Raw genomic sequence first — 55809 nt, 5'->3', positions numbered from 1 at the left:
TCGTCGGCCAGCCACGCCGGGCTGGACGCGCGCATCTGCGCCGTCGTCGCCTCCAGACCGTCGTCGCGCAGTTGTCGTGCGGAGTGCTGCGCCGCGACCGCGGCGGTGGCGCCGTCAGGTGCGCCCGTCCATGCCGGCAGCGCGGCCAGCGCGGCGACCGTGCGATCGGGGTGCTGTAACGCCCACGCGACGGCCACCGCGGCGCCGATCGACACACCGCCGACCAGGATCGGTCCGTCTCGCGCGGCGTCGTTCAAGGCGTCGACGTAGCCGTCGATCAGACGTGACGGCTGCGGGCACGGCGCCAGCAGCCGGACACCGGCGCCACGCAGCGGCGCGCCGAACGCCCGGGCGATGTAGTCGTCGTCGGAACCGGTTCCCGGCAGCACGACCGCGGTCACCCCGCGCAGCTCGATGGTCACCCCTAGATATTGCCTGGGCGTCGCTTGGCGTTTGGGGAACCATCGGGTCTACGGTGTCCGTTGTCGTGAGAGGATCGCGGGTACCCGGTCCGGGTGAAGCAATGGAAACGCTCAGGAGAGGCCATGGCGGCGGAAGGCTATCTGCGCCGGCTGACTCGTCGGTTGACGGAGGACCCCGAGCAGCGTGACGCCGAGGAACTGTGTGACGAGGCGGTGACGACCGGCGCGCAGCGGGCCGTCGACTGCGAACGCGGCCAAGAGGTCACCGTCGTCGGAACCCTACGCAGCGTCGAATGCAACGGCAAAGGCTGCGCCGACGGGGTTCGCGCCGAACTGTTCGACGGCACCGACACCGTCGAACTGGTCTGGTTGGGACAGCGCCGGATTCCCGGCATCGAGTCGGGCCGCACGCTGCGCGTCCAGGGTCGGCTCGGCAAGCTGGAGAACGGCAGCAAAGCGATCTACAACCCGCACTACGAGATTCAGCGGTGAACCGTGCCACTGGCGCTGGCGACATGGCTGACACCGTCGACAGCGAACTAGACGGCGTCGGCGTCGGCCGCACCCCGGCAGACCGGATGATGCAACAACTGGGTGGTGTCGCCGGCATCGTCTATTCGTCGCTGCCGGTGCTCGTTTTCGTCGGGACGTCGCGGTTGCTGGGCCTTGGCGCCGCATCCGGCGCCGCGCTGGGCGTCGCCACGCTGATCCTGCTGTGGCGCCTGGTCCGCCGTGAATCCGTCCAGCCGGCCGTGTCCGGCTTGATCGGCGTCGCCGTCTGTGTGCTGATCGCCTACCTGATGGGGGAGTCGAAAGGCTATTTCCTGCTGGGCATTTGGACGTCGCTGATCTACGCGGCGCTGTTCGCGGTCTCGATCGTGATCCGCCGGCCCGTCGTCGGCTACATCTGGAGTTGGCTGCACGGGCACGACCGCGGATGGCGCGGCGTGCGCCGCGCGGTTTACGCGTTCGACGTCGCCACGTTCACCTGGGTGGTGGTGTTCGCCGCCCGCTTCATCGTCCAGCGGGTGCTCTACGACACCAACCACACCGGCTGGCTGGTGGTCGCGCGGATCGGGATGGGCTGGCCGTTGGCCGCGGCCGCGGCGCTGGTGACGTTCCTGGCGATCCGGACGGCACAGCGCGCGCTCGACGTCGCTCTTACTGCGACGGCAGCAGATGCTGACGCAGTTCCTCTTCCGCCTCGGTGACCGCGACGAACAACAGCTCGTCGCCGCCTTCCAGGGGCTCGTCGTCCTGCGGCACGATCACCCGCGGCCCGCGCAGGATGGTCACCAGCGCGACGTCGCGCGGGAGCTGCAGTTTGCGCACCGGCTTGCCGCCCCACGGCGTGTTGTCCGGCAGCGTGATCTCGACCAGGTTGGCCTGACCCTTCCGGAACTCCATCAGCCGCACCAGGTCGCCGACCGCGACGGCCTCCTCGATCAACGAGGCCAGCATCCGTGGGGTAGAGACCGCCACGTCGACCCCCCATGCGTCGGTGAACAGCCACTCGTTGCGCGGGTCGTTGACCCGGGCCACCACCCGCGGCACCGCGAACTCGGTCTTGGCCAGCAGGCTGAGCACGACGTTGGCCTTGTCGTCGCCGGTTGCGGCCACCACCACGTCGAACTCATGCAGCTTCACCTGCTCCAGCACGCTGACCTCGCAGGCGTCGCCCAGCCGCCAGTGCGCGGCCGGAATGGCGTCCTCCTCGATGTGCTCGGGCTTGCGCTCGATGAGCGTGACGTCGTGCTCGTTGTCGATCAGCTCGCGGGCCACCGAGCGGCCCACCGCGCCCGCGCCTGCAACAGCGACTCTCATTGCTCTGCGTCCTCGGTCGGCGGCAGCGCCGCAATGGCCAGCGCCTCCGCGGCATGTCCAGAAATCGCGGCGATGTAGACCTGGTCGCCGGCTTGAATGACGGTCTTGGGCTCGGGCAGGATCCCGGTGCCGAAGCGGATCAAAAACGCGACCCGGGCACCGGTGGCGGCCTCGAGATCGGTCGCCTTGCGGCCCACCCAATCTTCGTGCAGCGCCACCTCCAGGACGGCGACGGTCCCGCTCGGGTCGCGCCAGCGGGCGGTCTCACTTTCGTGGGTGAGCGCGTGCAGCAGCCGGTCGGTGGTCCACGGCACCGTGGCGATCGTCGGGATGCCGAGACGTTCGTAGACCTCGGCGCGCTTGGCGTCGTAGATCCGTGCCACCACCCTCCGCACGCCGAAGGTTTCCCGTGCCAAGCGGGCCGAAATGATGTTGGAGTTGTCGCCGGACGACACGGCGGCGAAGGCATCCGCCCCCTCGATGCCGGCCTTGAGCAGCACGTCGCGGTCGAACCCGAGCCCGAGCACCCGCTGCCCGGCGAACTCGGGGCTCAGCCGAGTGAACGCCGTGGCGTCGCTGTCGATTACCGCAACGTCGTGGCCCAGCCTGGACAGGCCGTCGGCGACCGACGAGCCCACCCGGCCGCATCCCATCACAACCACGCGCACTAGAGGTCCTCTCGGCCCGCCAACCACAGTGGCCAGTCGGTTTGGGAGACATTCTCGTCTACCGAACCGTACCGGGAGGGGCGGTTGCCTTTACTCTTGGCTCTCGTGTCCAAACTTTCGACTGCGGCGCGCCGACTGGTGTTGGGCCGGCCGTTTCGCAGCGACCGGTTGACCCACACCCTGCTGCCGAAGCGGATCGCCTTGCCGGTGTTCGCCTCCGATGCGCTCTCCTCGGTCGCGTACGCCCCCGAAGAGGTCTTCCTGACGCTGTCAGTGGCAGGACTGGCGGCGTATTCGCTGACACCGTGGATCGGTGTCGCGGTGGCGGCGGTGATGCTGGTCGTAGTGGCCAGCTACCGGCAGAACGTGCACGCCTACCCATCCGGCGGTGGCGACTATGAGGTGGTCACCACCAACCTGGGATCCAATGCGGGACTGATGGTGGCCAGTGCGCTGATGGTGGATTACGTTCTTACCGTTGCCGTTTCGACGGCATCGGCGATGTCTAACATCGGCTCGGCGATTCCGTTCGTGGCCGCCCACAAGGTGCTGTTCTGCGTCGCCGCGATCCTGCTGGTGATGAGCTTGAATCTGCGTGGAGTCCGCGAGTCCGGCCTGGCGTTCGCGATTCCGACTTACGCGTTCATCGCCGGAGTGGGGCTCATGTTGGCCTGGGGCCTGTTCCGGGTCTACGCGCTGGACGAGTCGATCCGCGCCGAGTCGGCGGCCTTCGTGATGCACGCCGAGCGCACGTCGATCGCCGGCTTCGCGATGGTGTTCCTGCTGGCGCGGTCATTCTCGTCGGGCTGCGCAGCGCTCACCGGCGTCGAGGCGATCAGCAACGGTGTGCCGGCCTTTCAGAAACCGAAGTCGCGTAACGCGGCAACGACGCTGCTGCTGCTCGGCACCATCGCGGTAAGCCTGTTCATGGGCATCATCCTGTTGGCTAAGGAGACCGGCGCCCAGGTAGTCGACGATCCGGCCAGGCAGTTGAGCGGCGTCCCGGCCGGCTACGAGCAAAAGACTCTGATCGCGCAGATCGCGCAAGCCGTGTTCGGTGACTTTCAGATCGGCTTTCTGCTAATCGCCGTCGTGACCGCACTGATCCTGGTGCTGGCGGCCAACACCGCATTCAACGGTTTTCCGGTTCTGGGTTCGGTTCTTGCGCAACACAGTTACCTGCCCCGACAGCTACACACCCGCGGTGACCGACTGGCGTTCTCCAACGGCATCGTGTTCTTGGCGATGGCCGCTCTCGCGTTCATCGTTGCTTTCCGGGCTCAAGTCACCGCGCTGATCCAGCTGTACATCGTCGGGGTGTTCATTTCGTTCACGCTGAGCCAGATCGGCATGGTGCGGCACTGGACTCGCCTGCTGCGCAACGAAACCGATCCCGCTGGCCGGCGGACGATGATGCGGTCCCGGGTGGTCAATACGATCGGGTTCGTGGCTACCGGGGCGGTGTTGCTTGTCGTGATGGTCACCAAGTTCCTGGCCGGGGCCTGGATCGCGATCGTCGCCATGACGCTGCTGTTTGTGCTGATGAAAATGATCCACAAGCACTACGACACGGTCAGCCGGGAGCTCGAACGCCCAGCCGATGACGAGATGGTCTTGCCCAGCAAGAATCACGCGATCGTGTTGGTGTCGAAGCTGCATCTGCCGACGCTTCGCGCGCTGGCCTACGCCCGGGCGACACGGCCCGACGTGCTGGAGGCGGTCACGGTGAGCGTCGACGACGCCGAGACCCGTGCCCTGGTCCGCCGCTGGGAAGACAGCAAACTCAACGTGCCGCTTAAGGTCATCGCCTCGCCCTACCGCGAAATCACCCGTCCGATACTGGATTACGTGAAGCGCGTCAGCAAGGAATCGCCGCGCAGCGTGGTGACGGTGTTCCTGCCGGAATACGTGGTCGGCCACTGGTGGGAGCACGTGCTGCACAACCAGAGCGCGTTGCGGCTGAAAGGCCGGTTGCTGTTCATGCCAGGCGTGATGGTGACATCGGTTCCCTGGCAACTCAATTCGTCGGAGCGGCTCAAGACGCTGCAGCCTCACGCGGCTCCCGGCGATGCGCGTCGAGGGATATTCGATTGACCTCCGACATCACCGCGGCGCCGCCACCGGCACTGGGGGAGCTGACGTTGACCGTCGGCCCACCGGCAAACGGGGGCAGTTGCGTGGCGCGTCACGACGGCCGGGTGGTGTTCGTCCGTTACGCGCTACCCGGCGAGCAGGTGCGGGTGCAGGTCACCGCGGACCGCGGTTCGTATTGGCATGCCGAGGCGATCGAGGTGATCGAACCCTCCGCCGACCGGACCGCGTCGCTGTGCCCGATCGCCGGTGTGGACGGCGCCGGGTGTTGCGATCTGGCCTTTGTCGATCCGGCCGCCGCGCGGGCGCTGAAAGCCGAAGTGGTGTCGAATCAGCTTGCCCGGCTGGGTAATTACCAATGGCGTGATCCGGATGTACAGCCGCTGAAGCCGACCGGCCCGACCGGCTGGCGGACCCGGATCCGGCTCGACGTCGGGGCGGACGGCCGGCCAGGTTTCCACCGTTATCGCAGCGATGAACTGGTGACCGGTCTGAACTGCGCTCAGCTCCCGGCAGGCATGACCGACGGCCTGGCGGATACGGCGTGGCCGTCCGGCGCGCACCTGCATGTGGTTGTCGACGACGACGGTCAACGGCATGTGGCGCGCACGGTACGCCATGGGCGGCGCAACGCGACCGAGGTTGTCGAGGGCAGTCATCAGGGTGTGCACCGAGCCGGGCGGCACAGTTGGCAGGTGCCTGTAACGGGCTTCTGGCAGGCCCACCGTGACGCGGCGCGGACCTACAGCGACCTGGTGAGTGACTGGGCTCGACCCGATCCGGGGATGACCGCGTGGGATCTCTACGGTGGCGCAGGGCTTTTCGCCGCGATCCTGGCCGACGCGGTCGGGGAGTCGGGTCAGGTGCTCAGTGTCGACAGCGCGCGGGCAGCATCGCGTGCGGCGCGTGCGACGTTGGCCGATCTCCCTCAGGTGCGGGTGGTCAGCGACTCGGTTCGACGGGCGCTGACCGCGCAAAACGGACGGGCCGACGTGGCAGTGCTGGATCCGCCGCGCGGCGGCGCCGGGCGTGACGTGATCGACCTGCTGGCCGCGGCAGAAGTCCCACGTATCGTCCATATCGGTTGCGAGGCGGCATCATTCGCCCGCGACATTGGCTTGTACCAGGGTCACGGATACGCGGTGCACAAGCTTTCGGTGTTCGACTCGTTCCCGCTGACCCACCACATCGAGTGCGTCGCGCTGCTGGCCCGCTGAAGGTCTGCGTGAAGCCTGATTCGGCACCGACCGATCGGCTGGCCGTACCGTCTCAGCGGGCGGCTGCACTGTAAAGAAAGCGTTAGGGATTTAGCCACACCGATCGACGATGTCTAACGTCGTCTTAGGATCTCGATTTCCCGCCGAATTGGCAGTCGAGCACGAATTGGCATGCCCGGAAGTGGATTTGATCGCGATCAACCTGACCGGCTTGTTATGAACGGAGACGTGATGTCTGTGATCACATACGTCTGGGTGGCGGTGGGTGGCCTGGGTTGCGCGCCACAATCGGCACGGCTTCCTGCCCCGTGTCGCCGGTGACATCGTGCGTCCTTCGGCGGCCATGACTGACGTGACGGACCTTCCGGATGACCAGCGGATCTCATCAACCTTTGCCGACAGGTGGAAGCGGTTCTTCCTCGGCAAGCCGCTCATCAACGAGCACTTAGAGGACGAGAGCTTATCCAACACCGTCGCACTGGGCGCGCTGTCACCGGACGCGATCTCGTCGACCGTTTATGGCCCCGAGCAGATCATGGTCGAACTTCTGCCTGCCACCGGGTTGGCCGCGTTCGTGTTGGTGCTTCCGATCGCCGCCGTGATCCTGTTGATTCTGGCACTGGTCACCGCGTCGTACCGGCAGGTCGTCATGGCCTACACCCAACGTGGCGGCTCCTATGTGGTGGCGCGCAGCAACTTCGGACCGCGAGTCGCCCAAATCTCGTCGGCGGCGCTGCTGATCGACTATGTGGTAACCGTCGCGATGCAATGTGCGTCAGGCACGTTTGCCGTGGTGTCGGCAATACCGCGGCTGGGCCCCTACCACGTGGAAATCACCGTGGCAGCACTGTTGCTGATCTCATATGCGAATCTCCGTGGAATGAAAGAAGCGGGCCGACTATTCGCGGTACCCGTTTATGCCTTCATCGCGATGCTGTCAGTTCTGATAGTGACCGGAGTGGTACGCGACATCGTATGGGGCCTACCGAAATACGATGCCGAACACATCGCCGGCGCGGTGCCCGTCCATCACGGCAGCGGACTGATCATGGGCGCCACCGTCCTGGTTCTGCTGCGTGCGTTCGCCAACGGCGGAACCTCACTGACCGGGGTCGAGGCAATCGCCGACGCAGTCAACGTCTTTCGGCAGCCGCAAGGCCGTAACGCGCGTCAAGTGCTGACCGCAATGGCCTGCACCCTCGCATTCTTGCTAGTTGGCGTCATCTTCCTAGTCCATGCCACGCACGCCACCCCGTACGTCTCCGAATACCCATCCATGCTGTCCGAAGTCGGCCGCGCTGTCTTCGGCGGCGGCCTGATCGGCAAGACCATGTACGTCTTGCTGCAGACGGCTAGCGCGGCAATCCTCTTCTTCGGCGCTAACACCAGCTTCAACGGGTTCCCCGCGTTAACCAGCTTTGTCGCCGAGGACAGTTTCCTGCCGCGGCCGATGATGAAACGCGGTCACCGGCTGGTGTTCTCCAACGCCATCATCGTGCTCACCGCGCTGGCCGTGACACTGGTGATCGTGACGGGGGGATCGGTCGATGCAGTGGTGCCGCTGTTCGCGATGGGCGTGTTCACTGGATTCTCGATGGCCGGCTACGGCATGACCAAACACCATCTGACCCATCGTGATCCGGGATGGCAGCGCAAACTGGCGATCAACTTGTCCGCGGGCATCCTGTCTACGGCTGTCGTGTTGATCTTCGCGGTGGCGAAGTTCACCGAGGGTGCCTGGCTGGTCGTGGTGGTCTTCCCGATCCTGGTCTTCGGGCTGATGCGGCTCAACCGCCAATACCGTGCCGAAAACTCGGTTCTCGAAATGTCCCGCACGGAACGCCCCGAGTTTGCCCGACATCCGCAACACCGGATCTTCGTGTTCGTCGATCACTACGACCTTGCCACCGTCGAGACGCTGCACTACGCAGCCGAGCAGCACGCCGAGCAATTGACCGCAGTGCACTTCATGATTGATGAGTTGCACGCGCTGCAACTGCAGCAGCGCTGGGAACACTTCGAGCAGCAGATTCCACTGCTAACACTCCACTGCCCGGATCGGAATCTGATCCGGACTGCACGAGACCTCATCACGCAGGAAATCAATGACAACCCCGACATCAAGATGACCGTGCTGTTGCCGCGGCGAACCTATGCACCCCTCATGGGTCGGTTGCTTCACGATCGCACCGCCGACAAGATCGCAAACAAAATCAGCCGCATCCCCGGTGCGACCGCGCAAATCCTGGTCTACGACATAGGGTCTCGGATCGCGCGAACGGCCGTCGGCCGGTGACAGCTCACCCGAATACGAAGTAGCGCAGCCACAGATAGAGCGCGGACACAACGGCGGACATTGTCGTCACGACAATGCCCTTGCGGGTGAAGTCCCAGAACGAGATGGAGTGACCGGAGCGCAGCGCGATTCCGATCATCACGATGTTGGCGCTGGATCCGACGGCGGTGAGATTGCCGCCCAAGTCGCCGCCGAGCGCCAACGCCCACCACAACACATTCTGGTGTTCCTGGTGCGGCATAGCCGCACTCAAGTGGGTCACGATCGGCGTCATGGTTGCCACGTAAGGGACGTTGTCGATCAGCCCGGAGGCCACTGTCGACACACCGAGGATCATCATCGTTGTGAATAACATGCTGCCGCCGGTCGCGTTTGACGCGATCCTACCGAGATGCTCTATCGCGCCCGTTTTCATAAGTGCGCCAACCATGACGAAAAGCCCGACGATGAACAGCAGGGTGTCCCATTCCACGCTGTCCAGGTAGTCGGACTTCTCCATCTTGGAGATCAGGATGAGGGCACCCGCGCCCAGTAGCGCGACAAGCGACGGCTGTACGTGGATCGTCGGCGACACAACGAATCCGACGAACACCACGCCCATCACAGCGCCGCACCTGACGAGTAGTTCACGGTCTTTGAGAACTTCCCGCTCGTTGAGTGCCATGACGTCGGCGACCCGTTCAGGGGATACCGTCGTGAAGCCGCGGAATAGCACCGGCAGCATGGCGCTGAACACCAGCATGATGATGATCACGATCGGTGCCATGTGGAACAGGAAAGCGTTGAACGACAGGCCTTTGCGCGCGCCGATGATGATGTTCGGCGGATCGCCGACCAACGTGGACGTGCCGCCGATGTTGGAGGCGAACACCTCGGCTATCAACATGGGTATCGGATTGACGTCTAGTCGGTCGCACACCAGCAGTGTGACCGGGGCGATGAGGAGTACGGAGACCACGTTGGGCAGCAGCGCCGAGGACAGCGCCATCACCAACGTCAGCAGGATCATGATGCGCATCGGAGATCCCTTGGCGCGCTTGGCTGCCCAGATCGCCGCGAACTCGAACACCCCGGTATGACGCAAGATACTGACGATGATCATCATGCCCAGCATCAAAAAGATGACGTCCCAGTCGATTCCGGTGTCTTGGGAGTAGAAGACATCGGGCGCGTCGATCGCCGGCAAGATGACCATCAATCCCGCGCCGAGCAGGGCGACCGTGGTCTTGCTGAACTTCTCGCTGATGATGAAACCGTAGGAGGCGATGAACACCGCAGTGGCGACGTACATCTGGATTTCTGTCGATGTCATGCGCGCTGCTCCGCAAGGACGATCGAGGTCGTCCGGCTGCTGTTACCAACGCTGCCAGAGAGGCGCGGGTGAGATACGGCTGCCAGCACTTCGCTGCTCACGTTTGGAACGTCTCCACAGCATCGATCGCGCGCATGCGAGTAATAGTAAATTGCGCAGCGCACTTCGGGCCTAGCCGTAAAAAAATCCTTACACCCGTCCAGTTTCATGGCGCTCACCGGCTGCAACTCAGGTCAGCACGAAATAGCGCAACCACAGGTAGAGGCCACTCAAGATAGCGGACATGGCAGTTACCACTACTCCCTTACGAGTGAACTGCCAAAACGAAATGGGGTTGCCAGATTTCAACGCGATGCCGAGCATCACGATGTTGGCGCTTGACCCGACGGCGGTGAGGTTTCCGCCCAAGTCGCCACCGAGGGCCAACGCCCACCACATCACATTGTGGTGGTCTTGCAACGGGAGTGCAGAGGACAGGTGATCCACGATCGGAGTCATGGTCGCCACGTAGGGAACGTTGTCGATGATGCCGGACAACAACGTTGAGACACCCAGAATCAGCATCGTCGTGACCAGGACGTTGCCTCCGGTAGCGTCGGCCGCCATCTGGCCGAGCGACTTGATGACTCCGGTCTTGAACAACGCACCGACCATCACGAACAGGCCGACCATGAACAGCAGGGTGTCCCACTCGACGTTGGCCAAGTAGTCCGACTTGTCCAGTTTGGAGATCAGGATGAGGGCGCCGGCGCCCAACAGCGCGACCAATGCGGGCTGAATATGGATCGCCTCGGAGACGATGAATCCGACAAGGACCAGCGACAGCACCGCAATGGACTTGAACAGCAGTGCGCGGTCCTGGACGGCTTCCTTTTCGTCGACTGCCATCACGTCGGCGACTCGGTCGGGATCCGCGGCGGACAGGCCGCGGAACATTACCGGCAGCATGGCGACAAACACGAGCAGGATCACCAGCACGATCGGCGCCATGTTGAACAGAAAAGCGTTGAACGACAGACCCTTGCGTGCGCCGATGATGATGTTGGGCGGGTCTCCGACCAGCGTGGCTGTACCGCCGATATTGGAGGCAAACACCTCGGCCATCAAGAGCGGGACCGGGTTGAAGGCCAGGCGCTCGCACACCAGCAAAGTGACCGGGGCGATCAGCAACACCGAGACCACATTGGGCAGTACAGCAGAAGCCAGCGCCATGATGATGATGAGCAGGACCATGATGCGCAACGGGGATCCGTTGGCGCGCTTGACGGCCCAGATCGCGACGTATTCGAATATTCCGGTATGCCGCATGATGCTGACGATGATCATCATGCCCAGCATCAAAAAGATGACGTCCCAGTCGATTCCGCTGGCTTGCGAGTAGAACACGTCGTGCGATTCGATCACGGGCAACGTGATCATCAGACCCGCGCCGACCAGCGCAACAGTGGTGTTGTTGAATCGCTCGCTGATGATGCATGCGTACGCCGCGACAAAGACGGCTATAGCGAAGTACGTCATCGGTCGCCGTCGCTGCGTCCGGTCAAGATCCCCTGAGCCTCGGCGCTCACAATCAGGATTCTCTCGACGACGATCTCGGCACGGGCCTACCCTATTACACGATTGTGTTCACTGTGCTGCGCCCGTTCGCTGGTTCATTGCGGGTCCCATGATGGCGTACCGCACCGGCCGAATAACGAAAACTCCAGGCGTCCTTCACAACTGCGACAACGACGCCGCGAACTGTGGCCTACTCCTCTTTGAGGGCGGCCGAGAGCAACCGGGACGCGGTGATCACGCCGTGCAGCTTGCCGTCTTTGACGACCGCAACCAGCGGACTACGGAGCCTAGCCATGACCTCGGCCACCTCGATGATGGTGTCGTCAGCCTCGGCCACCGGGATGTGCTGCCGCTGCTTGGGCAGCATGTCGCGGATGGTCTTGCCGCTCAGCTTCTCCGCCGCGTGGTCGGCCATCGTCTCGGTGACGACGCTGGCCAGCCCGGGGTCGTCTTGCACGTAGCCCGGCACGATGAAGCGCACCACTTGTGAGGCCGGCAGTACCGCGAACGGCGTCTCCGACGTGTCCGTGACGACCACCAGTCCATTGAGCCGGTGCTCAGCGAGCAGACGGACTGCGTCTAGCGCGTTTGAGTCGATTTTTACAACTGGGAACTTCTCGTCGAGATCCTCTGCCCGCACACCGCCACAATACTTCCGCGGAGAGCATTCGGTAATCGGGATAGGTGTTAGGGAATTCTCAGGTTGCGTTCGATGCCGCTGTGAGCGCGCCCAGGTTTGCGGGGGCCCAGCAGCACTCAGGATTTGAGCGCCGCGGCCAACAAACGTGATGCCGTGATCGCACCGTGCAGGATTCCGTTCTCCGTCACCGCCATCAACTGGCACCGCTGCTGAGACATCTCGGCGGCCACCTTGATCACGCCGTCGCGCGCATCGACGGACGGAACTTTGCGCAGGTCCTTCGGTAACAGGTCGCCCACCGTCTTGCCGGTCAAGTTCTGTGCGTGATCGGCCAGAGCGTCCCCGAGCACGCCGGCCAGCGTGACGTCAGCCTGCACGTAGCGCGGTAAGACGAAATGCAGCATCTCGGAAGCCAGAATCATCGCATAGGGCTTGTGCGAAGCGTCTGCAACGACAAGGCCGGGCAGACCGTGCTCCGCGATCATCCGGGCGGCGTCCATGGCGTCGGAATCCATCTGCACGATCGGAAACTGCTCGTCGAGGTCCTTTGCCCGCACTAGGCCACCATACGACCAAATCTCGCCGCTAGGCGAAGTAGCGCAGCCACAGATAGCCAAGACAGAGCACGAACGACATCGCCGTCACAACCACCCCGCGTTTGGTGAAGTCCCAGAACGAAACCGGATGGCCTGAACGTTGCGCGATCCCGACCGCGACGATATTCGCGCTGGCGCCGACCGGGGTGAGGTTGCCGCCGAGCACGGTGCCCAGCAGCAGGGCCCACCACAGCACGCCGGAGCTTGCGTGCCCGGGGATTGAGTCAGCGAATTGCGCGACGATCGGCGTCATCGCGGCCGCGTACGGAACGTTGTTAATGACGCTGCCCAACGTGAACGAAATGGTCAGCAGCAGCAGCGTCGCCTTCCACGCGTCTCCCTGCGCGACATGGGCGGCTAACTGTGCCAGCTCCTTGATCACGCCGGTTCGCACCAGGGCGCCGACCATGACGAACAGCCCGGCGAAGAACAGCAACGTCTCCCACTCGACGCTTGCCAGGTAGAACTCACGCTCGATGCCCGTGATCAAGATGAGGATTCCGGCGCCGGCCATGGCGACCATCGACGGTTCCATATGGATCTGCTGATGCAAGACGAATCCGACGAACACCAGGACCAGAACGATCGAGCACTGCTTGAGCAGTTTCGGGTTACGGATCGCTTCGCGTTCATTCAGCGCCATCACGTCGGCCACCCGCGCCGCATCGGCGACGAAGAAGCCCGGGTAGAGCCGCGGCAGGATCAAGATCAGTCCGCAGAGCACGAGCACCACCGCCGGTGCCATGTTGGCGCTGAACTCGATGAAGCTGAGGTGCGCTCCGGTACCGATGATGATGCTGGTCGGGTCACCCACGAGGGTTGCTGCGCCGGCGATGTTGGCGGCGATCGCCTCGACGACGAGGAACGGCGCGGGGTTGATCGCGAGGCGGTCGCACACCAGCAAGGTGACCGGTGCGATCAACAACACCGTGGTGACGTTGTCCAGGACAGCGGTGCCGAGCGCCGTGACGAGGATCAGCAAGATCAGAATGCGTAACGGAGATCCCTTGGCGCGCTTGGCCGACCAGATCGCGACGTACTCGAACGCACCGGTCTGACGCACCACGCTGACGATCATCATCATGCCGAGCAGCAGGAACAGAACGTCCCAGTTCACGCCGGTGTCCCGGGAGTAGAAGACATCCTCGGAACTGATAAGCGGCAAGAAGAACATCAAGACCGCGCCGGCCAGCGCCACTTTGGTCTTGTTGAAGCGCTCCGTGGTGATCAGCACGTAGCAGACCACGAACACCACCGACGCATAGATGGAGTGGAACAGGGCGCTACTCATCGGATGTCCTGTCGGGCGTGTGCGCTGCTCGGCATGGACGGATCAGTGGCTCTCAAAGCCCGGGCGCCGCAGCCAATGGGCGTGACGTCATGATCACGTCGTTCAACCCTGACGTCTGTCGCCTAAGCGCGGTGGCGCTGATCGAGCAAGTCATGCCGCACTCCCGAATGGTCCGTAATTGCGGGAAGACTCGAACAGCACGTCAAAGAACGCCGACCAGGCTTCCCGGCACACCGGGGGCTTACGTTAGCAGGCTTGCCTGTGGTGTTTCTGAGCGCGGGCATGCTATGAGGTCGGGTATCTGCGCAGGTCCGCGTGGCTAGTTGGGGGCTCTGCGTACACTGACACAATGCTTGAACAGATCCGTGGACCCGCCGATCTGCAGCACCTCTCGCAAGCCGAACTGCGCGATCTGGCCGCCGAGATCCGCGACTTCCTGATCCATAAAGTTGCGGCGACGGGCGGCCACCTCGGCCCCAATCTCGGGGTCGTCGAGCTGACCCTGGCGTTGCATCGGGTGTTCGATTCGCCGCACGACCCGATCGTCTTCGACACGGGTCACCAGGCCTACGTGCACAAGATGCTGACCGGCCGCGCCGCGGACTTCGAAACGCTGCGCAAAAAGGGTGGGCTGTCGGGATATCCGTCGCGCTCGGAGAGCGAGCATGACTGGGTCGAGTCCAGCCACGCCAGCGCCGCGCTGTCCTACGCCGACGGGCTGGCCAAGGCGTTCGAGCTGACCGGACATCGCAACCGGCACGTGGTCGCGGTCGTCGGCGACGGCGCACTCACCGGTGGAATGTGCTGGGAGGCTTTGAACAACATCGCGGCGGCGCGGCGGCCGGTGGTGATCGTGGTCAACGACAACGGTCGCAGCTACGCGCCGACTTTCGGCGGCCTGGCCAACCACCTGGCCATGCTGCGACTGCAACCCGGCTACGAACATCTGTTGGAGCGCGGCCGCAGTGCGGTGCGCGGCATGCCGTTCTTCGGTGACCTGGCTTACCAGTTCATGCACAGCGTGAAAGCCGGCGTGAAGGACGCACTTTCGCCGCAGTTGCTGTTCACCGACCTCGGGCTGAAATACCTGGGTCCGGTCGCCGGCCATGACGAGCACGCGGTCGAGGCCGCGCTGCGGCGGGCGCGCGGATTCCACGGCCCGGTGCTGGTGCACGTCGTCACACAGAAAGGTCGGGGCTATGGCCCGGCCGAGGACGACGAGGCCGAGCAGATGCATTCGTGCGGGGTGATCGACCCGGTGACCGGTTTGGCCACCAAGGTTCCCGGGCCGAGTTGGACGGCCACCTTCTCGGAGTCGCTGATCGAGCAGGCGACCAAGCGCCGCGACATCGTCGCGATCACCGCTGCCATGCCCGGGCCGACCGGATTAAGCGCGTTCGGAGCACGCTTCCCAGACAGGCTGTTTGACGTCGGCATCGCCGAGCAGCATGCGATGACGTCGGCGGCCGGGCTGGCGATGGGCGGCATGCACCCCGTGGTCGCGATCTACTCGACGTTCCTCAACCGGGCGTTCGACCAGATCATGATGGACGTCGCGCTGCACAAGCTGCCGGTCACGATGGTGCTCGACCGGGCCGGGGTCACCGGCAACGACGGGCCCAGCCACAACGGCATGTGGGACATGTCGATCCTGGGCATCGTTCCCGGCATCCGGGTCGCCGCGCCCCGCGACGGCGCCCGCCTGCGTGAGGAGCTCGGCGAGGCACTGGCCGTCGACGACGGCCCGACGGTGATCAGGTTCCCGAAAGGTGATGTCGGCGAAGACATCCCGGCAGTGCGACAACATTCCGGGATAGACGTGCTGGCGGTGCCCGCCGACGGCCTCGGTGCGGACGTGCTGTTGGTGGCTGTCGGAGCGTTCGCGTCGATGGCGCTGGCGGTGGCCGAGCGGCTGCGCGATCAGGGCATCGGGGTGACGGTGGTCGACCCGCGGTGGGTGCTGCCCGTGTCAGAGGCGTTGGGGGAGTTGGCGATCGCGCATAAAGTGGTTGTCACGCTGGAAGACAACGGGGTGGCCGGTGGTGTCGGCTCCGCCGTGTCGGCCGCGCTACGGGCCGCCGAGACCGATGTGCCATGCCGCGATGTCGGTCTGCCGCAACAGTTCTTCGAGCATGCGTCGCGCGGCGAGGTGCTGGCCGACGCCGGACTGACCGATCAGCACGTCGCGCGCCGCATCACCGGTTGGATCGCGGCGCTCTCGGGCGACAGCGTCGACTCCGGTGCCGCAATCACCGAGCACCTGGACTGATCCAGCGACGCGAGGGCTTCGCGACACGTAAACCGTTGCCACGACACGCCGGCGAGATTCGCAATGGCTTAAGTCTCGGCAGGTTGCGGTGGAGATTTCAGGGCTTCGGCCAACACGGGCACCGTCAGCTCCCGCTGCCAGCTGCGGGCCTGGCCGGCGGCCAGGAATCCGTCGATCACCTGCTCGTCACCGCCCTCCCAGTCCCAGCACAGCCGCCGAACCAACTCAGGCGTGACCAGATTCTCGGTCGGCACCCCCACTCGCTCGGACAATTCGCGCAGGGCGGCACGGGCTGCGTCGAGTCGCGCGGCGGCCTCGGGCCGCCGGCGGGCCCACCGCGCCGGCGGCGGCGGACCGTTGAGAGGTTCGACTTCCTCTGCAGGAACGGGATTTTCGCGTGCGGCCTGGAGTGCCGCCAGCCAGGTGGACGCGCTGCGACGTTGCCTCTTTCCCCCGAAGATCGGCAACGCGACCAAGTCGTCAAGGGTCTTCGGGTCGGCGGCTGCGGCATCGATGATCGCCGAGTCGGGCAGGATGCGGCCCGGTGCGATGTCGCGCCGTTGCGCGATTTCGTCTCGCACGAGCCATAATTGGCGCACCGCGGCCAGACCGCGCTGGGTGCGCACCTTGTGGATGCCGGACGTGCGGCGCCAGCGGTCCCGGCGGGTGGTCGGCGGGCCCTGGCCGGCGCTGCTCCGAAGGTAGTCGAATTCTTCTGCGGCCCAAGCGGTTTTGCCCTGCTCTGCGAGTACGGCCGCGATCGCATCGCGCAGGTCGACGAGCACCTCGACGTCGAGCGCCGCGTAGTTGAGCCACGCGGCCGGTAGCGGCCGCCGAGACCAGTCCGCGGCACCATGACCCTTGGCCAGGCCCACCCCGAGCAGCCGTTGCGCCTCGGCCGCCAGGTTGACCCGGTCGAAACCGGCCAGTCGCCCCGCGAGTTCGGTGTCGTAGAGCGCTGGCGGTCGCATGCCGACCTCGGCGAGGCACGGCAGGTCCTGATCGGCTGCGTGCAGAATCCACTCGTCTTCGGCGAGCACCTCGGCGACGGGCCGCAGCACGGTCAGCGGGTCGCCGCCATGGCTGACCGGATCGATCAGCACGGTGCCGGCGCCGGCTCGCCGAATTTGAATCAAGTAGGCGCGGTTGGAGTAACGAAACCCCGAGGCACGTTCGGCGTCGACGGCGAACGCGCCGCTGCCACTGGCGAGCAGTTCTGCGGCGGCGGCGATCTCGGCGGGACTCGTCGACAGAGCGGGCACACCGTCGGCAGGTGCAAGCAGCGGCGTTACTTCTGGTTCCGCGTTGTCCGGTGTTTCGGCGGTCGCCTCGACCATCTCAGACGCGGGACCGGGTGCCCAGATCCGTCACCCCGACCGGCGGCAGCCCGGCGGCGTGCTCGAGCACCTCACAGAACGCTTCGACATGGGTGCCGATGTCGGTGGTGAGTGCCGTCCAGGACGCCCGAAGCTCCAGCTGGTGAGCCCGCGGCGGTCCGGAGATGTCGCCGTAGCGCACCGAGGTGGTGGCGGTCACGGTGCCGCCGAGCGCGGTGACCTGTTCAGCGCGCGCATCCAGCGCCTCCACCAGCCAACTCCAGGCCACCTCCGGCAGCAACGGGTCGACGGCTTCGCTGGAATCCAGGTCGGCCTGGATGTAGGCGACCAGCCGCATGGTGCCGTCCCATGCGTCGGCGCCCTCCGGGTCGTACAGCAGGATCAACCGGCCGAACGCGTCGCCGTCAGACCGCTCCGGGACGACGTCGACCTCGGGGCGTTTCACCTCGGCGCCCAGCGCATAGCTGTAGGGCGCAAGCCGTTGCGGTGGCCGGATGGGGCCCAGCTCGATCTCGGCTCGGACGGTGGCCCCGCTCATCGCCTCCACGGCATCGCGAAACGGGGCCGGCTCGGCTGCTGTCATGGGCGCCGCACCTCCTCGTCGCTTCGCCCCGCCTCGCAGCGTTGCTGGCGGTTCACAGCGTTTGACGCTAGACCTATCCGCCGACACGCGGACACAGGCGCGCCGTTTGGGCCCGACAGGCGCCGTCAAAGTGGTGTGCAGCGCCATCGTTAGTCGGCGGTGAAGCGGGCCGGTCGCTTCTCCCGGTGGGCGGCGAGACCTTCGGCCACGTCGGGCCCGCTGAAACTGAGGAATTCCAGGCCAAGGGAGGTTTCGAAGGCGGGCGCGGCCATCCGGTACCAGTGGTTGAGGCTGTGTTTGGTGAACCGGATCGCCGACTGGGCCCCTTGCGCCAGCTCGCCGGCGATCCGGGTGGCCGTCTCGAGCACGTCGCCGTCATCCACGCACAGCGACACCAGCCCGATGCGCTCGGCTTCCTCGCCGGACAGCGGCGCGCACGTGAGCAGGTAGTACTTGGCCTTGGCCATCCCGACCAGCAGTGGCCAGCAGATCGCGGCATGGTCGCCAGCGGCAACGCCCAGCTTGGTGTGCCCGTCGATGATCTTGGCGTTGCGCCCGGCCACCGAGACGTCGGCGAGCAGCGCCACCACCAGGCCCGCGCCCACCGCCGCGCCGTGAATAGCCGAGATCACCGGCTTGTCCAGGTTGACCATGTTGAGCACCAGGTCGCGAGCCTCACGCATGATGCGCATCCGGTCGTCGAACCCGCCCATCGTCTCGTCGATCAGGTCAAAGCTGCCTCCGGACGAGAACGCCTTGCCCTCCCCGCGGACCAGGACCGCGCGCACCTCGGGGTCTCGACCGATCGCGGGCCAGATGTCGGCGAGGTCGCGGTGCATCTGCGGACCGACCGAGTTGAGTCCGGGCGAGTCGAGGACGACGTGCAAAACACCGTGCTCGGCGCGTTCGAAGCGAAGGCTGGGGAACTCGTCGTAGCTGACAGCTGGGTGGCGAACTGGCATCCGGGCTCCTGACGACTGGCTCACGGGCATTACCGACGACGAGATTACGCATGGGTTTGTCGGTGACTAAAAGTCGGCGTGTCGATGACGAGGAGGCCAAACGTCCGCAACGCGTTCGGGCCTGATGGCTAACCTCAGGTGGTGCGATCAACAGTGAGACTGTCGCAGTACCGACGCGAAGTGTTGTGGACCAACTTCTGGTTGATACCCACCATGGAGGTGTTCGCCGCGATCGCGCTGTTCTGGGCGACCTTGCAAGTCGATCGGGCGGTTTACCACCACGTCTTCACCTTGCCTGCTTGGGTCGAGGCCGGCAGCGCCGACACCGCACGCGAAATCCTGTTGGCGGTTGCAGCCGCGATCATGACGGTGATCGGTATCAATTTCTCGGTCACCATCGTCACGCTGACCCTGGCATCTACCCAGTTCGGGCCCCGGATGCTGCGCAACTTCATTCGCGATCGCGGTACGCAATTAACCCTCGGCACTTTTGTGGCGACAGCGGTGTATTGCGTGCTCGTGTTGTTGGCCGTCGGGCCCGGCGAGCATGGCGAGTTCGTGCCGCACTTCTCGGTCTCGATCGTGTTCGTGCTGGTGCTGGTCGATTTGGCGGTGCTCATCTATTTTCTGCATCACATCGCCATCGCGATCCAGCTCCCGTTTGTCATCGCCAACATCGCGGGCGACCTGGGGCGCTACCTCCGAGTGCGGCGGCCAGACATACGGATGAGACGGCAATCCGACCCAGATGATGCCGAAGAGATCAGCGGATTGATTGCCACCGTCGAGTCATCAGGGTCGCGCGTGCCCACACCCAAAGGCGGCTATTTGCAAGCGATCCGCTACGACAAGTTGGTTCGGCTGGCGTCGGAGTTCGATGGGGTGATACACGTGCCGTATCGACCCGGCCACTTCTTGGTTGAGGGCAGCGAGCTTGTCCGCGTATGGCCGCCGCACGCCGCCGAAGCGGTCGCCCGCTGCCTGAAGCGGGCCCAGGTCACCGGACCGGTCCGCACGCTCGCCCAAGATCCCGCCTTCGCCGTCGATCAACTCGTCGAAATAGCCATCCGCGCACTGTCGCCCGCGGTTAACGACACCTACACGGCGATGACGTGCGTGGACTGGCTCGGTAACACCTTGTGCCGGCTTTCTCAAGTGTGGACGCCCGCACCGGCCTACCGCGACCGCGCCGGACGAATACGCGTCATCTGCGAGCAAGTCAGCTACGAAAACCTCATGCGACGATCGTTCGACAAGATCCGCCAGGCCAGTAGCGGCATGCCCGCATTGTTCATGCGGCTACTCGAGGCGCTCAAGGCGATCATGGACCAGACGAAAGATCCACGCCACGCCGAAGTCCTGATGGATCAGGCAAATATGGTCCATCGCGCCAGCCTCGAAACGGTCTCAGAACAACTTGACCACGCGGGCGTGGAACTTCGATACAACGCCGTCGCCGCCAGTTATGCGGCAAAAATGCCGGCATGAAGGCACTCTGCCGCGCCGCCTGAACCACGCCTCCCGTGCCGTGGCAGCATTGAGGCTGATGAGTGACCGCCGCACCCTTCCCGACTCGCCGTATCTGGCCGCGGCCACCGGCCGCAAACCCAGTCGCGTGCCGGTGTGGTTCATGCGCCAGGCCGGCCGGTCGCTGCCGGAATACCGCGAGCTGCGCAGCCAGAACACCATGATGGAAGCCTGCTTCGACGCCGATCTGATCGCCGAGATCACGCTGCAGCCGATCCGCCGTCACGACGTCGACGCCGCAATTCTGTTCTCCGACATTGTCGTTCCGCTGCGCGGGGCCGGCGTCGATGTGGACATCGTCGCCGATGTCGGACCGGTCATCGCGGCACCGGTGCGCACCGCCGCCGACGTCGACGCCCTGGGGCCGCTCGATCCGGGCGGTGTGCAACCGGTTTCGGACGCGGTCGCGTTGTTGGTGCGCGAGCTGGGTCAGGTTCCGCTGATCGGTTTTGCCGGCGCGCCGTTCACGCTGGCGTCCTACCTGGTCGAGGGCGGGCCGAGCCGCAACCACGCCAAGACCAAGGCGATGATGCTGGCCGAGCCTGACTGCTGGCACGCGCTGATGGAGAAGTTGACCGAGCTGTCCGTCGCGTTCCTGCGGGTGCAGCTCGACGCAGGAGTGGACGCGATTCAGGTGTTCGATTCGTGGGCCGGTGTGCTGTCGCTGGCCGACTACCGCCGATACGTCCTGCCGCACAGCTCGCGGGTGTTCGCCGCACTCGCCGATCGCGGTGTTCCGATGACGCACTTCGGGGTGGGCACCGCCGAGCTCCTGGGCGCGATGTCGAGCGCGGGTGCGACGGTGGTGGGGGTCGACTGGCGGACGTCGCTCGTCGACGCCGCGGCGCGGGTCGAGAGCGGAAAGGCGTTGCAGGGCAACCTCGATCCGGCGGTGCTGCTGGCCGGCTGGCCGACGCTGGAACAGGTTGCGCGTACCGTGGTCGACGACGGGCGCCGCGCCGTCGACGCCGGCGCGGCCGGGCACATCTTCAACCTCGGCCACGGTGTGCTGCCCGAGACCGACCCCGCGATTCTCACCGACCTGGTCGCACTGATCCATTCCTTATGACCCCTGCCAAGCCCTCGTATTGCGTTGTCGGTGGCGGGATTTCAGGCCTCACCGCCGCCTACCGGCTGCGTCAGGCCGTCGGTGACCAGGCGAACATCACGCTGTTCGAGCCGTCGGACCGACTCGGCGGCGTGCTGCGCACCGAGCGGGTCGGCGATGTCGCAGTCGACGTCGGCGCCGAAGCGTTCGTGGTGCGCCGACCCGAAATGCCCGCACTGATGGCCGAATTGGGGCTAGCCAACGAGCAGCTCGGCACCACCGGTGCGCGGCCGCTGATCTACAGCCAGGCCCGGCTGCACCCACTGCCGACCGGGACGCTCAACGGCATCCCCTCGTCGGCGGAGTCGATGGCCGGCCTGGTCAACGACGAGACGCTGGCCCGCATCGCCGCCGAACCCGATCAGCCGTTGAATTGGCGCGCCGGCGATGACCCGGCCGTCGCCGATCTGCTGGTGGACCGATTCGGCGAGCAGGTGGTGGCCCGGTCGGTGGATCCGATGCTCAGCGGGGTGTACGCGGGATCGTCGGCAACCATCGGTCTGCGTTCGGCCGCCCCGACGCTGGCGGCCGGCTTGGACTCCGGCGCCAGGAGCGTGACCGACGCAGTCCGTCAGGCGCTCACCAGCATCACCGCGGGCCCGATCTTCGGCGCGGTCGGCGGGGGATACACCGTGCTGGTGCAGGAACTGGTCCGCCGCGGCCGTTTCCAGTGGGCGCAGGCCGCGGTCGAGGGGATCGACGCCGCCGGGCAGGGCTGGACGCTGCGCGACGCCACCGGTGAGCAGTGGCACGCCGACGCGGTGATCCTCGCCGTACCGGCGAGACAGCTTGCCGGGCTGGTCAATACCGTCGCCCCGCGCACCGCGGCGGCGGCCGGCCGCATCGAGTGTGCTTCTTCGGCGGTGTTGGCAATGGCTGTGCCCCGCGGGCTTGCTTTCCCGCAGAACTCCGGTGTTTTGGTAGCCAGCGGAGAACGGTTGCACGCCAAGGCGATAACGCTGTCGTCGCGCAAATGGGGACGGCGTACCGACGTCGAGCTGTTGCGGCTGTCGTTCGGACGTTTCGGGGACGACCTCGCGACCCGCGCGACCGACGACGAACTGCTGGCGTGGGGGTTGGAAGACCTGGCCACCGTTTTCGAACTCAACGTCGACCCGGTCGACGTCCACGTGCAGCGATGGCCCGACGCGATGCCGCAATACGGGCCCGGGCACCGCCAGCTGGTCGCCGAACTGCGCGCCGGTCTGCCGCCGACGTGTCAGGTGGCGGGCAGTTACCTCGACGGGATCGGAGTCCCGGCTTGTATCGGCGCTGCCGGGCGGGCTGCGGCTGCCGCGGTCCGGGCCGTCGAATCGCCCGTGGCACGATAGTTCTCATGGCTCGCTTGGACTATGACGCTCTGAACTCGACCGTCCGATACCTGATGTTCTCGGTGTTCGCGGTCCGTGCCGGTGAGCTCGGCGATCAGCGGGAAGGGGTCGTCGACGAGACGGTGACCTTCTTCAAGCAGCGCGAGGACCAGGGGGTCGTGGTCCGCGGTCTGTACGACGTCGCGGGTCTACGCGCCGACGCCGACTTCATGATCTGGACCCATGCCGAACGCGTCGAGGCGCTGCAGGCCACCTACGAGGACTTTCGCCGCACCACCGCCCTGGGTCGGGCGTCGACACCGGTGTGGAGCAGCGTCGCGCTGCACCGGCCGGCCGAGTTCAACAAAAGCCACATCCCGGCGTTCCTGGCCGGCGAGGAGCCGGGCAACTACGTCTGCGTCTACCCATTCGTTCGATCCTACGAGTGGTACCTGTTGCCCGACGAGGAGCGCCGCCGGATGCTCGCCGAGCACGGCATGGCGGCCCGCGAGTACAAGGACGTCCGAGCCAACACCGTGAGGGCGTTCGCGCTCGGCGACTACGAATGGCTGCTGGCGTTCGAGGCGCCGGAACTGCATCGCATCGTCGACCTGATGCGCGAACTGCGGGCTACCGATGCGCGACGTCACACCCGCGAAGAGACGCCGTTTTTCACCGGGCCACGGGTGCCGGTCGAGCAGCTGGTCAATTCGCTGCCCTAAGGCGCAGCAGAGGGGGAGACATGACAACGCAATTCGATCCCAACGATCACACGCGTTTCGAGGAGATGTACCGCGACACACGGACATCGCACGGTCTGCCCGCCGCCACCCCGTGGGACATCGGCGGGCCGCAACCCGTCGTCCGGCAACTCGTCGCACTTGGTGCGATCAAGGGTGAGGTCCTCGACCCGGGCACCGGCCCGGGACACCACGCCATCTACTACGCGTCCAAGGGCTATTCGGCCACCGGCATCGACGGCTCGGAAACCGCGCTGGAACGGGCCCGGGAGAACGCGCGCAAAGCCGGAGTGTCGGTGAACTTCCAGCTGGCCGACGCGACCAAGCTGGAAGGTTTGGACAACCACTTCGACACCGTGGTGGATTGCGCTTTCTACCACACCTTTTCGACCGACCCAGAGCTGCAACGGTCCTACGCCCGAGCATTGCATCGGGCAACCAAAGCTGGGGCGCGGCTCTACATGTTCGAGTTCGGCGCACACGAGGTCAACGGCTTTCGGATGCCAAGATCGCTGTCCGAGAACGACTTTCGCGACGTATTTCCCGACGCCGGATGGGAGATCACGTATCTGGGGCCGACCACATATCAGGTCAACCTCAGCGTCGAGGCCATCGAGATGATGCTGGCCCGCAACCCCGATCAGGCCGAGCAGATCAAACCATTTTTGGAGCGGTTCCGTGTCATCGAACCGTGGTTGACCCACGGTCGCGCCCACGCCCCGTTCTGGGAGATGCACGCCACCCGCGTGGGCTAAGCGTCATCTCGTCGCGAAAGTGCGACTAGCGACATCGCCTCTCGGAAAACGCGTCGCCAGCTGCACTCTCGCGGGCGGTCTCGCCACCCGGGATCAGGAGCCGGAAGGCACCAGGCGCAGCGAAATCGAGTTGATGCAGTAGCGCTGATCGGTCGGGGTGGGGTAGCCCTCGCCCTCGAACACATGGCCCAGGTGGCTGTGGCAGTTGGCGCACAACACCTCGACGCGCGTCGTCCCGAGCGAGTGGTCGGGGCGCAGGATCACCGCGTCGGAGTTCGCCGGATCGAAGAACGACGGCCAGCCGCAATGGGATTCGAATTTCTCTGTGCTGCGGAACAATTCGGCGCCGCAGGCCCGGCAGTTGTACACGCCTTCGGTCTTGGTGTCGGTGTATTCACCGACAAACGGGCGTTCGGTGCCGGCCCGGCGCAGCACGTCGAACTCTTGCGGGTTGAGCTTCTTGCGCCATTCGTCGTCGCTGAGTTGTACGCGCGGCTGGGGAATTGTCATGCATCCACGCTAGCGCGGGGTTGCGGAGGCGTCACCCAGACTGCATCGATGCCCTCGTCGAGGCGGTTCTCGGCCTTGGCATCCAGATAGCGGAAGTACAGCACGCTGAACGTCACGATCAGCAGCAGCGACCAGCCGTAGGTGATCTTGAGGTATTCCAGCGGCCGGCCGATGTCCATCCAATTGAACAGCAACCAGCGGTCCATGGTGAGGAATCCGTAGATGCCCAGCCATGCCGGCCAGTTGCGGATCACCGAGTTACGCAGCACCACCGTCATCAAGAACGGGAACAACATCATCGAGTAGTAGCCCTGGGCCAAAGCCAGCGCCAGCCACGACCACAGCAGCAGCACGCCCGACGATGTGGTGAACCAGAACAGCGGGTCGCGGGTGCGGTAGTAACGGTAGAGCAACCACAGGCTGCCAATGGCCAACAGCGTGAACAGGATTCGAAGCGACGCGATCAACCAGAATGGCAGACCGAAGTACACCCCGTTGCCTTCGATCGAGCTGTTGAAGTAGTCGCGGACACCCAGGATGTAGGGGAGTGTGCGGCGGAAGAAATCCATTGGATGACTGACGAGCGGAAACGCGACCGCGTTGATCACGATCGGGACGACGAAAGCAGGCACCAGCGTCCGCCATTGGCGGTTCAGCAGCGGCAGCAACAACAGTGGCAGCAACGCGGGCTTGAGCGTGAAGGTCAGGCCGACCACGAGACCGGCCCACCATTGGCGGCTCTGTCGGCCGTCCAACAGCCAGCGCAGGAACAGCACTTCGGCCAGCAGGACGCATCCGTTGATGTTGGTGAAAACCAATGTGTTGGTGACGGATTCGGTGCAGAACATGGCCAGCAGCAGCGCCGGCGCCGCGACCGAGCTCAGGCTGAATTTGAACATCTTCAGCAGCACGTACGCGGCCAAGACGATGGCAGCACTGTTGATTGCGATGAACAGATACCGCGATTCGGCGAACGGCAGATAGCCGAACGGCGCCATGATCAGCGTGCCGCCGGGCGGATATAGGTAGTGCGGGTCGACGTAGTCGAAATGCTCGTTGTAGATGTCCCAGCCGTGCCGGAAGTTCAGTACCGCGCGATAGACCGGCTTGAAGTCGTCGGTGATGTTGCCGTTGGTGGTGACCACGATGGTGCGGTGAATGACCGCCAGGATGGCCACCGGCCAGAGCGCCGAACGCAGCACCGTCGCGGTGCTCGGCGCGGCGGTACGGGGAGCAAACCAGTCGCGCAGACCCCTGCGCGTGGAATCGACTGCCGTCACGAGCGAACCCTATCTGGCGTGCAGGATCAGGACGGACAGTAGGTGTCGGTGTCCGGCAGCGTGCCGCTGTCGAGGTAGCCGATCAGCGGTGGGACCGCACAGGACGAGTAGATGCTGGCGCCGTGGCCAATGCCCTGCCACATCACCCGTTTGCTCGCGGCGGACGCGTTGATGATCGTGGCGGCGGTGGCCGAGACGCCCTCGGACCCGACGATCGGATCGTTTTGCACGCCCATCAGCATCACGTTGACGTTGAGCTTTTTCGGCGGCTGCGGGGGCGTCGAACTCGGCCAGGAGACGCACTTGACCAGGCTGAGCGCGCCGACCGTGCCGAACTGCGGGTAGAGCTTGCCCCAGGCGACCACCAGTTCCCGGATCCGGTCGGGTGTCGGCCGGTTGACGGCGTCGCTGCAGGAGTTGACGAACTGCCCGTCGGTCCCGCGCATGCTCTGCGCGCGGTTGATCAGGTTGGCCAGCAGATTGGTGTCCCCGCTACGGGCGTTGGCCAGCGCGGTGGCCAGTTCGTTCGTGGTGCCGATCCGGTCGCCGGACGGATAGCCCAGTGCGGTGCTGATCGCGCTGACGATGGAGGCCACTGACGCGCCCGCCGGGCCGTGGCCGGCGCGGGCGTCGGCCAGGATCCCGCTGACCGCGGCCTTCGGATCGGGTCCCAGCGGGCAGTTCACCGCGGCGCACTGGGCTGCGAACGCGTCGAGCGCCTCCTGCTGCCCTTTGACTCGCTGCTCGGCGGCGGCCTCGGCGCCCACCCCCAACGCCAGCGGCGAGTCGAGCACCAACCGAGCGACCTTGTCGGGGTGTGCGCTGGCATACGACAGCGCCACCTGTGCGCCGTTTCCGATACCGATCAGCGCCAGCGACGGCACATCCCAGATGCTGCGCAGCCGCTCGATGTCGGTCGCGGCGTGGGTGTTGTCGTAAGCCGAGTCGCCGGGCGCGATGGTGTCGGTGCAGCTGGTCGTGGCGTTGTGCACGATGTCGGCGAGGTTGGCGACCGGGTCGTTGCCGGACTCGAACTGCGCCTGGTCGTGGATTTCCTGGCGATCGAACTGCTCGAGGCAGTCGACCGGGCTGGAGCTGCCCATGCCGCGCCGGTCGACGGCGACGATCGGATGTTTGGCGAGCACGTCGGCGCCGGCGCGGGCGAGCCAGACCGGCAGCTGCAGCGACGACGGCAGATCCGACCCGGTGGTGAACACCAACGGTCCGGCGTCGTCGGGTGTCTTCACCGATTTGGCGCGCACCACCCCGATGCTCAGCGCCCCGGCCGCTCCGTTCACCGGGTCGAGGTCGGCGTCGTAGCTCGCGCAGTCCAGTTTCACGCCGCCCGGCGCGGGCGCGCCGGCATCGGCGAAATCCTTCGATGTGCAGTCGTGCCAGGACAATTCGTTCTTCGGCTTGGCGATCGGCGGCGGGCCGGAGGGAGTGGCCGACTTCGTTGGCTTGCCCTGCGGGCGAGCGCCGGCGTCGGTGGCGAAGCGCGGGTTGGCGGCCAGACCGGGCGCGCAGCCGGCCAGCAACGCGGTCACCACGACCAGTGACGTGGTGAATGCGGCGCGCCTGCTCATGCCGACCACAGTAGCGATTGCCCGTCGTCAGGGCCCACTGCCTGACTCGCCCCCTCGCCGCTACGCGGCTGGGGGTGCCCCCACCTCAGGCCGGTTTCCGGCCTGCATCGTCGTCCGGCGCGTCGGTGCGCACGTAGCGCGTGTACAGGTAGCCGTCGTCGTCGGTGAGGATGTGCGCGCACCGCATGGGGGTCAGCACCTGCCCCGCCCCGGTGGTGATGCGCTCGGCGGAACCGCCGACGAGGATCGGCGCGACCGTCAGGCACAGCTCGTCGAGCAGGCCGTCGGCGACGAACGCGCTGAACAGCATCGGGCCGCCCTCGGTCAGTACCCGCGGCAACCCGCGGTCGGCGAAGGCGGCCAGCATCGCGGCAGAGTCGACGTTGTCCGGGTCGGAAGTCGAGCAGTCGACCACCTCGGCAAGGCCCGCCAGCGTGCGCCGGGTCTGGGCGACCGACGCCGTGCAGGTGCAGACCAGCGGCGGCACCTCGGTCCGGGTGAACACCGGCATATCCCGGTCCAGGCGACCGGATTTGGAGACGATCGCCAGCTGAGGGACTTCGGTTTGCCCCCGTTTTTGACGACGCTGCCGCTGCGCGACGGTCGGCCGGGCGCCGGAATAACCCTCGATTCGCACGGTGCCGGCGCCGACCAGGATCACGTCGGCCATTTCCCGCAACGTGCCGAACACCGCGCGGTCGCCGGGGCTGCCCATTTGGCCGGTCTTGCCGGCGAACGTCGCGCCGCCGTCCAGGCTGGCGATGAAGTTGGCGCGTAACCACACCCCGCTGGCGGCTCGGAGGTCCGGGTAGCGGTAGAACTCGGACAACTCGTTGCCGTCGACATCGCCCGAGGAGCCGAGCAGTCGCATCTGTACCGCACCGGACCCGTCAGCCATGCGCATGATTGCAACACGTCGATAGGGTGCGTCCATGCACGGGGTTGCTCGTCTGGTCGACCGGCAGCCGACCGTCTCGCCGGAGCGGCTTGTCTCCCAGCTGACACCGCCGCCGACGTTCGCCGATGCCAGCTTCGCGAGCTATCACCCCGACCCGGCCGAGCCGTCCCAGTCGGCGGCCGTCGCCGCCTGCCAGCAGTTCTGTGAGCGGGCCGTCGAACGTCGTGCCGGTCGCAAGAAATTGTTCGGCCGCCGCGAGGTACTGCCCGGCGTCGGGCTGTACCTGGACGGCGGTTTCGGTGTCGGTAAGACGCACCTGTTGGCCGCCGCTTACCGTGGGCTGCCCGACGATGCTATGCACGCCAAAGCGTTTGCGACGTTCATGGAGCTCACCCAGCTCGCCGGGGTTTTCGGGTTCGCCGAATGCGTGGAGCTGCTCGGCGGTTACACCCTGCTGTGCATTGACGAGTTCGAACTCGACGATCCGGGCAACACCACGCTGATCTCGCGGCTGCTCACGCAGCTCGTCGAGCGCGGTGTGTCCGTGGCCGCCACGTCCAACACCCTGCCCGAGCAGCTCGGCGAAGGGCGATTCGCGGCGCAGGACTTCTTACGCGAAATCGCCACGCTGGCAGCAATTTTCGAGGTTGTCCGCATCGAAGGCCCCGATTACCGGCACCGCGATCTGCCGCCTGCGCCGCGGCCGCCGTCCAATGACGAGGTCGCCGACTACGCCTCGCGGGTACCTGGCGCGACCCTCGACGACTTCGACGCGCTCTGCGCTCACCTGGCGACCATGCATCCCTCGCGGTATCTGACGCTGATCGACGGGGTGACGACGGTCTGCCTGACCGGCGTGCACGCCATCGAGGATCAGAACGTGGCGCTGCGACTGGTAGCGCTGACCGACCGGCTCTACGACGGGGGCATCCCCGTCCTGGCCTCGGGAGAACGGCTCGACCGCCTCTTCAGCGCGGACATGCTGGGCGGTGGCTTCCGTAAGAAGTATCTGCGCGCCACCTCGCGGCTGCTGGCGCTGAGCGCCGCCATTACTGCGTAATCGGTCGGATCATCACGTAGTCGCTTTCGAGGTGGCTGCCCAACCGAAAACTCCTGTGGCCGTTGATGGTAAAGCCGCTCTTTGTGTAGAACTGTTGAGCGCGTTCGTTTTTCTGATTGACGCCGAGCCAGACGCAGCGCTCGCCCCGATCTGCGGCTGCGGCCAGGGCGGCTTCCATCAACGCGGTCGCCGTCCCCGAGCCGTGATGAGACGGCAGCACATACATCTTCGACAGCTCGGTGGCGGGTCGAATGCCGACTGCGCGCTGCACGTCGGGATCGTCGGGCGCGCCGCTGATCAGCATGGCGTAACCGGTGAGTCGGCCGTCGTCGCTGGTAGTGAAGATCAGCCGTTGCGGGTCGGCCAGGTAATCGGTGAAGCACACGTCGGACAGGTTCGCGTCGACGAACGCAGCGATGTCGCTCAGCGCGACCGACGGGGGACAGGCCAAGGGGAATGTGCGCGCGGCGACCGCGGCCAACTCGACCGCGTCCACGGAATCCGCGGTGGCGATGCGCGCTACAGGTTCCACTGCGCTAGGTGATACCCCGTCTTCTTGTCCAGCAGAACAACTGTGGAGACCGGATCGCGGTAGGCCTCCCAGTACACGCCGCCGCGAACGATCGATCCGGTCGGCGCGTTCGTCAGCGCGGCGTCCAGGGCGTCAGGCGCGTCGGAGGCGCGGGACTTGTAGGCGTCGCCGAACGGAGTGACTCCGTCGAACGTGAAATCGGTGACCATCTGATACGGGGTGGGCACCCGGACCGCGTGGATCGCCACATCTGCGCGCACCACCGCGCTGTTCGGGAAACTCTTGACCGGAATGCCCACCCGGTTGTAGCCGAACCCCGGCGGCGGGTCGACCGGTTGCACGCTGCTGACCGTGACGTCGGCGATCATCTTGCCGGTGTCGACCCGCAGGGTGTCACCGAGGTGGCCGATGGGGGCGTCGCTCGCCGACGCGCGCGGTACGGCAATGAATGTGGCCGCGATGACGGTGATCACGACAACCAGATAGCGGGGCATCTGTCCTCCTCGGCGACCATCGCATGATGGCACACCGCGGCGCTCACGTGGTCGGCTTGCGTCGGCGGCTATGTGCAACCCTCAGCTCTTCTCGTCGGCCGCCAGAGACTTGAGTACGGCGGCCAAATCCGCCTCGGTGCGATCCTTGTCGACGCCGGCCTGATGCAGTGGACCGCTGCCGTCTTCGAGCTCAAGCAGTGCGAGCAGAATGTGCTCAGTCCCAATGTAGTTGTGGCCCAACCGAAGTGCCTCGCGGAAGGTCAGCTCGAGCGCTTTGCGGGCCGTCCCGCTGAAGGGGATCAACGCGGGCATGGTGTCCGCCGCGGGTGGCAGCGTGATCGATGCGCGCAGTGATTCGGGGTCGATGCGTTGTGCCCGCAGCAGCTTGGTCACCAGGGCCTCGGGGTCGCTCAGCACCCCGAGAATCAGGTGGTCGGGAGTGATCTCGTCGTTGCCGGCCTCGTGTGCGGCATTCTGGGCGGTCACCACGGCATTGCGGGCCCGAGGAGTGAAGCGTTCGAAGCCGCCGTTCGGGTCGAGTGTGGTGGTCTCGGCGCGCAGCACGAAGCGCTTCTGGGCGGCCTGCTTGGTGACGCCCATGCTCTTGCCGATGTCGGTCCAGGAAGCTCCGGACCGGCGCGCCTGGTCGACGAAGTGCCCGATCAGGTGGTCGGCGACTTCGCCGAGGTGCTCGGCCGCCAGCACCGCATCGCTGAGCTGGTCGAGCACGTCGGCGTGCACCTTTTTGATGGCGTTGATCAGCTCGTCGAGTCGAACGGGGTGAGATTGGACCATGCCGTCAACGATAGGTTGACGCAGTGGATTCGTCAACTTTTGGTTGACGCGCGAGGGGGTCAGGCCTTCGGATAGCCGCGCCGGACCGTCCGATCCAAAATGCCCAGTGATGCCCGGAGTGCCGCCTCGGAGACGACCGGGAAGATCTTCGCTTCGCGCCACTTTTCGTCGATCTGCGACCAGTCGTAAAACGATGTGACGACCGTGGCTTCGCCCTGCTGATCGGGCTCCAGCCGGTACCCGTAGACATGGCCGATCTGCGGCCGGATCTGACCCAGCACGGTCCAGGCGATCAGCCGATCCTGCTCGAATTCACGGATGGTGACGGTGACGTCGTACGTGCCGAGCTCCGGAAAGTCGTTGAGCGCTTGACGATCCATGTGCACGACGAAGTTGTCGCCGACGGCGGCGACAGCGGCGCCTTCGGCGTCCTGCAACATGCCAGATGAGTCGATGGCGACGTGACCCTGCGGGTCGCAGAGGACCGCGAAGATGTCGGCGGGCGGTGCGGCGATCGTGCGCTGGACTTCGATTCTTTCGGCCATTTGTCCGATCTTGTCAGCGCGGCCGATTCGACGGGTCGCTTCGGTCATCGCGACAACGAAGCCGAGATGCGCGACGATGTACCGATGACGTCTCGGCCGCTGATCGCGGTGGTAGCTGTGACGCTGGCGGTTGTCTGCTGCGGTGCGAGTCCAGCGGCGGCAGATCCGGGCGTGGACGCGAGTTTTCTCGACGCTCTCGGCAAGACGGACATCACGGTCAAAAGCGAATCCGGCGCGGTGAAAGCCGCGAAGGCGGCCTGCGGGATGATGCAGCAGGGCCGACCGGAACTCGACGTCATCCAGCTTGTGTCACGCCAGAATCCGGGCCTGGACACGACTCGGGCCGCCCAGTTCACCGCGATTGCGGCCAGCGCCTACTGCCCGCAATTCCTGCAGCGCGCCGAACAGCCTGCTGCGCCCAGTAACCCGGCACCTCCTGCCGGTTAGACGACGGGTCAACATCGGCCCCAATGGGTTCGGTGTGAGCGACAATGGAGCAATGCGGCGTCTACTTGTCGCGGTTGCTGTTGCGTCCATACTGGGTGGCGCCGTGCCGGCGCACGCCGACCCGGCTACTAACGCGAGCTTCCTCAACGCGGTGACCAACGCCGGTATCACGTTCAGCGACGATCAGAGCGCAATCAAGGCGGGCAAGACGGTCTGCGCGCTGATGGATCTGTGGCAAACCGAACCCGACGTCGTCGACGAGGTGACGCAAAAAAATCCGAACATCAGGCCCGACAAGGCAGAACTGTTCACGGTGATCGCGCGAACCACCTACTGTCCGCAGTACCTGCCGACGGGCCGGTGACACACCCGCGGGTTCGACTACCGCGCCGGGGTAGGCGATGATGTGGGCCATGAGGCGTCTTCTGATGGTGCTCGGCGTTGCGGCGGTAGGTCTCGCAGCACCGGCACACGCGGAACCGGGCGTCGACGCGAGCTTTGTCGACGCGCTGACCAAAGCCGGTATCACCTTCAACGATCCCGCCAATGCCGTCGAAGCGGGCCATACAACGTGTGAGCTGATAGCGCAGGGAAAGCCGGGGTTGCAGGTGGTTCAGCTTGTGCAGCAACAGAATTCGGGAATCAGTACGACCAATGCGGCCAAGTTCACCGCTATCGCGGTGAGCGCCTATTGTCCCCAATACGTGCAGCAGGTCGGGGGATCCGGCGGTCAGCAGTAGTCGACGGCTGCCGAGGAACTGGTTGTGAGGGTTGGACTGGCGGCGCAGGCGCTGCCCATGCGTCTTTCACCGATGGCGGTGACGCGAAGTAGCTACCTGTCCGCGGTGGCTACTGGCGCGGACTCCTTCTGGCTGGCCGATCACCTGAATTCGTTGTTCCCGCGTGCGATGGCCCAACCGAAGTACATCGGGGCGGCCCGACTGACGCCGAAAGTCGACGCGAACCTGGAGCCATGGACGGTGCTAGGTCATCTGGCGGCCCGAAATCGGTTGGGGCGCATGCGGCTTGGGATCGGCGTCACCGACACGGGCCGCCGCAATCCCGCGGTCACAGCGCAGGCCGCCGCGACCTTGCATCTGCTGACCAAGGGGCGGGCGATTCTCGGCATCGGCACCGGCGAGCGTGAGGGCAACGAACCCTACGGGGTGGAATGGTCGCGACCGGTGGCGCGGTTCGAAGAAGCCATGGCCACGATCCGGGCGCTGTGGAATTCCGGCGGTGAGCTCGTCACCCGCGACTCGCCGTTCTTCCCGCTGCACAACGCGGTCTTCGACCTGTGGCCCTATCGCGGTAAGTGGCCGGAGATTTGGATCGCCTCGCATGGACCCAGGATGCTGCGGGCGACCGGCCGCTACGCCGACGCGTGGTTTCCGGCCGCGGTGTTCTCGCCCGCCGATTACGCGCGGGGCTTGGAGGCGGTGCGGGTCGCGGCGTCGGATGCCGGACGGGATCCCTCGTCGATCGACGCTGCCGTCCTGTTCTTCACCGTGACTGGTCGCAGCCGCCACGAGATCGACGAGGCGCTGGAGTCGACCGCGATGAAAACGTTCGCATTGAATGCGCCGGCGGAATTGTGGAAGCGCCACGGTGTTTCGCACCCGCTCGGCGACGATTTCACCGGCTCCCAGGACATCATTCCGCAGGTCTTCGACGAGGAATCGGTGTTGGAGTACACCTCGAACGTTCCGCTGTCGCTGCTGAAAGATGCCTGCCTGCAAGGCACTCACGACGAAATCCTGGACCAGCTTGCCGACTGGCGCGACCACGGGCTGGGCTATCCCGTTCTGATGAACTTGAGCACGCTGCAGCCGAGCCTTCGCCGCGGGCTCGTCGCCGGCGGCCCGTTCGCCAAAATCATGCGTGGTGTTCGAAAGCTGTAGTGCCGACCGCTTCTGAGGCGTTAAATCCCGCCCCAATACCAGTTTTGGGAGCCTTGGTCCCACCTGGGCTGCATGTGCTGTGCCCACGGTGGAGGGGGAGGTGGCGGCGGGACGTCTGCCGGGGCGTAGGGCGGCGCGTACGCCGGCCGGACGGTGTACCAGTCAGGTGGTGGCGGTGGCGGATGGCACTCGCCGGTTAAGGGGTTGTGCGCCCAATTCGGATCACAACCCGCGGAACTGACCGCGGGCTTCGCGATCGCGACGGCTGCCAGTGGAATGCCGGCCGCGACGGTCGCGGCGGCAAGGCGGCGAAGGAACCTCGTCATAGCGGGCCTCTCGGTGGGCGGGTCCGCCTCAGCTTATTAGCCCGCGGCCCGTCCGCGGCGCCGAATCAGGCGCGGGCCGTGAGCTGGCTCACGATCGGGCTGGATCGGGCAGGGTTCGGGTATTCCGGGCGTTAATACACGGCAACGGCCACTAACTCAGAACGGTGACCTCGACAATCGCGAGGCTGACATGAGGCACAACACCAGCAACGGACACAGCATCATCCGTTGGTCACTCTTTGCCGCCGGGGCCGCGATGGCCGCAGCGCTGACGCTCCCCGCGCCCGCGGACGCCGCCACCATCGACTCCCGTTTCGACATTTGCGCCGCACTCCGGAATGGCACCAGCCTGGCTTCGATCGAGACGACCCTCGAGGCCCGCGGATACAACGCGACAAATGCCGGAGTTTTGACCGGCAACACCATTCGTCAGCACTGCCCCGACCAGGCCCCCAACGCGGTGGCCCAAGTGCGGATGGCGGGCTAGCCACAAGGATCGAAAGCTAGTCTGAGCTGCGGTAATACCTGGTGCGCGATACTGGGATTGAACCAGTGACCTCTTCCGTGTCAGGGAAGCGCTCTCCCGCTGAGCTAATCGCGCGGGGGAAACAAACCTGGAGGTGGAGACGGGAATCGAACCCGTGTGCACGGCTTTGCAGGCCGTTGCCTCACCACTCGGCCACTCCACCGCTGGATTGATGCCATTTGCACCTTCGAGCGGATGACGGGATTCGAACCCGCGACCCTCACCTTGGCAAGGTGATGCGCTACCAACTGCGCTACATCCGCGCGCCACGGACGAGATCGTCGTCCGGTGCGAAGCACGACGATAGTCCACCTAAGCGCGACCGCACAAATTTCTCAGTAACAATGGGCGCGCCGCGAATTGAGCGCAGGCAGCGCGTTCTGCCGTGATGCCGTCTCGTGTTAACCTTCGACGTCCTTCGCCTCGGCATTTCGGTCTCGTAGCTCAGTGGAAGAGCGCCCGCCTCACACGCGGGAGGTCGCTGGTTCGAACCCAGCCGGGACCACCACATACGCCCCTTCGCGACTTCGTCGTCACCGTCTGTGACGACATCACCTGGTTTCCGAAGCCGCCGATTCGGGGATGCGTATGGAATGCGCCGTCAGCAGCCACGGCGATTTGCAGTTGCCGAGGCGGTCACCGCGATGGTGACCAATGGAGAGTCGCATGGATGATCGGGTCGACGAGCTACGAGTTGCTCGTGACCAGATAGAACAGCTGGTGCAGGCCATCGTCGAGATCGGTTCCGACCTTGACCTGCACGGCACGTTGCAACGAATCGTCAAGGCAGCGATGGAGCTGACCGGAGCGCGATCCGGCGCGCTCGGCATCCGCGGTGGAGACGGCGGATTCGCGTCATTCATCTGCGCGGGCATAGACGCCGACCTCGGTCGGCAGTTCGGCAAGCTATCGGTCGGCGAGGGATTGCGAATCGACGACTTCAGAGCTCATCCGCAGGCGTTCGAGATGGCAGCGGGCCCCCTGCGGGTCCAGGCACTGCTCGCGGTGCCGATCACGGTGCGGGGGGCCGATTTCGGCAACCTCTACCTGGCCGACGATCGGCCGGGATATGTGTTTTCCGACTCGCAAGAACGCGCCGCGCGTGCGCTGGCCTCGGCGGCAGCCGTCGCGATCGACAACGCACGACTCTTCGCGCGCGAACGCGAAACCGCGAAGTGGACGACCGCGAGTCGCGAGATCACGACCGCTCTGCTGTCTGGTGATCCACAGACCGGACCGTTGCAGCTGATCGTCAACCGCGCGCTGGAATTGGCCGAGGCCGAGCAGGCGATCCTCCTGGTTCCCAGCGAGGCGGGCCTGTCCGCCGCGGAGATCGACACGCTTGTCGTTGCGGCGACGGCAGGTCGATATGCCTCCGAGGTCATTGGTCAACAGGTTCCGGTGGACCGCTCGACCACGGGCGGTGTGGCGCGAAGCGGCATTCCGCTGATCACCGATTCCTTCCAATACCCGATCGAAGGTTTTACCGACGTAGGTGACCGGCCGGCGATCGTCATACCGCTGGTTGCGGACGAGACGGCGCTCGGAGTCATCGCGGTGGCGCGGAATCCGCAGCAACCAGCGTTTGACACCGGATATTTGGAGCTTGTCAGCGACTTCGCCAGACATGCCGCAATTGCGTTAGCACTGGCGGCGGGCCGCGAGCACGCCCTGAATCGCCAACTCGCCCAAGCAGATACGCTCGACGATGCGCTCCAGGGCGCAGCAGAGGAACTGCGCCGGCTATGGCGGGCCCGACGGGTCATCGCGGCCACGTTCCCCGCCCGCCGGCATCCCGGCGAAAATACCGAGGACAGCGTCGATTTGGTGTCAGTTGGCGAACCTACGCGCTGGGCCGAGCTACCCGCTCACACTCAACAGATCCTGCTTTCGCTGCGCGACGGCGACCTGCTCAGACCTTATGTGCTAGAGCCCGGAACGGCGGGCATCGCCGTGCAGCATCCAGAGGGTGTTCTAGTCGTGTGGATTGACCTCGTCGAACGGCGAGCGTTCACCCTCGAGGATCAGACCGTGCTCACCATGCAGGCCGGCCGACTGGGTCAGGGCCTGCAACGGGTCCATCAGGTCGACCAACAGCGCGAAACCGCGCTCGCGCTGCAGCACGCCATCCTTGGCCCAGCTCACCTGCCGCAGGGATTCGCGGTGCGCTATCAGGCTGCCAGCCGACCACTCCAAGTGGGCGGCGACTGGTACGACGTCGTCGACCTCGATGACGGTCGCATCGGGCTGATCGTCGGTGATTGTGTCGGGCACGGCCTAGCTGCCGCTACCGTCATGGGCCAGCTGCGAAGCGCCTGCCGTGCCCTGCTGCTCGAACGTCCAAGTCCCCGTATCGCTCTCGCCGGTCTGGATCGGTTCGCCGCGCGACTATCAGGTGCTCGGTGCACCACGGCCATATGCGCGGTGCTCAACCCCGCGACCGGGGAGTTGGTGTATTCCAGTGCCGGACATCCTCCGCCCATATTGCTGCATGCCGACGGCACTACCCAGGTGCTCGAGGACGGCCGCACCATCCCCATCGGGGTGCGCCCCGACCGAGCACGGCCTGAAGCCAAACTGTCTCTGCCGCCCCGCAGCGTCTTACTGCTGTACACCGATGGTTTGATCGAGCGCCGTCGCCACTCGTTGGACGACGGCATTGCGCGGGTATGTGCGCAAATGCGACAGAACCGCGAAGGCGACCTCGATCATCTGGCGAACCAGATCATGGCGGGGCTTGCGCCGAGCGACGGCTATCAAGACGACGTGGCGCTGCTGCTGCACCGTTACCCCGTCCCCTTGGAGATCGACTTTCCTCCCGACGCCAAAGTTCTTGCGGACATCCGAGTTACGTTGCGCGACTGGCTGAGTCGCGCTGGGGTGGGCGCTGATCAGGTTCACGCTGTGCTTGTCGCGGCAGGAGAAGCCGTCGCGAACTCCATCGAGCACGGGCACCGTGAGGTCCCGTCCGGAGTGATCAGTTTGCGGGCGATCGCCAGCGCCACAGAGGTGAAGCTGACGATCGCCGATTCCGGCTCATGGAGGCGGCCTCGTCCCGCTGACGAACCTCACCGCGGTCGTGGGATGAAGCTCATGCGGGCGTTGATGCAAGAAGTCGTGATCAATCCCGAAACCGGCGGAACCACTGTGCATTTGACTGCGAGGATCGTCTAATGGCCGCGACGCTGACTCTCGATACCGCGCGATCCAGCGACGGACAACTCGTGTTGACGGCCACCGGTGAAATCGACTTGAGCAATGTCGAACCCTTCAACGACGCCCTCAAGACGGCTGTCGCCGAGGCCGAGCGCAGCGGCAGCGGCACATTAGTCGTCGACCTCAGCGCCGTGGCGTACCTCGACAGTGCCGGCGTCACCGTCCTGTTTCCCCACGCCGAGCGCATTCGCGTAATCGCCCATCCTTTCCTGGTCCGTCTGCTTGACATCAGTGGTTTTAGCGCGCTGGCGCCCGTGGAGGCCGCGCCGTCGGCGGACGTGTTTAGACATCCCGCTGGGGGGTAGCACTGCTGGGTCGGCAGAGCCCGCACTCTTTCAGCCTCGCTGCGCGTAGGTGCGGTTCGACCGCAGTGACCGATCCGTAGCGAAAGGCATAGGCAGGCCAGTGGTGAAGCACGAAATATTGGTAAGCATCGCGGCGGCGGCAACCGTGGTTGCGGGTTTGGCCGGATGTTCCAGTAACAAATCCAGCACGGGCTCGAGCAGTAGTGGCGCACCAGCCCCGGTTGGCAACAAGGTCACCATCGACGGCCAAGCCCAGAACGTGACCGGGGCGATCAGTTGCACCCAAGTCAACGGCAACACCAGCATCGGTTTCGGTGATCCGACGACCGGTATAGGTGCGGTGGTGACAAACGCTGACCCGCCGGTCGTCCAGGCGGTCGGGCTGGGCAACCTCACCGGCGTCACGCTGGGTTACTCGGCCGGAGCGCCGAATCAGGGCAACGCTCAAGCGACTAAGAGTGGTAATTCCTACACCATCAAAGGCACCGCGACGGGCGCCGACGCGGCCAATCCCCAACAGCCGGTCAGCAAGTCGTTCGAGATGGACGTGACTTGTCCCTAGAGAGGAACTGACAGGTATGTATGTGAAGCGCGTGGCAAGCGCAGCGTTCGCGGCAACCCTGGGCATGTCAGGAATGACGCTCGGCACGGGACTAGCCAGCGCCACACCGTTCAAGACAGACCCGGCGTGCATTCATTGTGGGCCGATCGCTGACGATCCGCCCGGTCCTGGCGGGCCCGGCCCCGGTCCCGGTGGTCCGGGTGGGCCCGGCGGTGGGCACGGTCCCGGCGGTCCTGGTGGACCTGGTGGGCCGGGTGGCGGTCCCGGTGGACCCGGCGCACATGGCCCGGGTGGACCTGGTGGCGGGGGTGGTCCTGGGCCCGGTGGACCTGGTGGCCCTGGCGGACCTGGTGGCCCCGGGGGAGCGCATGGGCCGGGTGGACCTGGTGGCCCGGGCGGTCCCGGTGGCCCGGGTGGTCCCGGTGAGCCCGGTGGCCCGGGTGGTCCCGGTGGAGGTCACGGGCCGGGCGGACCTGGTCAGCCCGGAGGTCCGGGAGCGGGTCCGCACGGACCCGGTGGCCCGGGTGAGCCTGGTGGACCTGCTGGCCCCGGTGGTCCTGGTGGTCCTGGTGGTCCGGGTGAGCCGGGTGGTCCCGGCGGACCCGGGTGGCACGGACCTGGTGGGCCCGGTGGTCCGCCGCCACCTCCGTACGTGCAGCACGGTTACTACGACCGGGGTGGCCCGCAGTGGGGTGGTCCTCGCGACGCACCGCACGGCTTCAGCGCGCCGGACCATGGTGCGCCGCCACCACCACCCCCACACGGATTCGGTTGGAACGGTGGACCCCCTCCCGGAGCGCCGCCACCCAACTGGGACGGCCCGCCGCCTCCGGGTGGCTGGAACGGACCGCCACCCCCTGGGGGCTGGAACCAGCGATGGGATGGGCCGCCGCGCGACATAGGTTATGCACAGCGCGATTTCGGTCCGTTCAACTACGGCGGCTTCAATGCCATACCGGTCTTCAATCCGCTTTTCGGCGGATGGGGATTCTGGTTCTTCGGCAACTGGATACCGCTGTACTGACGGCTCCGCGGCCCGGCGCCGTGGACCGAAAAGAATGCATCGATCGCGATTCCGTTGCAAGATGGCCGGCGTGGCTATGTTCGAAGGCAGGGCGCTCGCAGACATCAATCTCACCGGACGCGCGTTAGGCGAGGCGATCGAGGCATACATCGCTCGTCGGGATCCGGGTCTGGAGAACATCCAGCTCAAGCGAGCGACTCCGACGGGTGATATCGAAACGCGGGTGCAGCCCCACAAGCGGTGGTACGAGGTGCTCTTCGAGGTCGATGACAACCCCGAGGACGAGGAAGACGAAGAGCTTGACACCTTCGAGGCGCGGAAGAAGGCGGAAGCCAAGGCGCGGGCCGCCGAGAAGGCGCGGGTGAAACACTGGTCGGGGCGCAATCAGGGCGTCTTCCCGACAAGCGAGGTATGGCCGGAAGCCAATCAGTGACGCGAATCGGTCTCTATCGCCGATGATGTAGGGCGGCAGACCGAGAGGAGCGGGTGTGGTGGCTGACGTGCCGCTGGTCGATCGGGCGCGCGGGATGCGCGACCTCGTCCGTGGTGAGGCTGCCGAATCCGAACGCCTACGGACATTGTCGCCGACGATCGTCGAGGAGATGTGGGCCAGCGATCTGATGTCCGCATTCAACCCCAAGGAGGCGGGCGGGATCGAGCCATCGTTTCAGGAGATGATCGACACCTGGATCGAAATGGCATGGCAGGACGGCTCTTTCGGTTGGATCGGCATTGCCAACCTGCCGTCGACGTTCGCGGCCGCGACGTATCTTCCCGACGACGGTTTCGCCGAGGTCTTCACCGCAAACGACAACCGCATCACCATCGGTGGCCAGTATTTCCCGAACGGGCAAGGTGCCGCAGTCGACGGCGGCTACCGGTTGAGCGGCGCGTGGAGCTTCGGCTCCGGCACCGGACACTCGGCGTACATCGGCGCCGGCTTCTTCCCGATGGACAACGGTGAGATTCGCTGGGTCAGCGAAGGCATCCCGGACATGCGGGTGGCCTTCGTGCCTCGCGACGAAGTCACCTTTACCGATGGATGGCATGTCCAGGGGCTCAAGGGAACTGGCTCCTACGACTACGCCATCACCGACGTCTTCGTCCCCGAACGGCGGACCATTCCGCTGTTCGTCCGCGAGCCGGCGCGGGGGAGTTCGGCGGCGAGCCGCATGGGTCTGATGCCCGTCACCGCCGCGGGCCACGCTTCTTTTGCGCTCGGCGTCGCCAAGAGCATGCTGGACGACGTGGAGGAGCTGGCAGCCACCAAGGTCCGGATGAGCGACATGGCGACGCTGGCGACCCGGCAGACTTTCCAGAAGGGGCTCGCCCATCATGTCGCCGCGTGGCGGGCTGCACGCCTGCTCGTGCTCGACGCGTTCGCCACGGCCGAGGCGGCCGTCGACGCGGGTCAGGACCTGACACCCCAGCTGCGCGCCGACATGCGGGTGGCGGCGGTGTATGCCACCGACACCGCGCGTGAGGCCGCAGAGTGGGCGCATTTGGCCGCCGGCACCACCGCGATCCGCGAGGGCAGCCGCCTCGAGCGTGCGTTCCGCGACATCTACACCGGCACTCAGCACGCGTTCATCAGCGAAAAGGTGGCGATGGACGTCGCGCAAATCTGGCTCGGACTCATCGATGATCAGTTTGGACTCTGACTGCGCAGCAACGGAATTCGAGAGGACCAGCCGTGGTGAACGCTGATCGGGCCCGCTCGCGGACTTATCTGGTGACGGGTGCCGCCTCGGGCATCGGCCTGGCCACCGCCGAGCGGCTCCTGGCAGAAGGTGGGAGCGTGATCGGCGCCGACGTGGCCGCGCCGCCCGACCTCGGCCCCGACTTTCGCTTCGTGGCAGCCGATATCACCGATGAGGCCGCGATCGCCGCCGTGCTGGCCGCGGTGCCGGAGCGACTCGACGGCGTCGTCCATGCCGCGGGCGTCGCCGGCGGTGGGCCGGTTCACCTGCTGGATCGCGCCGAGTGGGAGCGGGTGATCGCGATAAACCTGACCGGCACATTTCTCGTCGCGAAGGCCGCCTTAGCGCGAATGATCGACCAACCCCGCGTCGACGGCGAACGGGGCTCGATCGTGACGTTGGCGAGCGTCGAGGGCATCGAGGGAACCGCGGGTGGCAGCGTATACAACGCCGCTAAAGGCGGAGTCGTACTGCTGACCAAGAACATTGCACTTGACTACGGCCCCAGCGGCATCCGGGCCAACGCCATCTGCCCCGGATTCATCGAAACACCGTTGACAGAGCGCGTTTTCGGGCTCCCGGGGATGGAGGGGCCCCGAGCGTCGATCACCAAGGAGCACGCCCTCCAACGGATGGGCCGGTCAGAGGAGATTGCGGCGATGGCGGCATTTCTCGTCTCTCCTGACGCATCGTTTGTCAGCGGCCAAGCCATCGCCGTCGACGGCGGCTACACCGCCGGCCGCGACCACGGCGTGGTGCAACTGTTCGGTCTGCCGACCTGAGGGGTCCGGCGTTTGGGTCGTGCCAACAGCGGGGTAGCCCACACCACCGATGAGTACGACGAAACCGGTCGGAGCGGACCAGTTCTTACCTGCTGATCGCGACTTGAACTCCTTGGCGGAAGCGGCAAGTCGCTGTCGTGGGTGCGCTTTGTACGAGGATGCCTCGCAGACCGTTTTCGGGCACGGGCATCCCGACGCGTCGATCATGCTCGTCGGCGAACAACCCGGCGACCGCGAAGACGTGGCCGGGCTGCCGTTCGTCGGCCCCGCCGGACGTCTGCTTGCCCGCGCGCTCGGTGATGCCGACATCGATCCTGAATTGACGTACCAGACCAACGTGGTCAAGCATTTCAAATTCACCCGAAAGGGCGGCACGCGCCGAATACATCAGAAGCCGAATCGCAGCGAGGTCGTTGCCTGCCGCCCGTGGCTGATAGCCGAGATCCACGCGTTGCAGCCGACGACAATCGTGCTCCTCGGCGCTACTGCGGCTCAGGCATTGCTGGGCAACACTTTTCGCGTATCCGAGAACCGCGGAGAGCTGCTCTCGCTTCCGATCGAGATCGACGTCGATCCCGCGCCGTTACTCTCGGCGACCGTCCATCCCTCGTCGGTCTTGCGCGCCCGCGTCGACCGCGAAAAGGCATACCAGCAGTTGGTAGCGGACCTCAGCAAGGTTCGCGCCAACCTGGCGAATCGGGACTGAGTCGTCAGTCAGCGAAGGTGCACGCGGACAACGCCGCGTCCACACTCGCGTCCACGGGCAGGAGATCGGTCAGATCGCACGCACGCACGATCCGCGCGACCATCGGCTGGGCACTCACCAGCCGCAACTCGACGCCGCGCTCACGAGCGCGCTTAGCCTCCTCGGCGAGCGCCGCGTACGCGCAGCACCCCATGAAGTCCAGGCCGTCGGTGTCGACGATTAGAGATCCCGGAGGACCCGCTGCCGCGGAGGCCTCGCTCAGCAGGCGTCGCCACACGGCATCGTTCGATGCATCGAGCTCGCCGCCGGCATTGACAATCACAGCCGAGCCGTAACGCTCAGTGGTCGCGCGCAGTGTGCTGCGCGCCTGCGCCAGCTCGGATATCAGCCGGCTGCTCAGCACCAGCGGGTGAAAATATGGGTCAGCCATCAGAAAAGTGCTCATAGCGCTCCTGATCCATCGGCGCCTAACGCCGTTATATGGATGCCTGCCCTAGGAAGCTTAAGACCGACGTCGATTAGTAGATATACTGTTTATAACAGGAACGCACCGGTCGTGTCTATGTGCAACCACCTGAGAATTGAGTGAGGAACCCCCCGATCCCTTCGGGTTATTGGACGAAGGTTATTAACGATCTCACGATCTTGATTTGGGCGGGGGTGCTTCTGCCACTGTCGAACGGCCCTAGGCGTGGAACCAAAATCGAGCTAGGACAACACTTTTCGCTCGCGTGCGAGATCGGAAGAAGGTCTTGGTTCGTTCTCGGCCGGAGTTCGAATCCGGTGGTTCGATTTATGGCAAATCTCGAAACTCCGTTCCTGTAATTTGCCGGCAAGTTTTGTCTGATTCCGGGAAATGGAATAGATTCTTTGCTACGAGAGTTCGGCGGCGCATCGGTAATGGCCGGAAAGGCGTGACGCAGCGGGGGCCGCTTACGCCGCGGAGGTGTCAGATTCGTCGGAGTGCTCGGCTTCAAGGTCGGCGATTGCGCGGGATGTGCGCTCGCGCAGCACTATTGCGGCAATCACCCCGCATGCGATGGCAACCAGCAACGCGATCCACGAGAAGCGGGTCAGCCAGCGCTCGGCGGCGATCCCCGCGTAGTACACCAGCGCCGTGGTGCCGCCGGCCCAGCAGACCGCACCCGAGACGTTTGCGATGAGAAATCTGGCGTAACGCATCTTCAGCGCCCCGGCCAACGGCCCGGCGAAAATCCGCAGCAGCGCAATGAAGCGGCCGAAAAACACCGCCCGCGCCCCCCAACGTTCGAACAGGCGCTCCGCATACAGCACATGCCCGGGGCCGAAGTGGTTCGGGAAACGACGTCCGAGCCGATCGAACAGCGGTAGGCCCAGGCGACGCCCGATCGCGTAGCCGGTCGAGTCGCCGATAACCGCCCCGAGTACCGCGGCCGCACCCACGCCGATCGGATTGACCGCCAGCTCGTGCCGCGACGACATCAGCGCGGCGCTCACCAGAACGATTTCGCCAGGCAGCGGGATACCTAAGCTCTCGATGCCGACGACAGCGCCGACCAATCCGTATACGGCCAGCGGAGGGATCGACTGCAGGAAGGCATCCACCGTCATGGGTAAAGGATGCACGACCTCACCGCACCGTGCCGCAGGGACCAGCCGTAACGGGTTTTTACCCGAGCGAAGCCGGGAACACTGCCCAGGACTTGTCTGCAACAGCACGATCGCGGCGATGCCGCTGCTGTCAAAGACGCGTGATTGCAACGTTTTTCGCTGAACCTACGATTTCTGTAACGTCGAATGTGGTACCACGCGAGAAAGGGCCGATGCCATGGCCGAGGCGTCTCCCCAAAAGGGTTCGCGTAAGCCGGCCGAGCGCCTGCTGTCCACCATCGGGCGTCAACGCTGGCTCGACCGGCCCAGCTATCGGCTCGAGCACCTACTCGGCATAGCGCTGAACTCGTTGGGCAGCAGCCGGGATCGCGTCGCCAATGCGCTGAACGGCGTGTGGCTCGGCCACCCGGTGCACCCGCCACTGGCGTCGTTGACCAGCGGAGCGATCGCGACCACCGTCGGATTGGATGCGCTGAGCCTGCTGCCAGGGCGCCCAAAATCCGCATCTGGCGGCGCCGATGAGTGACGGCTGGGTCGACCGTGGTCGGCTGGTGTGTCCATGGCACGGTTCGCGCTTCGACGTCTGCTCGGGCGCGGTGCTGCGTGACCCCTCCGCAGCGGCGTTGCCGCGCTATCAAACGCGAATCAACGACGGGATGATCGAGTTGCGCGGCGACGGGCATTCCCTCGCCGCCGGGACGGGAGTAGGCAAGTGAACGCGTACACGGTATTGCGGGACCACCACAAGGTGCTCAAGGGGTTGCTCGGCAAGATTTCGACTATTCCTGCCGTCGCGCCCGAGCGCCAGGATTATATGGACGACCTGCTGGTCGAGCTCGACATCCACTTTCGTATCGAGGACGACTTGTATTACCCGGCGCTCGCTGCGGCCAGCTCGTTGATCGCGATCGCGCACGCCGAGCATCGTCAGGTGACCGATCAGCTCTCCGTAGTGTTGCGCACGCCGCCGTCCGCTCCAACCTATGAGGACGAATTCAACTCCTTCGCAACGGTTTTGGAGGCGCACGCCGAAGAAGAAGAACGGGACATGATCCCGGTGCCCCCGTCGGTGAAGATCTCCGATGAAGAGCTTGTCGAATTGGGTGACAAAATGGCATCTCGCATCGAGCAGCTACGTGAGTCGACGGTCCACAAGCTTCGGGTCAAGGGCCGAAAGTCGATGTTGCGAGCTCTGTAGAGACTGGGAGCCACATGACCACTGCCCGTTACGACCAAGGCATGGCCGTGCGCCGAGAAGTGCTCGGCGACAGCTACGTCGAGCAGGCGAACGCCAAGACCACCGAATTCACCCGCGATTTCCAGCAGGTCGTCACCGAATTCGCTTGGGGCACGGTCTGGACCCGGCCCGGATTGGATCGCCGCAGCCGGTCGATGGTGACGCTCACCGCCCTCATCGCGCTCGGCCATAACGACGAACTGGCGCTGCATCTTCGGGGCGCGCTACGCAATGGGTTGACGCGGGAGGAGATCAAAGAAGTGCTGTTGCAGGCGGCGGTCTATTGCGGGGTGCCGGCCGCCAACGCCGCATTCCGGGTCGCCCAGCGTGTGCTCGATGAGGTTGAGCCGCAACCTAATCCGACGATATGACGCTCCCGCTCGCGGTTTCTATCGCCGTCGTCTTCGTCTGGCTGGGCATGGTGCTGGCGATCTCGTTCCTCGAGGCGCCACTGAAGTTCCGCGCCCCCAACGTCACGCTGCCGATTGGCCTGGGCATCGGCCGAGTGGTGTTTCGCGCGCTCAACGCCGTCGAAGTCGTCTTCGCAATCGTCATCACGGCGGCCATCGTCGCCCGGCCACCATCCGTGTCTGTGACAGTGACCCTGGCGGTCGCGATCGTGGCCCTGGCCGTGCAGATCGGTGTGGTTCGGCCGCGGCTGACGCGGCGCTCGGACCAGGTGCTGGCCGGACTCGACGCGCCGCGTTCGCGCGGGCATCTGGTCTACGTCGGGCTCGAGGTGGTCAAGTCGCTGGCATTGATCGCCGGCGGGGTTCTTCTACTATCCATCTAGGGAACCTCCGGCAGTTGCGGGCCAACCGAAGGGCTGAAGATGGAATCCGTTTCACTGACCAACCTCGCCGCCGAACAGCTCACCCAGGCGCGCCAGGCGCACAGCGGTCGCGCCTCGCTCACCATCCACGGTGGTCACACCCATGAACTGCGGCAGACCTTGGTGGCGTTGCTTGCCGGGCATGAGCTCTCCGAGCACGACAGCCCCGGACAGGCGTCGCTGCAGGTCCTTCAAGGACACGTGCACCTCACCGCCGGTGACGATGCGTGGGACGGCAAGACCGGCGACTACGTGGTGATCCCGCCGCAACGGCACTCCCTGCAGGCAGTCGACGACTCGGTGGTCTTGCTGACCGTGTTCAAGAGCCTGCCCTCGGCGTAATCGGATGCTCGCGACACCGTGGTCCCGGGCCATGGGCCTGCGCGTGCCGATCGTCAATGCCCCGATGGGCGGGGTCGCGGGTGGGCGGCTGGCCGCTGGGGTGAGCGCCGCCGGCGGACTCGGCATGGTCGGCATGGGCACCGCGGGTTCGACGTCGGCGCTGCACGCCGAGCTGCCGCACGTGGCGGGCACGTTCGGCATCGGCCTGGTGGACTGGGTGATGCGCAAGGAGGCAGGCCTTTTCGAGGCCGCGCTGGCCGCGCAGCCGAAGCTGATCTCGGTCAGCTTCGGCACCGACCTGTCCTGGGTCGATCGTGTTCACGACGCCGGAATCGTTGCTGCCACACAGGTTTACAACGGCGAGGAGGCCCGCAGGGCGCAGGACGCCGGGATCGACCTGGTGGTGGCACGCGGCAGCGAAGGGGGCGGACACGGCGAAGCGACGATCGGCACGCTGCCGCTGCTTGATGCGGTGCTCGACGCCGTGTCGGTGCCGGTGCTGGCGGCCGGGGGAATCGCGTCGCCGCGCAGCCTCGCCGCGGTGCTGGCCGCTGGGGCCAGCGGAGCGTGGCTGGGCACCTGCCTGTCGGCGTCGGTGGAGGCGCTGACCAGTGACGCCGGCCGCAAGGCGCTGATCGAGGCCCGCGAAACCGACACCACCAGCACCCGGGTGTACGACGTCGTCCGCCATCTGCCGTGGGCGGAGCGGTTCCCGTCGCGCGTGCTGCGCAACGACTTCGTCGCGCGCTGGACCGGACACGAGGACGCCTTGGCCGTGGACGCCGACGCGGAAGCGGAACTCGCGACCGCGATTGCCGCCGACGATCGGCGTATCGCCGCGGTGGACGCCGGGCAGGGCGTCGCGATGGTCACCGATGTCGCGCCGGTGGGCGAGGTCATCGACCGACTCTGCACGGGCGCGCGCGAGTTGCTCGCGGGTTGGGCTTAGCGGCGCGTCGGCGGCGCGAAACGTAAACTAGCGCGACTCGACCCGGCATGTCGGCGCAACCAGTTACGTGTCGAGGCAGCCTCGCCTGCGCAGCGCCGCTCGGACCCGTCGCGCGACGTCGTCTGGCGTGTCCTCGGCGATGACTCGGATGACGATCCATCCCAACGACTCCAGCTTGCGCAGTCGCCACTGATCCTTCGCGTACTGCCGACGGTTGGTTCGGTGCTGATCACCGTCGTATTCGACGGCCACTTTGTATGTCTCCCAACCCATGTCGAGCACAGCGACAAGTCGCCACTTTGCATGTACGGGTATCTGGGTGGTGGGCGTGGGAAATCCTGCGTCGATCAGGAGCAGCCGGAGCCACGTCTCCTTCGGTGACGCGGCCCCGCCGTCGACCAGCGACAGGGCTGCCCGCAGCCTTCGCAGACCCCGAGCGCCCGGGTGCCGCTTGACGAGAAGTCGCACGTCCTCAATTGAGAATGGGGTGGCCCTCATGAGCGCATCGAGTCGCGCCACCGACTCGCCGCGCGGTAAAAGGCGACCGAGGTCGTACGCCGTGCGCGCGGGCGTGGTTACCGAGAGCCCCGCGACGCGAGTGATCTCGTCATCGCCAGTCGAATAGTTACGGGTGATGATGCCTTCGGGCGGATTCGGGTTGCGCCATATCAACTCGACGGGCACGTCGTCGTCGATCCAATTGGAGCCGTGCAATGCCGAGGCAGCAAGCCCGGCGAGGACGCCGCGACGATCCGACCACAGCCACGCCCCCTCGGAACGTTGCCGGAGCGAGGGAGTTGTGTACTTCGGCAGGTACACGTCGGGATAGATCGACCGGAATCGCGATCTGAGCTGATAGGGAGTCAGGCGGCCTTGGCGGATAGCTGCACTGCCGACGAATACGTCACGCATACCAGGATCGGAGCCTCGCGCGACCCCGACGGTTCCCGAAACTTAAACCAGCGCGACTCGGCTCGGCGTGTCGTCGCAACCGGTTACGTGTCGGCGCGCCGCCATGGCGTCAGACCGGCCTAGACCGCCCGCACGTAGCGCTTGTTCATCACGCGCTGCAGCAGCGAGGTGAAGGGCCCACCGGCTTTGCTCCACCAGGTCGCCGGCCGCGAGAAGGCCGAGACTTCGGCGAACACCGCCGAGGTGACTGGGTCATGGCGCACCACGAACCGCTCCTCGCCGATCTCGGGATGGCCCGGCAGCGTGCCGTACGCGAACCCGCGCACATGTGGCTCGTCGACGACGTAAACCACCCGGCACGGCGCCTTGAGGAAACCGATTTTCACCACGACCACCGTGCCGGGCGTGATCGTGTCGGTGCTCGGTTCAACCCGCAGACCCGATCCCCGCTGCATGCCCCAGTGCATGACCGCGTCGGCGGCCTCTTCGAAGCGAAGCTGACCCATGCCGATGTGGGCCGAGTAGCCCATGTGCCGGTACCCCGGTGGAAACGGCCCAGCGGTCGCGCCCACTTCCGGATAGGTGAACGGCAACTGCGCAATCGTGTGCAAGTCCACCGACTCAGCTTGCCACGCGAACGTGGCCGGCCTGTCCCGGCAGGCGTACGGTCGGCGAGGTGACTACCCAAGCTCCCGCTCAGGCATCCGGAACGTTCACTCTCGGCGGCGATCTCACGATCAACCGCCTCGGCTACGGCGCGATGCGTCTCACCGGCAAGGGCGTGTGGGGCCCGCCCGCCGACCGCGACGAAGCGATCCGCGTGCTGCGGCGCGCGGCCGAACTCGGCGTCAACTTCATCGACACCGCGGATTCCTACGGCCCGTACTTTGCCGAAGAGATCATCCGCGAGGCGCTACATCCCTACGACGGTCTGGTCATCGCCACCAAGGCCGGTCTGCTGCGCACCCGGCCCGACGTGTGGATTCCGCTGGGCTTCCCGGCCTATCTGCGACAGGAGACCGAGCTGAGCCTGCGCCGCCTCGGCGTCGACGCCATCGACCTGTTTCAGCTGCACCGCATCGACGACAAGTTCCCACTCGAAGACCAGATCGGTGAGCTGGCCAAGCTGCAGCAGGAAGGCAAGATCCGGCACATCGGGCTGTCGGAGATCAATGTCGACCAGCTGCACGCCGCGCAAAAAATCGCGACGATCGTGTCGGTGCAGAACCTCTACAACCTGACCAACCGCAGCGCCGAAGCGCTGCTCGACGAGTCGACCAAGCAGGGGATCGGCTTCATCCCGTGGTTCCCGCTGGCGGCCGGGCCGCTCGCGGGCCCCGACGGCCCGCTGGCCAAGCTCGGCGAGGAGCACGGTCACGCCACGCCCTCACAGCTGGCGCTGGCCTGGCTGCTGAAGCGCTCGCCGGTGGTGCTGCCGATTCCGGGTACCTCGAGCGTCGCGCACCTGGAGGAGAACGTCGCGGCCGCCGAGATCGAACTCAGCGACGACGAGTTCGACAAGCTGAGCGAACTCGGAAAGCAGAACGCCGACTAAGGGCACGTCGACACCGGGCAATACGGTGTTCGGGTGGCTTCCGACGACGCGTGGCATCCCGGTGGCGGCTTCAACCCGCCCGACCCCAGCTCCAAAGGCGGACCGGATTACGGCCGGTTCATCGACGGTGTTCGTGCGCTGCAGGACCACGCCCGCGCGGTCGACGCGCCCGACGAGGTGATCACCGAGGCTGCCGACCTGCTCGACAAGTTGTCCGGGCTGCTCGCCCCGTACGACACCGACGAGTGGAATTCGCCGTCGGGCCGGCGGATGGACCTGCCGATGCGCGGCAACATCCTGACCGTCCCGATGAATGCGCACAAGACCGACGACGGCCGCATCGAGGGCTGGGCTCGATTCGCCCGATTCCACCTGGGCCGCAACGGAGCCGTGCACGGCGGATGCCTCGGAATGCTGTTCGACACCGTGCTCGGGTTGACCTCCTCGGTGCTCACCGGCGGACCCCGGCAGCGCACCGCGTATCTGCACATCAACTACCGCCAGATCGTGCCGATCGAGAAGAAGTTGCAGATCGCGGCGGGAGTCGACCGGGTGGAGGGCCGCAAGGTCTTCGTCTCCGGCCGGTTGAGTGACGGGGACACCGTGCTCACCGAAGCCGAGGCGTTGTTCGTTCTGCTCAAACCCGGCCAGCCGTAAGGCTGGCCGTATTCACCCCGATAGCATGGTCTCCGACCGTTTGAACACCCGAAAGCCATGGAGACCGCGTCGATGACCGCCCTCGCACACCCCGCGTCAGCAACCCCGATCCGGGTGGCTGCCGGGACGACCGCGGCGGCGGCGGTGCGCGAAGCCGGACTGCCGGGCCGCGGGGCCGCCGACGCGATCGTCGTGGTGCGTGACGCCGAGGGCAAGCTGCGCGACCTGAGCTGGGTTCCCGACGCCGACGCCGAGGTCGTCCCGGTGGCGGCGGACACCGACGACGGGCGCAGCGTGATCCGGCATTCGGCCGCCCACGTGCTGGCTCAGGCCGTGCAGGATCTGTTCCCGCACGCCAAGCTCGGCATCGGGCCGCCGATCACCGACGGCTTCTACTACGACTTCGACGTCGCGGAACCGTTCACGCCCGAGGATCTGGACAAGCTGGAAAAGCGCATGCGCCAGATCGTCAAGGAGGGTCAGCTGTTCGACCGCCGGGTCTACGAGTCCAAGGACCAGGCCCGCGGCGAACTGGCCGGCGAGCCCTACAAGCTCGAGTTGGTCGACGACAAGTCCGGCGACCCCGACATCATGGAAATCGGCGGCGACGAGCTGACCGCCTACGACAACCTGAATCCCCGCACCCGCGAACGTGTTTGGGGCGATCTGTGCCGCGGTCCGCACATACCGACCACCAAACACATTCCCGCCTTCAAGCTGACTCGTAGCTCGGCGGCGTACTGGCGCGGCGATCAGAACAACGCCAGCCTGCAACGCATCTACGGCACCGCGTGGGAATCGCAAGAGGCGCTGGACCGTCACCTGGAGTTGCTGGAAGAGGCTCAGCGACGCGACCACCGCAAGCTCGGCGTCGAGTTGGATCTGTTCAGCTTCCCCGACGAAATCGGTTCGGGCCTAGCGGTTTTCCATCCGAAAGGCGGCATCGTCCGCAGCGAACTCGAAGATTATTCGCGGCGTAAGCACCTGGAGGCGGGCTACCAGTTCGTCAACACCCCACACATCACCAAGGAACAGCTGTACATCACCTCGGGCCATCTCGAGTGGTATGCCGACGGCATGTTCCCGCCGATGCACATGGACGCGGAATTCAACGAGGACGGCACGGTCCGCAAACCCGGGCAGGACTACTACCTCAAGCCGATGAACTGCCCGATGCATCATCTGATCTATCGGTCCCGGGGTCGCTCCTATCGCGAACTTCCGTTGCGGCTCTTCGAGTTCGGCACCGTCTACCGGTATGAGAAGTCCGGCGTCGTGCACGGCTTGACCCGCGTGCGCGGCATGACTCAGGACGACGCGCACATCTACTGCACGCGCGAGCAGATGCGCGACGAGTTGGGGTCGTTGCTGGGCTTCGTGTTGGATCTGCTGGCCGACTACGGCCTCAACGATTTCTATCTGGAGCTGTCCACCAAGGATCCCGAGAAATACGTCGGCTCCGACGACGTGTGGGACGAGGCGACCGACGTCCTGCGCGAGGTGGCCGAGGCCTCGGGCTTGCACCTGGTTCCCGACCCGGGCGGCGCCGCGTTCTACGGCCCGAAGATCTCGGTCCAGGTGAAGGATGCGCTGGGTCGCAGCTGGCAGATGTCGACCATCCAGCTCGACTTCAACATGCCCGATCGGTTCGACCTGGAGTACACCGCTGCCGACGGTTCGCGGCAACGTCCGGTGCTCATCCATCGCGCGCTGTTCGGATCGATCGAGCGGTTCTTCGGCATCCTCACCGAGCACTACGCCGGGGCGTTCCCGGCCTGGCTGGCGCCCGTCCAGGTGGTCGGCATCCCCGTCGCCGACGGCCATCTGTCCTACTTGGAAGACATTGCCGCGCAACTGAAGTCGAACGGGATCAGGGTCGATGTTGACGCCAGCGACGACCGGATGGCCAAGAAGATCGTCAACCACACCAACCAACGGGTGCCGTTCATGTTGCTCGCCGGCGATCGCGACGTCGAGGCCGGCGCGGTCAGCTTCCGGTTCGGCGACCGCACGCAGATCAACGGCGTTCCTCGCGACGAAGCGGTGGCCGTCATCAAGCAGTGGGTTGTCGACCGTGAAAACGCAGTTCCCACCGCCGATTTGGTTAAGGTGACCAGCCGTGGCTGACGACGACTCGATCGTCGACTTCGGTGACGGCGGCGACGAGCGCGAGTGCGAGGAGCCGACGGCCCTAATAGACCGAGGTGTCGGAGAATCCGATCACCTGCAGCGGCTGTGGACGCCCTACCGGATGAGTTACCTGGCCGAGGGGCCACTGAAGCGGGACAACGGCAACAAGGAACAGCCTTTTACCGACATCCCGCAACTGTCCGACGAGGACGGTCTGGTGGTGGCACGTGGCGAACTGGTCTACGCGGTGCTGAACCTCTACCCATACAACCCCGGGCACCTGATGGTGGTGCCTTACCGTCGCTTCTCCGAGATCGAGGATTTGACGGAGGCGGAAAGCGCCGAACTGATGGCGTTCATCCAGAAGGCAATTCGCGTCATCAAGAACGTGTCCCGCCCGCACGGGTTCAACGTCGGGGTCAACCTGGGCCACTCGGCCGGCGGCTCGCTGGCCGAGCACCTGCATGTGCACGTGGTGCCGCGATGGGGTGGCGACGCCAACTTCATCACGATCATCGGCGACTCGAAGGTGATCCCGCAATTGCTGCGTGACACCCGCAGTCTGCTGGCCGCGGAGTGGGCCCGGCAATCATGAGCGGGCCGTCGTGAGCAAGCTGTTATCCCGCGAGGGAGTCGCGCGAGCCACCGCACCGGTGGCGCGGGCATTTCTGCGCGCGGGGTTCACGGCGGACGGTGTGACCATCGTCGCGACCGCCGCCGCGGTGCTGGCAGCGTTGACACTCTTCCCGACCGGACGGCTGTTCGCCGGCACACTGGTCATTTGGTTCTTCGTGATGTTCGACCTCGTCGACGGTGCGATGGCGCGAGAAAGCGGCGGCGGCACCAGGTTTGGCGCGGTGCTCGATGCCACCTGCGACCGTATCAGCGACGGTGCGGTGTTCTGCGGGCTGGCGTGGTGGGCGGCTTTCGGCCTCCACAGCCGCCCACTGGTCGTGGCGACGTTGATCTGCTTGGTGACTTCCCAAGTGATCTCGTACATCAAAGCCCGCGCCGAAGCCAGTGGGCTGCGCGGCGGTGGTGGTTTCATCGAGCGGCCGGAGCGGCTGATCATCGTGTTGGTCGGCGCGGGATTGTCGGACCTGCCGATCTTTCCGTTGCACTGGGCGCTGCCCTCGGCGATGTGGTTGCTGGCCGCCGCGAGCATGGTGACCTGTGCTCAGCGGTTGCACACCGTGCGGGACTCGACCGGCGCGGGCACTCCACTACCGCCGCCGGGCAACCCGGGAGAGACCGAGTCGTGATCGGCGGTCTGAAACTGCCTGGCATCAGCGGTCTTTCGCTCGGCAGTCGACTGACCGACTGGGGTTATGCGGCCGGCTGGCTGACAGTGCGAACGATGCCGGAATTCGCGGCACGCAACGTCTTCGACGCCGGAGCGCTCTACGCGTCGCGCAACGGGGGACCAGAGCAGCTCCGCAAGAATCTCGCCCGGGTCGTCGGTGTCGAGCCGAAAGACGTGCCCGCCAGCCTGGTGCGGGCGTCGCTGGCGTCCTACGCCCGGTACTGGCGTGAAGCGTTTCGGTTGCCGTCGATGGACCACCAGGCGCTCGGCCGGCTGCTCGCCGAAACCACAACGGGCACAGAGCATATCGACGCGGCGCTGGCCAGCGGTCGCGGCGTCGTTGCGGCGTTGCCGCACAGTGGGAACTGGGACATGGCCGGGGTGTGGATGGCTCAGACCTACGGCAAGTTCACCACCGTCGCCGAGCGGCTGAAACCTGAGTCGTTGTTCCTGCGGTTCATCGAATACCGGGAAAGCTTGGGATTCGAGGTGATTCCGCTGTCCGGCGGTGAGCAGCCCCCGTTCCCGTTGCTCAGCGAGCGGCTGCGGGACAACAAGGTGGTGTGTCTGATGGCCGAGCGCGACCTGAGCCGCAGCGGCGT

The 55809-nt window shown here is 65.5% G+C and carries 58 protein-coding genes, 4 tRNA genes and 3 pseudogenes (2 of these 65 cut by a window edge); 38 read left to right on the top strand and 27 right to left on the bottom strand.

The features are described from left to right. A protein-coding gene (locus A5658_RS06555) for a thioesterase domain-containing protein (protein ID WP_067332479.1) crosses the window boundary here: on the bottom strand, positions 1–422 show its 5' portion. Its footprint begins 277 nt before the window's first position; 422 of the gene's 699 nt are visible here — the first part of the coding sequence; it begins with the start codon at positions 420–422; the stop codon falls past the left edge of the window. 123 nt (positions 423–545) lie between these two features. Between A5658_RS06555 and A5658_RS06550 the strand changes: the two genes are divergently transcribed. Both A5658_RS06550 and A5658_RS06545 read left to right on the top strand, forming a co-directional pair. Further along, positions 546–914: an OB-fold nucleic acid binding domain-containing protein gene (locus A5658_RS06550; protein ID WP_067332477.1), complete on the top strand. Its 369-nt coding sequence runs from the start codon at positions 546–548 to the stop codon at positions 912–914. A gap of 23 nt (positions 915–937) precedes the next feature. Next, positions 938–1633, top strand: coding sequence for a DUF3159 domain-containing protein (locus A5658_RS06545; RefSeq protein ID WP_067332780.1), 696 nt, complete (start codon positions 938–940; stop codon positions 1631–1633). Here the strand turns inward: A5658_RS06545 and A5658_RS06540 are convergent. After that, the gene (locus A5658_RS06540; RefSeq protein ID WP_067332475.1) at positions 1584–2246 is read right to left on the bottom strand and encodes a TrkA family potassium uptake protein; all 663 of its coding nucleotides are present in this window, start codon (positions 2244–2246) and stop codon (positions 1584–1586) included. The two genes, A5658_RS06545 and A5658_RS06540, sit on opposite strands and share 50 nt — an antisense overlap. After that, positions 2243–2914, bottom strand: coding sequence for a TrkA family potassium uptake protein (locus tag A5658_RS06535; RefSeq protein ID WP_082992982.1), 672 nt, complete (start codon positions 2912–2914; stop codon positions 2243–2245). The genes A5658_RS06540 and A5658_RS06535 overlap by 4 nt, the downstream gene beginning before the upstream one ends. A gap of 105 nt (positions 2915–3019) precedes the next feature. Between A5658_RS06535 and A5658_RS06530 the strand changes: the two genes are divergently transcribed. The 3 genes and pseudogenes from A5658_RS06530 to A5658_RS06520 all read left to right on the top strand — a co-directional run. Beyond that, a complete protein-coding gene (locus A5658_RS06530) occupies positions 3020–5008 on the top strand; it encodes an APC family permease (protein WP_067332470.1) in 1989 nt (662 codons plus the stop codon). Positions 5009–5040: 32 nt separating this feature from the next. Beyond that, the gene (locus A5658_RS06525) at positions 5041–6222 is read left to right on the top strand and encodes a TRAM domain-containing protein (protein ID WP_156751306.1); all 1182 of its coding nucleotides are present in this window, start codon (positions 5041–5043) and stop codon (positions 6220–6222) included. 352 nt (positions 6223–6574) lie between these two features. Continuing rightward, a pseudogene (locus tag A5658_RS06520) lies at positions 6575–8494 on the top strand (APC family permease); the annotation flags it as partial. A 28-nt stretch (positions 8495–8522) separates the two neighbouring features. Here A5658_RS06520 and A5658_RS06515 read toward each other — a convergent pair. The 5 genes from A5658_RS06515 to A5658_RS06495 all read right to left on the bottom strand — a co-directional run bounded on the left by A5658_RS06515 (position 8523) and on the right by A5658_RS06495 (position 13914). Next, positions 8523–9830 carry an SLC13 family permease gene (locus A5658_RS06515; RefSeq protein WP_231997231.1) on the bottom strand — a complete coding sequence of 436 codons (1308 nt, stop codon included), beginning with the start codon at positions 9828–9830 and terminating at the stop codon, positions 8523–8525. A 228-nt stretch (positions 9831–10058) separates the two neighbouring features. Further along, positions 10059–11348: an SLC13 family permease gene (locus A5658_RS06510; protein WP_067332463.1), complete on the bottom strand. Its 1290-nt coding sequence runs from the start codon at positions 11346–11348 to the stop codon at positions 10059–10061. Positions 11349–11577: 229 nt separating this feature from the next. Next, positions 11578–12027, bottom strand: a complete 450-nt coding sequence (locus A5658_RS06505; protein WP_067332461.1) for a CBS domain-containing protein — start codon at positions 12025–12027, stop codon at positions 11578–11580. Between the two features lie 116 nt (positions 12028–12143). Further along, positions 12144–12584 carry a CBS domain-containing protein gene (locus A5658_RS06500; protein WP_067332460.1) on the bottom strand — a complete coding sequence of 147 codons (441 nt, stop codon included), beginning with the start codon at positions 12582–12584 and terminating at the stop codon, positions 12144–12146. A 28-nt stretch (positions 12585–12612) separates the two neighbouring features. Next, positions 12613–13914, bottom strand: coding sequence for an SLC13 family permease (locus A5658_RS06495; RefSeq protein WP_067332458.1), 1302 nt, complete (start codon positions 13912–13914; stop codon positions 12613–12615). A gap of 349 nt (positions 13915–14263) precedes the next feature. Between A5658_RS06495 and dxs the strand changes: the two genes are divergently transcribed. Further along, the gene (gene dxs, locus A5658_RS06490) at positions 14264–16183 is read left to right on the top strand and encodes a 1-deoxy-D-xylulose-5-phosphate synthase (RefSeq protein WP_067332456.1); all 1920 of its coding nucleotides are present in this window, start codon (positions 14264–14266) and stop codon (positions 16181–16183) included. Between the two features lie 68 nt (positions 16184–16251). Here the strand turns inward: dxs and A5658_RS06485 are convergent, their stop codons facing one another. From A5658_RS06485 to A5658_RS06475, 3 genes and pseudogenes are all read right to left on the bottom strand, one after another. After that, positions 16252–17520, bottom strand: a complete 1269-nt coding sequence (locus tag A5658_RS06485) for a ribonuclease D (RefSeq protein WP_067332454.1) — start codon at positions 17518–17520, stop codon at positions 16252–16254. A 1-nt stretch (position 17521) separates the two neighbouring features. After that, a pseudogene (locus tag A5658_RS06480) lies at positions 17522–18159 on the bottom strand (DUF3000 domain-containing protein). 93 nt (positions 18160–18252) lie between these two features. Next, the gene (locus tag A5658_RS06475) at positions 18253–19065 is read right to left on the bottom strand and encodes an enoyl-CoA hydratase/isomerase family protein (protein ID WP_067332449.1); all 813 of its coding nucleotides are present in this window, start codon (positions 19063–19065) and stop codon (positions 18253–18255) included. A 141-nt stretch (positions 19066–19206) separates the two neighbouring features. Between A5658_RS06475 and A5658_RS06470 the strand changes: the two genes are divergently transcribed. The 5 genes from A5658_RS06470 to A5658_RS06450 are packed head-to-tail and all read left to right on the top strand — an operon-like array spanning position 19207 to position 24505. After that, entirely contained in the window at positions 19207–20553 is a 1347-nt protein-coding gene (locus A5658_RS06470; RefSeq protein WP_067332778.1) for a DUF2254 domain-containing protein, read from the top strand. A gap of 58 nt (positions 20554–20611) precedes the next feature. Further along, entirely contained in the window at positions 20612–21661 is a 1050-nt protein-coding gene (hemE, locus tag A5658_RS06465) for a uroporphyrinogen decarboxylase (protein ID WP_067332447.1), read from the top strand. After that, a complete protein-coding gene (locus A5658_RS06460) occupies positions 21658–23031 on the top strand; it encodes a protoporphyrinogen oxidase (RefSeq protein ID WP_067332445.1) in 1374 nt (457 codons plus the stop codon). The genes hemE and A5658_RS06460 overlap by 4 nt, the downstream gene beginning before the upstream one ends. Before the next feature lie 5 nt (positions 23032–23036). Beyond that, positions 23037–23732 carry a hydrogen peroxide-dependent heme synthase gene (gene hemQ, locus A5658_RS06455; protein ID WP_067332443.1) on the top strand — a complete coding sequence of 232 codons (696 nt, stop codon included), beginning with the start codon at positions 23037–23039 and terminating at the stop codon, positions 23730–23732. 20 nt (positions 23733–23752) lie between these two features. Then, entirely contained in the window at positions 23753–24505 is a 753-nt protein-coding gene (locus A5658_RS06450; RefSeq protein WP_067332441.1) for a class I SAM-dependent methyltransferase, read from the top strand. A 93-nt stretch (positions 24506–24598) separates the two neighbouring features. Here A5658_RS06450 and msrB read toward each other — a convergent pair whose 3' ends face one another. The 4 genes from msrB to A5658_RS06430 all read right to left on the bottom strand — a co-directional run bounded on the left by msrB (position 24599) and on the right by A5658_RS06430 (position 28779). Further along, on the bottom strand, positions 24599–25015 hold the full coding sequence (msrB, locus tag A5658_RS06445) for a peptide-methionine (R)-S-oxide reductase MsrB (RefSeq protein ID WP_067332439.1): 417 nt from the start codon (positions 25013–25015) through the stop codon (positions 24599–24601). Next, positions 25012–26295: an arabinofuranan 3-O-arabinosyltransferase gene (gene aftC, locus A5658_RS06440; protein ID WP_067332437.1), complete on the bottom strand. Its 1284-nt coding sequence runs from the start codon at positions 26293–26295 to the stop codon at positions 25012–25014. The genes msrB and aftC overlap by 4 nt, the downstream gene beginning before the upstream one ends. A gap of 26 nt (positions 26296–26321) precedes the next feature. Beyond that, positions 26322–27881 (bottom strand): alpha/beta hydrolase, encoded by a 1560-nt coding sequence (locus A5658_RS06435; RefSeq protein ID WP_082992980.1) that lies wholly within the window; start codon positions 27879–27881, stop codon positions 26322–26324. An 85-nt stretch (positions 27882–27966) separates the two neighbouring features. Beyond that, a complete protein-coding gene (locus A5658_RS06430; protein WP_231997230.1) occupies positions 27967–28779 on the bottom strand; it encodes a pyrimidine reductase family protein in 813 nt (270 codons plus the stop codon). Positions 28780–28813: 34 nt separating this feature from the next. On the opposite strand from A5658_RS06430, the gene zapE reads away from it, so the two are divergent. After that, the gene (zapE, locus tag A5658_RS06425) at positions 28814–29839 is read left to right on the top strand and encodes a cell division protein ZapE (protein ID WP_067332433.1); all 1026 of its coding nucleotides are present in this window, start codon (positions 28814–28816) and stop codon (positions 29837–29839) included. On the opposite strand, the gene A5658_RS06420 is transcribed toward zapE, so the two are convergent. The 4 genes from A5658_RS06420 to A5658_RS06405 all read right to left on the bottom strand — a co-directional run bounded on the left by A5658_RS06420 (position 29829) and on the right by A5658_RS06405 (position 32205). Next, a complete protein-coding gene (locus A5658_RS06420; protein ID WP_067332431.1) occupies positions 29829–30371 on the bottom strand; it encodes an N-acetyltransferase in 543 nt (180 codons plus the stop codon). The genes zapE and A5658_RS06420 overlap by 11 nt on opposite strands. Next, a complete protein-coding gene (locus A5658_RS06415; RefSeq protein WP_067332429.1) occupies positions 30359–30865 on the bottom strand; it encodes a hypothetical protein in 507 nt (168 codons plus the stop codon). The genes A5658_RS06420 and A5658_RS06415 overlap by 13 nt, the downstream gene beginning before the upstream one ends. Before the next feature lie 81 nt (positions 30866–30946). Continuing rightward, complete coding sequence (locus tag A5658_RS06410) at positions 30947–31660, bottom strand: Clp protease N-terminal domain-containing protein (RefSeq protein ID WP_067332427.1); 714 nt, start codon at positions 31658–31660, stop codon at positions 30947–30949. Between the two features lie 59 nt (positions 31661–31719). Beyond that, positions 31720–32205 carry an SRPBCC family protein gene (locus tag A5658_RS06405; RefSeq protein ID WP_067332425.1) on the bottom strand — a complete coding sequence of 162 codons (486 nt, stop codon included), beginning with the start codon at positions 32203–32205 and terminating at the stop codon, positions 31720–31722. A gap of 84 nt (positions 32206–32289) precedes the next feature. Between A5658_RS06405 and A5658_RS06400 the strand changes: the two genes are divergently transcribed. From A5658_RS06400 to A5658_RS06385, 4 genes are all read left to right on the top strand, one after another. Further along, positions 32290–32652 (top strand): DUF732 domain-containing protein, encoded by a 363-nt coding sequence (locus A5658_RS06400; RefSeq protein WP_156751294.1) that lies wholly within the window; start codon positions 32290–32292, stop codon positions 32650–32652. A gap of 52 nt (positions 32653–32704) precedes the next feature. Continuing rightward, positions 32705–33016 (top strand): DUF732 domain-containing protein, encoded by a 312-nt coding sequence (locus A5658_RS06395; RefSeq protein WP_067332423.1) that lies wholly within the window; start codon positions 32705–32707, stop codon positions 33014–33016. A gap of 64 nt (positions 33017–33080) precedes the next feature. Next, positions 33081–33392 carry a DUF732 domain-containing protein gene (locus tag A5658_RS06390; protein WP_231997229.1) on the top strand — a complete coding sequence of 104 codons (312 nt, stop codon included), beginning with the start codon at positions 33081–33083 and terminating at the stop codon, positions 33390–33392. A gap of 57 nt (positions 33393–33449) precedes the next feature. After that, positions 33450–34553 (top strand): LLM class flavin-dependent oxidoreductase, encoded by a 1104-nt coding sequence (locus tag A5658_RS06385; RefSeq protein WP_067332774.1) that lies wholly within the window; start codon positions 33450–33452, stop codon positions 34551–34553. A 20-nt stretch (positions 34554–34573) separates the two neighbouring features. Here A5658_RS06385 and A5658_RS27400 read toward each other — a convergent pair whose 3' ends face one another. After that, positions 34574–34879: a hypothetical protein gene (locus A5658_RS27400; protein ID WP_082992979.1), complete on the bottom strand. Its 306-nt coding sequence runs from the start codon at positions 34877–34879 to the stop codon at positions 34574–34576. Between the two features lie 190 nt (positions 34880–35069). Between A5658_RS27400 and A5658_RS06380 the strand changes: the two genes are divergently transcribed. Next, positions 35070–35366, top strand: a complete 297-nt coding sequence (locus tag A5658_RS06380) for a hypothetical protein (protein WP_067332421.1) — start codon at positions 35070–35072, stop codon at positions 35364–35366. 39 nt (positions 35367–35405) lie between these two features. On the opposite strand, the gene A5658_RS06375 is transcribed toward A5658_RS06380, so the two are convergent. The 3 genes from A5658_RS06375 to A5658_RS06365 form a co-directional block, all read right to left on the bottom strand. Beyond that, positions 35406–35480 (bottom strand) — tRNA-Val (locus A5658_RS06375). A 14-nt stretch (positions 35481–35494) separates the two neighbouring features. Further along, positions 35495–35568, bottom strand: a tRNA-Cys gene (locus tag A5658_RS06370). A 27-nt stretch (positions 35569–35595) separates the two neighbouring features. Beyond that, positions 35596–35668 (bottom strand) — tRNA-Gly (locus tag A5658_RS06365). A 170-nt stretch (positions 35669–35838) separates the two neighbouring features. Here A5658_RS06365 and A5658_RS06360 point away from each other — a divergent pair. The 9 genes from A5658_RS06360 (at position 35839) to A5658_RS06320 (ending at position 43700) form a co-directional block, all read left to right on the top strand. Beyond that, positions 35839–35913 (top strand) — tRNA-Val (locus A5658_RS06360). A gap of 158 nt (positions 35914–36071) precedes the next feature. Next, positions 36072–38579, top strand: coding sequence for a SpoIIE family protein phosphatase (locus A5658_RS06355; protein ID WP_156751293.1), 2508 nt, complete (start codon positions 36072–36074; stop codon positions 38577–38579). After that, entirely contained in the window at positions 38579–38926 is a 348-nt protein-coding gene (locus A5658_RS06350) for an STAS domain-containing protein (protein WP_067332416.1), read from the top strand. Before A5658_RS06355 ends, A5658_RS06350 begins: the two co-directional genes overlap by 1 nt. A 103-nt stretch (positions 38927–39029) precedes the next feature. Next, entirely contained in the window at positions 39030–39488 is a 459-nt protein-coding gene (locus A5658_RS06345) for a lipoprotein LpqH (protein WP_067332773.1), read from the top strand. Between the two features lie 16 nt (positions 39489–39504). After that, positions 39505–40512 carry an MAP_0585 family protein gene (locus tag A5658_RS29275; RefSeq protein ID WP_369830492.1) on the top strand — a complete coding sequence of 336 codons (1008 nt, stop codon included), beginning with the start codon at positions 39505–39507 and terminating at the stop codon, positions 40510–40512. 70 nt (positions 40513–40582) lie between these two features. Then, the gene (locus A5658_RS06335) at positions 40583–40945 is read left to right on the top strand and encodes a hypothetical protein (protein WP_156751291.1); all 363 of its coding nucleotides are present in this window, start codon (positions 40583–40585) and stop codon (positions 40943–40945) included. 94 nt (positions 40946–41039) lie between these two features. Next, positions 41040–42173, top strand: a complete 1134-nt coding sequence (locus tag A5658_RS06330) for an acyl-CoA dehydrogenase family protein (protein WP_067332772.1) — start codon at positions 41040–41042, stop codon at positions 42171–42173. Between the two features lie 32 nt (positions 42174–42205). Further along, positions 42206–42994, top strand: coding sequence for an SDR family NAD(P)-dependent oxidoreductase (locus A5658_RS06325; protein WP_067332408.1), 789 nt, complete (start codon positions 42206–42208; stop codon positions 42992–42994). 49 nt (positions 42995–43043) lie between these two features. Then, a complete protein-coding gene (locus A5658_RS06320; RefSeq protein WP_067332406.1) occupies positions 43044–43700 on the top strand; it encodes a UdgX family uracil-DNA binding protein in 657 nt (218 codons plus the stop codon). 4 nt (positions 43701–43704) lie between these two features. Here the strand turns inward: A5658_RS06320 and A5658_RS06315 are convergent, their stop codons facing one another. Next, entirely contained in the window at positions 43705–44145 is a 441-nt protein-coding gene (locus tag A5658_RS06315; protein WP_067332403.1) for an anti-sigma factor antagonist, read from the bottom strand. Positions 44146–44633: 488 nt separating this feature from the next. Then, positions 44634–45290 carry a DedA family protein gene (locus A5658_RS06310; RefSeq protein ID WP_067332401.1) on the bottom strand — a complete coding sequence of 219 codons (657 nt, stop codon included), beginning with the start codon at positions 45288–45290 and terminating at the stop codon, positions 44634–44636. Between the two features lie 217 nt (positions 45291–45507). On the opposite strand from A5658_RS06310, the pseudogene A5658_RS27390 reads away from it, so the two are divergent. From A5658_RS27390 to A5658_RS06275, 6 genes and pseudogenes are all read left to right on the top strand, one after another. Next, positions 45508–46006 (top strand): annotated as a pseudogene (locus A5658_RS27390) (Rieske (2Fe-2S) protein). Then, positions 46003–46488, top strand: a complete 486-nt coding sequence (locus A5658_RS06295) for a hemerythrin domain-containing protein (RefSeq protein WP_067332395.1) — start codon at positions 46003–46005, stop codon at positions 46486–46488. The pseudogene A5658_RS27390 and the gene A5658_RS06295 overlap by 4 nt, the downstream one beginning before the upstream one ends. Before the next feature lie 14 nt (positions 46489–46502). Beyond that, positions 46503–46898 (top strand): 4-carboxymuconolactone decarboxylase, encoded by a 396-nt coding sequence (pcaC, locus tag A5658_RS06290; RefSeq protein WP_067332393.1) that lies wholly within the window; start codon positions 46503–46505, stop codon positions 46896–46898. Further along, complete coding sequence (locus A5658_RS06285; RefSeq protein ID WP_067332390.1) at positions 46895–47320, top strand: hypothetical protein; 426 nt, start codon at positions 46895–46897, stop codon at positions 47318–47320. The genes pcaC and A5658_RS06285 overlap by 4 nt, the downstream gene beginning before the upstream one ends. A gap of 39 nt (positions 47321–47359) precedes the next feature. After that, on the top strand, positions 47360–47701 hold the full coding sequence (locus A5658_RS06280; protein WP_067332388.1) for a cupin domain-containing protein: 342 nt from the start codon (positions 47360–47362) through the stop codon (positions 47699–47701). A gap of 4 nt (positions 47702–47705) precedes the next feature. Beyond that, positions 47706–48650 carry a nitronate monooxygenase family protein gene (locus tag A5658_RS06275; protein ID WP_067332386.1) on the top strand — a complete coding sequence of 315 codons (945 nt, stop codon included), beginning with the start codon at positions 47706–47708 and terminating at the stop codon, positions 48648–48650. Positions 48651–48713: 63 nt separating this feature from the next. On the opposite strand, the gene A5658_RS06270 is transcribed toward A5658_RS06275, so the two are convergent. Both A5658_RS06270 and A5658_RS06265 read right to left on the bottom strand, forming a co-directional pair. Continuing rightward, the gene (locus A5658_RS06270) at positions 48714–49562 is read right to left on the bottom strand and encodes a DUF559 domain-containing protein (RefSeq protein WP_067332384.1); all 849 of its coding nucleotides are present in this window, start codon (positions 49560–49562) and stop codon (positions 48714–48716) included. 119 nt (positions 49563–49681) lie between these two features. Continuing rightward, entirely contained in the window at positions 49682–50179 is a 498-nt protein-coding gene (locus A5658_RS06265; protein ID WP_067332382.1) for a DUF1990 domain-containing protein, read from the bottom strand. Positions 50180–50238: 59 nt separating this feature from the next. Here A5658_RS06265 and A5658_RS06260 point away from each other — a divergent pair, with 59 nt between their 5' ends. The 6 genes from A5658_RS06260 to A5658_RS06235 all read left to right on the top strand — a co-directional run. Then, the gene (locus tag A5658_RS06260) at positions 50239–51117 is read left to right on the top strand and encodes an aldo/keto reductase (RefSeq protein WP_067332380.1); all 879 of its coding nucleotides are present in this window, start codon (positions 50239–50241) and stop codon (positions 51115–51117) included. A 33-nt stretch (positions 51118–51150) separates the two neighbouring features. Continuing rightward, complete coding sequence (locus tag A5658_RS06255; protein WP_067332378.1) at positions 51151–51774, top strand: PaaI family thioesterase; 624 nt, start codon at positions 51151–51153, stop codon at positions 51772–51774. A gap of 72 nt (positions 51775–51846) precedes the next feature. Next, entirely contained in the window at positions 51847–53901 is a 2055-nt protein-coding gene (gene thrS, locus A5658_RS06250) for a threonine--tRNA ligase (protein WP_067332771.1), read from the top strand. 10 nt (positions 53902–53911) lie between these two features. Beyond that, the gene (locus A5658_RS06245; RefSeq protein ID WP_067332770.1) at positions 53912–54499 is read left to right on the top strand and encodes an HIT domain-containing protein; all 588 of its coding nucleotides are present in this window, start codon (positions 53912–53914) and stop codon (positions 54497–54499) included. Positions 54500–54509: 10 nt separating this feature from the next. Beyond that, positions 54510–55166 (top strand): phosphatidylinositol phosphate synthase, encoded by a 657-nt coding sequence (gene pgsA / locus A5658_RS06240; RefSeq protein WP_067332377.1) that lies wholly within the window; start codon positions 54510–54512, stop codon positions 55164–55166. Then, on the top strand, positions 55163–55809 hold the 5' portion of the coding sequence (locus A5658_RS06235; protein WP_156751290.1) for a phosphatidylinositol mannoside acyltransferase. The gene runs 295 nt beyond the window's last position; only the first 647 of its 942 coding nucleotides appear in the window; the start codon lies at positions 55163–55165; the stop codon falls past the right edge of the window. Before pgsA ends, A5658_RS06235 begins: the two co-directional genes overlap by 4 nt.

This window comes from Mycobacterium sp. 1245111.1 (assembly GCF_001673405.1).
Lineage (GTDB): Bacteria > Actinomycetota > Actinomycetes > Mycobacteriales > Mycobacteriaceae > Mycobacterium.
Note: the sequence above shows the minus strand (reverse complement) of the source record. Positions and strands in the feature narration are given on the sequence as shown.

What these genes read in the sequence shown, in the direction of transcription:
- A5658_RS06390 (WP_231997229.1), top strand. Translation starts at nt 33,081, where the DNA reads ATGGTGCTCGGCGTTGCGGCGGTAGGTCTCGCAGCACCGGCACACGCG.
- A5658_RS06495 (WP_067332458.1), bottom strand. Translation starts at nt 13,914, where the DNA reads ATGAGTAGCGCCCTGTTCCACTCCATCTATGCGTCGGTGGTGTTCGTG.
- thrS (WP_067332771.1), top strand. Translation starts at nt 51,847, where the DNA reads ATGACCGCCCTCGCACACCCCGCGTCAGCAACCCCGATCCGGGTGGCT.
- A5658_RS06330 (WP_067332772.1), top strand. Translation starts at nt 41,040, where the DNA reads ATGCGCGACCTCGTCCGTGGTGAGGCTGCCGAATCCGAACGCCTACGG.
- A5658_RS06270 (WP_067332384.1), bottom strand. Translation starts at nt 49,562, where the DNA reads ATGCGTGACGTATTCGTCGGCAGTGCAGCTATCCGCCAAGGCCGCCTG.
- A5658_RS06315 (WP_067332403.1), bottom strand. Translation starts at nt 44,145, where the DNA reads ATGAGCACTTTTCTGATGGCTGACCCATATTTTCACCCGCTGGTGCTG.
- A5658_RS06280 (WP_067332388.1), top strand. Translation starts at nt 47,360, where the DNA reads ATGGAATCCGTTTCACTGACCAACCTCGCCGCCGAACAGCTCACCCAG.
- A5658_RS06430 (WP_231997230.1), bottom strand. Translation starts at nt 28,779, where the DNA reads ATGGCTGACGGGTCCGGTGCGGTACAGATGCGACTGCTCGGCTCCTCG.
- A5658_RS06450 (WP_067332441.1), top strand. Translation starts at nt 23,753, where the DNA reads ATGACAACGCAATTCGATCCCAACGATCACACGCGTTTCGAGGAGATG.
- A5658_RS06475 (WP_067332449.1), bottom strand. Translation starts at nt 19,065, where the DNA reads ATGCCAGTTCGCCACCCAGCTGTCAGCTACGACGAGTTCCCCAGCCTT.
- A5658_RS06515 (WP_231997231.1), bottom strand. Translation starts at nt 9,830, where the DNA reads ATGACATCGACAGAAATCCAGATGTACGTCGCCACTGCGGTGTTCATC.
- dxs (WP_067332456.1), top strand. Translation starts at nt 14,264, where the DNA reads ATGCTTGAACAGATCCGTGGACCCGCCGATCTGCAGCACCTCTCGCAA.
- A5658_RS06350 (WP_067332416.1), top strand. Translation starts at nt 38,579, where the DNA reads ATGGCCGCGACGCTGACTCTCGATACCGCGCGATCCAGCGACGGACAA.
- hemE (WP_067332447.1), top strand. Translation starts at nt 20,612, where the DNA reads ATGAGTGACCGCCGCACCCTTCCCGACTCGCCGTATCTGGCCGCGGCC.
- A5658_RS06285 (WP_067332390.1), top strand. Translation starts at nt 46,895, where the DNA reads ATGACGCTCCCGCTCGCGGTTTCTATCGCCGTCGTCTTCGTCTGGCTG.
- A5658_RS06435 (WP_082992980.1), bottom strand. Translation starts at nt 27,881, where the DNA reads ATGAGCAGGCGCGCCGCATTCACCACGTCACTGGTCGTGGTGACCGCG.
- A5658_RS06310 (WP_067332401.1), bottom strand. Translation starts at nt 45,290, where the DNA reads ATGACGGTGGATGCCTTCCTGCAGTCGATCCCTCCGCTGGCCGTATAC.
- A5658_RS06385 (WP_067332774.1), top strand. Translation starts at nt 33,450, where the DNA reads ATGCGTCTTTCACCGATGGCGGTGACGCGAAGTAGCTACCTGTCCGCG.
- A5658_RS06415 (WP_067332429.1), bottom strand. Translation starts at nt 30,865, where the DNA reads ATGCCCCGCTATCTGGTTGTCGTGATCACCGTCATCGCGGCCACATTC.
- A5658_RS29275 (WP_369830492.1), top strand. Translation starts at nt 39,505, where the DNA reads ATGTATGTGAAGCGCGTGGCAAGCGCAGCGTTCGCGGCAACCCTGGGC.
- A5658_RS06320 (WP_067332406.1), top strand. Translation starts at nt 43,044, where the DNA reads ATGAGTACGACGAAACCGGTCGGAGCGGACCAGTTCTTACCTGCTGAT.
- A5658_RS06405 (WP_067332425.1), bottom strand. Translation starts at nt 32,205, where the DNA reads ATGGCCGAAAGAATCGAAGTCCAGCGCACGATCGCCGCACCGCCCGCC.
- A5658_RS06355 (WP_156751293.1), top strand. Translation starts at nt 36,072, where the DNA reads ATGGATGATCGGGTCGACGAGCTACGAGTTGCTCGTGACCAGATAGAA.
- A5658_RS06275 (WP_067332386.1), top strand. Translation starts at nt 47,706, where the DNA reads ATGCTCGCGACACCGTGGTCCCGGGCCATGGGCCTGCGCGTGCCGATC.
- A5658_RS06550 (WP_067332477.1), top strand. Translation starts at nt 546, where the DNA reads ATGGCGGCGGAAGGCTATCTGCGCCGGCTGACTCGTCGGTTGACGGAG.
- pcaC (WP_067332393.1), top strand. Translation starts at nt 46,503, where the DNA reads ATGACCACTGCCCGTTACGACCAAGGCATGGCCGTGCGCCGAGAAGTG.
- zapE (WP_067332433.1), top strand. Translation starts at nt 28,814, where the DNA reads ATGCACGGGGTTGCTCGTCTGGTCGACCGGCAGCCGACCGTCTCGCCG.
- A5658_RS06460 (WP_067332445.1), top strand. Translation starts at nt 21,658, where the DNA reads ATGACCCCTGCCAAGCCCTCGTATTGCGTTGTCGGTGGCGGGATTTCA.
- A5658_RS06380 (WP_067332421.1), top strand. Translation starts at nt 35,070, where the DNA reads ATGAGGCACAACACCAGCAACGGACACAGCATCATCCGTTGGTCACTC.
- A5658_RS06540 (WP_067332475.1), bottom strand. Translation starts at nt 2,246, where the DNA reads ATGAGAGTCGCTGTTGCAGGCGCGGGCGCGGTGGGCCGCTCGGTGGCC.
- msrB (WP_067332439.1), bottom strand. Translation starts at nt 25,015, where the DNA reads ATGACAATTCCCCAGCCGCGCGTACAACTCAGCGACGACGAATGGCGC.
- A5658_RS06395 (WP_067332423.1), top strand. Translation starts at nt 32,705, where the DNA reads ATGCGGCGTCTACTTGTCGCGGTTGCTGTTGCGTCCATACTGGGTGGC.
- hemQ (WP_067332443.1), top strand. Translation starts at nt 23,037, where the DNA reads ATGGCTCGCTTGGACTATGACGCTCTGAACTCGACCGTCCGATACCTG.
- A5658_RS27400 (WP_082992979.1), bottom strand. Translation starts at nt 34,879, where the DNA reads ATGACGAGGTTCCTTCGCCGCCTTGCCGCCGCGACCGTCGCGGCCGGC.
- A5658_RS06400 (WP_156751294.1), top strand. Translation starts at nt 32,290, where the DNA reads ATGACGTCTCGGCCGCTGATCGCGGTGGTAGCTGTGACGCTGGCGGTT.
- A5658_RS06485 (WP_067332454.1), bottom strand. Translation starts at nt 17,520, where the DNA reads ATGGTCGAGGCGACCGCCGAAACACCGGACAACGCGGAACCAGAAGTA.
- A5658_RS06410 (WP_067332427.1), bottom strand. Translation starts at nt 31,660, where the DNA reads ATGGTCCAATCTCACCCCGTTCGACTCGACGAGCTGATCAACGCCATC.
- A5658_RS06510 (WP_067332463.1), bottom strand. Translation starts at nt 11,348, where the DNA reads ATGACGTACTTCGCTATAGCCGTCTTTGTCGCGGCGTACGCATGCATC.
- A5658_RS06545 (WP_067332780.1), top strand. Translation starts at nt 938, where the DNA reads ATGGCTGACACCGTCGACAGCGAACTAGACGGCGTCGGCGTCGGCCGC.